This is a genomic window from Paractinoplanes deccanensis, assembly GCF_016862115.1.
Lineage (GTDB): Bacteria > Actinomycetota > Actinomycetes > Mycobacteriales > Micromonosporaceae > Actinoplanes > Actinoplanes deccanensis.
This window is the reverse complement of sequence record NZ_BOMI01000171.1, coordinates 1-55118: the sequence shown is the minus strand read 5'-3', so window position 1 is coordinate 55118 and position 55118 is coordinate 1. Positions and strand designations below refer to the sequence as shown.

The 55118-nt window shown below is 72.2% G+C and carries 56 protein-coding genes and 1 pseudogene (1 of these 57 running past the window's edge); 33 read left to right on the top strand and 24 right to left on the bottom strand.

The genetic code is table 11. The features are described from left to right. The 3 genes from Ade02nite_RS40785 to Ade02nite_RS40775 all read left to right on the top strand — a co-directional run. A protein-coding gene (locus tag Ade02nite_RS40785) for an LLM class flavin-dependent oxidoreductase (protein WP_203775737.1) crosses the window boundary here: on the top strand, positions 1-522 show its 3' portion. The gene continues 468 nt to the left of window position 1, outside the view; 522 of the gene's 990 nt are visible here — the last part of the coding sequence; the start codon falls outside the window, past its left edge; its stop codon occupies positions 520-522. A 135-nt stretch (positions 523-657) separates the two neighbouring features. After that, positions 658-1599: a sugar ABC transporter substrate-binding protein gene (locus Ade02nite_RS40780; protein WP_203775735.1), complete on the top strand. Its 942-nt coding sequence runs from the start codon at positions 658-660 to the stop codon at positions 1597-1599. 223 nt (positions 1600-1822) lie between these two features. Beyond that, a complete protein-coding gene (locus Ade02nite_RS40775; protein ID WP_203775733.1) occupies positions 1823-2497 on the top strand; it encodes a YceI family protein in 675 nt (224 codons plus the stop codon). Here the strand turns inward: Ade02nite_RS40775 and Ade02nite_RS40770 are convergent. Further along, entirely contained in the window at positions 2484-3428 is a 945-nt protein-coding gene (locus Ade02nite_RS40770) for a GlxA family transcriptional regulator (RefSeq protein WP_203775731.1), read from the bottom strand. The genes Ade02nite_RS40775 and Ade02nite_RS40770 overlap by 14 nt on opposite strands. Before the next feature lie 76 nt (positions 3429-3504). On the opposite strand from Ade02nite_RS40770, the gene Ade02nite_RS40765 reads away from it, so the two are divergent. From Ade02nite_RS40765 to Ade02nite_RS40730, 8 genes are all read left to right on the top strand, one after another. After that, on the top strand, positions 3505-3924 hold the full coding sequence (locus Ade02nite_RS40765) for a hypothetical protein (protein WP_203775729.1): 420 nt from the start codon (positions 3505-3507) through the stop codon (positions 3922-3924). Between the two features lie 49 nt (positions 3925-3973). Continuing rightward, complete coding sequence (locus Ade02nite_RS40760; RefSeq protein ID WP_203775763.1) at positions 3974-4153, top strand: DUF3817 domain-containing protein; 180 nt, start codon at positions 3974-3976, stop codon at positions 4151-4153. A gap of 373 nt (positions 4154-4526) precedes the next feature. Next, entirely contained in the window at positions 4527-6128 is a 1602-nt protein-coding gene (locus Ade02nite_RS40755; protein WP_203775727.1) for a coiled-coil domain-containing protein, read from the top strand. A gap of 157 nt (positions 6129-6285) precedes the next feature. Then, a complete protein-coding gene (locus tag Ade02nite_RS40750; protein WP_203775725.1) occupies positions 6286-7236 on the top strand; it encodes an ABC transporter substrate-binding protein in 951 nt (316 codons plus the stop codon). A gap of 4 nt (positions 7237-7240) precedes the next feature. Then, the gene (locus Ade02nite_RS40745) at positions 7241-7990 is read left to right on the top strand and encodes an ABC transporter permease (RefSeq protein ID WP_203775723.1); all 750 of its coding nucleotides are present in this window, start codon (positions 7241-7243) and stop codon (positions 7988-7990) included. Beyond that, positions 7987-8778, top strand: coding sequence for an ABC transporter permease (locus Ade02nite_RS40740; protein ID WP_203775721.1), 792 nt, complete (start codon positions 7987-7989; stop codon positions 8776-8778). The genes Ade02nite_RS40745 and Ade02nite_RS40740 overlap by 4 nt, the downstream gene beginning before the upstream one ends. Beyond that, positions 8775-10367 carry a benzoylformate decarboxylase gene (gene mdlC / locus Ade02nite_RS40735; protein WP_203775719.1) on the top strand — a complete coding sequence of 531 codons (1593 nt, stop codon included), beginning with the start codon at positions 8775-8777 and terminating at the stop codon, positions 10365-10367. Before Ade02nite_RS40740 ends, mdlC begins: the two co-directional genes overlap by 4 nt. Positions 10368-10518: 151 nt before the next feature. Next, positions 10519-10761 (top strand): hypothetical protein, encoded by a 243-nt coding sequence (locus Ade02nite_RS40730; RefSeq protein WP_203775717.1) that lies wholly within the window; start codon positions 10519-10521, stop codon positions 10759-10761. A 1243-nt stretch (positions 10762-12004) separates the two neighbouring features. Here Ade02nite_RS40730 and Ade02nite_RS40725 read toward each other — a convergent pair. The 8 genes from Ade02nite_RS40725 to Ade02nite_RS40690 form a co-directional block, all read right to left on the bottom strand. Next, positions 12005-12796 carry an ABC transporter ATP-binding protein gene (locus Ade02nite_RS40725; protein WP_203775715.1) on the bottom strand — a complete coding sequence of 264 codons (792 nt, stop codon included), beginning with the start codon at positions 12794-12796 and terminating at the stop codon, positions 12005-12007. 60 nt (positions 12797-12856) lie between these two features. Further along, positions 12857-15070: a putative bifunctional diguanylate cyclase/phosphodiesterase gene (locus Ade02nite_RS40720; protein WP_203775713.1), complete on the bottom strand. Its 2214-nt coding sequence runs from the start codon at positions 15068-15070 to the stop codon at positions 12857-12859. Positions 15071-15185: 115 nt separating this feature from the next. Next, entirely contained in the window at positions 15186-16238 is a 1053-nt protein-coding gene (locus Ade02nite_RS40715; protein WP_203775711.1) for an amidoligase family protein, read from the bottom strand. Then, on the bottom strand, positions 16235-17068 hold the full coding sequence (locus Ade02nite_RS40710; protein ID WP_203775709.1) for a hypothetical protein: 834 nt from the start codon (positions 17066-17068) through the stop codon (positions 16235-16237). Before Ade02nite_RS40710 ends, Ade02nite_RS40715 begins: the two co-directional genes overlap by 4 nt. Then, on the bottom strand, positions 17065-17586 hold the full coding sequence (locus Ade02nite_RS40705) for a sigma-70 family RNA polymerase sigma factor (protein WP_203775707.1): 522 nt from the start codon (positions 17584-17586) through the stop codon (positions 17065-17067). The genes Ade02nite_RS40710 and Ade02nite_RS40705 overlap by 4 nt, the downstream gene beginning before the upstream one ends. Positions 17587-17636: 50 nt before the next feature. After that, complete coding sequence (locus tag Ade02nite_RS40700; protein ID WP_203775705.1) at positions 17637-18566, bottom strand: diacylglycerol/lipid kinase family protein; 930 nt, start codon at positions 18564-18566, stop codon at positions 17637-17639. 11 nt (positions 18567-18577) lie between these two features. Then, positions 18578-20131: an alkaline phosphatase D family protein gene (locus Ade02nite_RS40695; RefSeq protein ID WP_203775703.1), complete on the bottom strand. Its 1554-nt coding sequence runs from the start codon at positions 20129-20131 to the stop codon at positions 18578-18580. A 93-nt stretch (positions 20132-20224) separates the two neighbouring features. Further along, positions 20225-21484: a pyridoxal phosphate-dependent aminotransferase gene (locus tag Ade02nite_RS40690; RefSeq protein ID WP_203775701.1), complete on the bottom strand. Its 1260-nt coding sequence runs from the start codon at positions 21482-21484 to the stop codon at positions 20225-20227. 221 nt (positions 21485-21705) lie between these two features. Here Ade02nite_RS40690 and Ade02nite_RS40685 point away from each other — a divergent pair, with 221 nt between their 5' ends. From Ade02nite_RS40685 to egtD, 4 genes are read left to right on the top strand one after another with little or no spacing between them, the layout of a single operon-like run. Further along, the gene (locus Ade02nite_RS40685) at positions 21706-22902 is read left to right on the top strand and encodes a glutamate-cysteine ligase family protein (RefSeq protein ID WP_203775699.1); all 1197 of its coding nucleotides are present in this window, start codon (positions 21706-21708) and stop codon (positions 22900-22902) included. Next, the gene (egtB, locus tag Ade02nite_RS40680; protein WP_203775697.1) at positions 22899-24194 is read left to right on the top strand and encodes an ergothioneine biosynthesis protein EgtB; all 1296 of its coding nucleotides are present in this window, start codon (positions 22899-22901) and stop codon (positions 24192-24194) included. Before Ade02nite_RS40685 ends, egtB begins: the two co-directional genes overlap by 4 nt. Next, positions 24194-24982: an ergothioneine biosynthesis protein EgtC gene (gene egtC / locus Ade02nite_RS40675; protein WP_203775695.1), complete on the top strand. Its 789-nt coding sequence runs from the start codon at positions 24194-24196 to the stop codon at positions 24980-24982. Before egtB ends, egtC begins: the two co-directional genes overlap by 1 nt. Next, a complete protein-coding gene (egtD, locus tag Ade02nite_RS40670) occupies positions 24979-25926 on the top strand; it encodes an L-histidine N(alpha)-methyltransferase (RefSeq protein ID WP_203775693.1) in 948 nt (315 codons plus the stop codon). The genes egtC and egtD overlap by 4 nt, the downstream gene beginning before the upstream one ends. Positions 25927-26429: 503 nt before the next feature. Here the strand turns inward: egtD and Ade02nite_RS40665 are convergent. From Ade02nite_RS40665 to Ade02nite_RS40655, 3 genes are all read right to left on the bottom strand, one after another. Further along, positions 26430-27656 carry an NHL repeat-containing protein gene (locus Ade02nite_RS40665; protein ID WP_239169409.1) on the bottom strand — a complete coding sequence of 409 codons (1227 nt, stop codon included), beginning with the start codon at positions 27654-27656 and terminating at the stop codon, positions 26430-26432. 96 nt (positions 27657-27752) lie between these two features. Then, positions 27753-29045, bottom strand: coding sequence for a hypothetical protein (locus Ade02nite_RS40660; RefSeq protein ID WP_239169406.1), 1293 nt, complete (start codon positions 29043-29045; stop codon positions 27753-27755). 37 nt (positions 29046-29082) lie between these two features. Further along, positions 29083-29544: a YfbM family protein gene (locus tag Ade02nite_RS40655; protein ID WP_239169408.1), complete on the bottom strand. Its 462-nt coding sequence runs from the start codon at positions 29542-29544 to the stop codon at positions 29083-29085. Between the two features lie 61 nt (positions 29545-29605). Between Ade02nite_RS40655 and Ade02nite_RS40650 the strand changes: the two genes are divergently transcribed. From Ade02nite_RS40650 to Ade02nite_RS40640, 3 genes are all read left to right on the top strand, one after another. Further along, the gene (locus Ade02nite_RS40650) at positions 29606-30736 is read left to right on the top strand and encodes an SMP-30/gluconolactonase/LRE family protein (protein WP_203775687.1); all 1131 of its coding nucleotides are present in this window, start codon (positions 29606-29608) and stop codon (positions 30734-30736) included. A 594-nt stretch (positions 30737-31330) separates the two neighbouring features. Next, positions 31331-32236, top strand: coding sequence for a DUF6282 family protein (locus Ade02nite_RS40645; protein ID WP_203775685.1), 906 nt, complete (start codon positions 31331-31333; stop codon positions 32234-32236). A gap of 5 nt (positions 32237-32241) precedes the next feature. After that, positions 32242-32823 carry a DinB family protein gene (locus Ade02nite_RS40640; RefSeq protein WP_239169405.1) on the top strand — a complete coding sequence of 194 codons (582 nt, stop codon included), beginning with the start codon at positions 32242-32244 and terminating at the stop codon, positions 32821-32823. Here the strand turns inward: Ade02nite_RS40640 and Ade02nite_RS40635 are convergent. Both Ade02nite_RS40635 and Ade02nite_RS40630 read right to left on the bottom strand, forming a co-directional pair. Further along, positions 32820-33494, bottom strand: a complete 675-nt coding sequence (locus Ade02nite_RS40635; protein WP_203775681.1) for a hypothetical protein — start codon at positions 33492-33494, stop codon at positions 32820-32822. The genes Ade02nite_RS40640 and Ade02nite_RS40635 overlap by 4 nt on opposite strands. 12 nt (positions 33495-33506) lie before the next feature. Continuing rightward, entirely contained in the window at positions 33507-34220 is a 714-nt protein-coding gene (locus Ade02nite_RS40630) for a hypothetical protein (protein WP_203775679.1), read from the bottom strand. A gap of 63 nt (positions 34221-34283) precedes the next feature. On the opposite strand from Ade02nite_RS40630, the gene Ade02nite_RS40625 reads away from it, so the two are divergent. From Ade02nite_RS40625 to Ade02nite_RS40615, 3 genes are all read left to right on the top strand, one after another. Then, positions 34284-35144: a hypothetical protein gene (locus Ade02nite_RS40625; RefSeq protein WP_203775677.1), complete on the top strand. Its 861-nt coding sequence runs from the start codon at positions 34284-34286 to the stop codon at positions 35142-35144. A gap of 94 nt (positions 35145-35238) precedes the next feature. Further along, a complete protein-coding gene (locus Ade02nite_RS40620) occupies positions 35239-36531 on the top strand; it encodes a serine hydrolase domain-containing protein (protein ID WP_203775675.1) in 1293 nt (430 codons plus the stop codon). A gap of 6 nt (positions 36532-36537) precedes the next feature. Further along, a complete protein-coding gene (locus Ade02nite_RS40615) occupies positions 36538-37251 on the top strand; it encodes a helix-turn-helix domain-containing protein (RefSeq protein ID WP_203775673.1) in 714 nt (237 codons plus the stop codon). On the opposite strand, the gene Ade02nite_RS40610 is transcribed toward Ade02nite_RS40615, so the two are convergent. Further along, positions 37233-37811 (bottom strand): dihydrofolate reductase family protein, encoded by a 579-nt coding sequence (locus Ade02nite_RS40610; RefSeq protein WP_203775671.1) that lies wholly within the window; start codon positions 37809-37811, stop codon positions 37233-37235. The two genes, Ade02nite_RS40615 and Ade02nite_RS40610, sit on opposite strands and share 19 nt — an antisense overlap. Before the next feature lie 102 nt (positions 37812-37913). On the opposite strand from Ade02nite_RS40610, the pseudogene Ade02nite_RS50620 reads away from it, so the two are divergent. Next, positions 37914-38114 (top strand): annotated as a pseudogene (locus Ade02nite_RS50620) (helix-turn-helix domain-containing protein); the annotation flags it as partial. A gap of 92 nt (positions 38115-38206) precedes the next feature. Further along, positions 38207-38461: a Scr1 family TA system antitoxin-like transcriptional regulator gene (locus Ade02nite_RS49880; RefSeq protein WP_239169404.1), complete on the top strand. Its 255-nt coding sequence runs from the start codon at positions 38207-38209 to the stop codon at positions 38459-38461. Positions 38462-38530: 69 nt separating this feature from the next. Here Ade02nite_RS49880 and Ade02nite_RS40600 read toward each other — a convergent pair whose 3' ends face one another. Beyond that, on the bottom strand, positions 38531-39028 hold the full coding sequence (locus Ade02nite_RS40600; RefSeq protein ID WP_203775669.1) for a hypothetical protein: 498 nt from the start codon (positions 39026-39028) through the stop codon (positions 38531-38533). Positions 39029-39285: 257 nt separating this feature from the next. Between Ade02nite_RS40600 and Ade02nite_RS40595 the strand changes: the two genes are divergently transcribed. Continuing rightward, positions 39286-40509, top strand: coding sequence for a PQQ-dependent sugar dehydrogenase (locus Ade02nite_RS40595; protein WP_203775667.1), 1224 nt, complete (start codon positions 39286-39288; stop codon positions 40507-40509). 17 nt (positions 40510-40526) lie between these two features. On the opposite strand, the gene Ade02nite_RS40590 is transcribed toward Ade02nite_RS40595, so the two are convergent. The 4 genes from Ade02nite_RS40590 to Ade02nite_RS40575 all read right to left on the bottom strand — a co-directional run bounded on the left by Ade02nite_RS40590 (position 40527) and on the right by Ade02nite_RS40575 (position 43667). Beyond that, positions 40527-40949: a sensor histidine kinase gene (locus Ade02nite_RS40590; protein ID WP_203775665.1), complete on the bottom strand. Its 423-nt coding sequence runs from the start codon at positions 40947-40949 to the stop codon at positions 40527-40529. 366 nt (positions 40950-41315) lie between these two features. Further along, entirely contained in the window at positions 41316-41726 is a 411-nt protein-coding gene (locus Ade02nite_RS40585; protein ID WP_203775663.1) for an RpiB/LacA/LacB family sugar-phosphate isomerase, read from the bottom strand. 46 nt (positions 41727-41772) lie between these two features. Beyond that, complete coding sequence (locus Ade02nite_RS40580) at positions 41773-42918, bottom strand: zinc-binding dehydrogenase (RefSeq protein WP_203775661.1); 1146 nt, start codon at positions 42916-42918, stop codon at positions 41773-41775. Positions 42919-42941: 23 nt separating this feature from the next. Beyond that, positions 42942-43667: an SDR family oxidoreductase gene (locus Ade02nite_RS40575; RefSeq protein ID WP_203775659.1), complete on the bottom strand. Its 726-nt coding sequence runs from the start codon at positions 43665-43667 to the stop codon at positions 42942-42944. Between the two features lie 81 nt (positions 43668-43748). Here Ade02nite_RS40575 and Ade02nite_RS40570 point away from each other — a divergent pair, with 81 nt between their 5' ends. Continuing rightward, positions 43749-44579 (top strand): LysR family transcriptional regulator, encoded by an 831-nt coding sequence (locus tag Ade02nite_RS40570; RefSeq protein WP_203775657.1) that lies wholly within the window; start codon positions 43749-43751, stop codon positions 44577-44579. Positions 44580-44680: 101 nt separating this feature from the next. Continuing rightward, complete coding sequence (locus Ade02nite_RS40565; RefSeq protein WP_203775655.1) at positions 44681-45682, top strand: hypothetical protein; 1002 nt, start codon at positions 44681-44683, stop codon at positions 45680-45682. A gap of 172 nt (positions 45683-45854) precedes the next feature. Here the strand turns inward: Ade02nite_RS40565 and Ade02nite_RS40560 are convergent, their stop codons facing one another. Then, a complete protein-coding gene (locus Ade02nite_RS40560; RefSeq protein ID WP_203775653.1) occupies positions 45855-46046 on the bottom strand; it encodes a HEAT repeat domain-containing protein in 192 nt (63 codons plus the stop codon). A 97-nt stretch (positions 46047-46143) separates the two neighbouring features. On the opposite strand from Ade02nite_RS40560, the gene Ade02nite_RS40555 reads away from it, so the two are divergent. From Ade02nite_RS40555 to Ade02nite_RS40540, 4 genes are all read left to right on the top strand, one after another. After that, positions 46144-46608 (top strand): flavin reductase family protein, encoded by a 465-nt coding sequence (locus Ade02nite_RS40555; protein WP_203775651.1) that lies wholly within the window; start codon positions 46144-46146, stop codon positions 46606-46608. An 11-nt stretch (positions 46609-46619) separates the two neighbouring features. Continuing rightward, positions 46620-47015, top strand: a complete 396-nt coding sequence (gene sodN / locus Ade02nite_RS40550) for a superoxide dismutase, Ni (RefSeq protein ID WP_203775649.1) — start codon at positions 46620-46622, stop codon at positions 47013-47015. Between the two features lie 74 nt (positions 47016-47089). Further along, a complete protein-coding gene (locus Ade02nite_RS40545) occupies positions 47090-47617 on the top strand; it encodes a hypothetical protein (RefSeq protein WP_203775647.1) in 528 nt (175 codons plus the stop codon). Positions 47618-47696: 79 nt separating this feature from the next. After that, on the top strand, positions 47697-49136 hold the full coding sequence (locus Ade02nite_RS40540; protein WP_239169403.1) for a nitroreductase family protein: 1440 nt from the start codon (positions 47697-47699) through the stop codon (positions 49134-49136). Here the strand turns inward: Ade02nite_RS40540 and Ade02nite_RS40535 are convergent. After that, entirely contained in the window at positions 49133-49897 is a 765-nt protein-coding gene (locus Ade02nite_RS40535; protein ID WP_203775645.1) for a PIG-L deacetylase family protein, read from the bottom strand. The two genes, Ade02nite_RS40540 and Ade02nite_RS40535, sit on opposite strands and share 4 nt — an antisense overlap. 140 nt (positions 49898-50037) lie before the next feature. On the opposite strand from Ade02nite_RS40535, the gene Ade02nite_RS40530 reads away from it, so the two are divergent. The 3 genes from Ade02nite_RS40530 to Ade02nite_RS40520 all read left to right on the top strand — a co-directional run bounded on the left by Ade02nite_RS40530 (position 50038) and on the right by Ade02nite_RS40520 (position 53150). Then, positions 50038-51207: a phosphodiester glycosidase family protein gene (locus Ade02nite_RS40530; RefSeq protein WP_203775643.1), complete on the top strand. Its 1170-nt coding sequence runs from the start codon at positions 50038-50040 to the stop codon at positions 51205-51207. 73 nt (positions 51208-51280) lie between these two features. Continuing rightward, entirely contained in the window at positions 51281-52753 is a 1473-nt protein-coding gene (locus tag Ade02nite_RS40525) for a GGDEF domain-containing protein (RefSeq protein ID WP_203775641.1), read from the top strand. Positions 52754-52787: 34 nt separating this feature from the next. Further along, on the top strand, positions 52788-53150 hold the full coding sequence (locus Ade02nite_RS40520; RefSeq protein WP_203775639.1) for a VOC family protein: 363 nt from the start codon (positions 52788-52790) through the stop codon (positions 53148-53150). A 217-nt stretch (positions 53151-53367) separates the two neighbouring features. On the opposite strand, the gene Ade02nite_RS40515 is transcribed toward Ade02nite_RS40520, so the two are convergent. Then, positions 53368-53979: a carboxymuconolactone decarboxylase family protein gene (locus Ade02nite_RS40515; protein WP_239169402.1), complete on the bottom strand. Its 612-nt coding sequence runs from the start codon at positions 53977-53979 to the stop codon at positions 53368-53370. Between the two features lie 81 nt (positions 53980-54060). After that, positions 54061-54942, bottom strand: a complete 882-nt coding sequence (locus Ade02nite_RS40510) for a hypothetical protein (RefSeq protein WP_203775631.1) — start codon at positions 54940-54942, stop codon at positions 54061-54063. Between the last annotated feature and the right edge of the window lie 176 nt (positions 54943-55118).

Genomic DNA, 55118 nt, shown 5'->3' with positions numbered 1-55118 from the left:
GCCGGCGAGGTGGTGCCGCTCTACATCCTCGGCTCGTCGCTGTTCGGCGCCAACCTCGCCGCTCAGCTCGGCCTGCCGTACGCGTTCGCCTCGCACTTCGCGCCCGACGCGCTGCACACCGCGGTGGCCGTCTACCGCGAGAAGTTCCGCCCGTCGGCGCAGCTCGCCGAGCCGTACGTGATCGCCGGCATGAACGTCTTCGCCGCCGACGACCGCGCGGCCGCCGAGCAGCAGAAGACGGTCGCCTACCGGGCCCGGACCCGCTCGATGCTGACCCGGGGCGCGCGCGGCGCCAACTTCACCGACGCCGAGATCGACGCCTTCCTGGCCTCGCCGAACGGCGCGTCGCTGGCCGCGATGACCCGCTACACCGCGACGGGCACCGCCGACGAGGTCGCCGACCAGCTGCGGGCCTTCGCCACCTCGGTCGGCGCGGACGAGCTGATCCTCGCCCACCACGCCGCCGAGCTCGCCGACCGCGTGCACTCGATCGAGCTCACCGGCAAGGCGCTGGGCCTCTGAGCCCGGGCCGCCGAGGCGACGAGGCGACGAGATCCGCACGCTTACCTTGCGCTCGGGGACGTTTGAGCAGCTGACGGCCGTTGTTACGGTTCGGCGCACTGTCCTGAGTGGTCCTCGTCACAAGGTGAGTCGTCGATGCCCGGATCTCTTCGCGCCGTCTCCGCGGCGCTGGCCGCCGTTGCCTGCCTCGCCGCCGCGCCCGGCTGCGGCGAGGCCTCGCAGGCCCGCGACGGCACCGTGACGCTGGGCTTCGTCAACGGCGCGAGCACCGAGTTCCACCAGTGCCTCCAGCAGGCCGTCGAGCGCGAGGCCACCACCCGCGGCGCCCGAGTCGTCTCGGTGAACTCCCGGCAACGGCCCGAGCAGGAGCTCGCCAACATCGAGAGCCTGATCGCCCAGCGAGTCGACGCGCTCATCGTGCAGACCGTCGACGTCGAGCAGCTCCGCACCGACATCGCGCGGGCCCGGGCGGCCGGCATCCCGATCTTCCTGACCTCCGTGATGCCCGACGACCTCGGCGGGATCCTCGGCGCGGTCACCGTCGACCAGTACCAGATCGGCGCGCTCGACGCGGGCTGGGTGAGCAACGACGCGGTCGGCCGCCCGCGCACGCTCGGCGTCATCGCGGGCGCTCCCGGCGCCGCCTCCGACCAGGTCGTGTCCGGCCTCAAGAGCGCCCTGCCGGCGAACGTGAAGGTCGTCGCGACGCAGCCGGGCATGTACAACCGGGGCAGGGCGAAGGCCGTCGCCGCGGCGATGATCGCCCAGCATCCCACCCTCGACTACGCCTTCGTGGCGAACGAGGACATGGCGTTCGGCGCCGCGGAGGCGTTCCGGGGGTCCGGCAAGAAGGTCAAGATCGTCACGGTAAACGGTACGGACGAGGGCCTCGCCGCCGTGAAGGACGGCCGCTTCGCCGCCACGGTCGCCAACTCGGCGAGCGCGCTCGGCGAGAAGGCCGTCGAGAACGTGCTGGACATGCTCGACGGCGGACGGCCCAACAAGATCACTCGCGCGCCGATGCAACTGATCACGCGCGACAACCTGACGGACGCACCGCGTTACTGCGGCGCGTAGTCGCGAATGCAGTGGCGCGCGTCACTGTTGACTCTTTGTTTCGGCAATTGGAACCCTGAGCTACGACTACGTCGGATATGTGACTCCGCTCGCTCATAAACCGGACCAACAGGTCCTTTGCCGACAGTGTCTTGGGCCACTGAGCTGCGCACACTCAGGTTTTTCAAAATCGAACGTCCTAAGATCAGCTGGATTACCGACTGGCCGAGGGGTGATTCGAAGCATGGTCGACCGACCGATCCGCGAATGGAACGGCCTGACCATTCCCGACCCGGGTGTGTATGTGCTCGACGAGGCGCACAAACGGCTCGGCTTCCTGGCCCAGCACATGATGGTCAGCCCGATCCGCGGCGAGTTCGCCAAGGGCACCGCCACGATCGTCGTCGCCGAGGACCCGAGGCAGTCGTCGGTCACCGCCACGATCGACGCGACCAGCATCACCACGCACAACCCCGACCGCGACACCCACCTGTCGAGCCCCGACTTCCTCGACGTCGAGAACTACCCGACGCTCGAGTACCGCAGCACCGGCGTGCAGTGGCAGGAGAGCAACGACGCGATCTTCCTGTGGGCCCGGCTGCGCAACAACCCGCTGACCCGGCGCGCGAACGCGGCCGACATCCCCGCCGCGGCCCGGCCGAGCGGCAAGTTCGTCGTCAACGGCCTGCTGACCATCCGCGACGTGACCCGCCCGGTCGACCTTCAGGTCGAGTACGGCGGCGCCCGCCGCGACCCGTACGGCCGGGACATCTTCGGTTTCAGCGCGACGGCACAGTTCGAGCGGGAGGACTTCGGCCTGGTCTGGAACGTGGCCCTGGAGACCGGCGGCTTCCTGGTCGGCAAGACCGTCAAGATCGAGATCGCCGGCGAGGCGCTCGCGGAGTCTAACGTCGCGTGAAGGCGCGCCGATAACCCTGCGGGCTCGTCCCGACGATCCGCTTGAAACGGTCACGAAAGGCTGTCGGCGACCCGAAGCCGACCTCCGCGCCGATCCGGTCCACCGGCCGGTCGGTCGTCTCCAGCAGGTGCTGCGCCCGGCGCACGCGGGCCCGGTGCAGCCACTGCAACGGCGTGGTGCCGGTGTGCTCGCGGAAGCGCCGGTTCAGCGTACGGGTGCTCATGCCCGCCTTGGCCGCGAGGTCGTCGAGCGTCAGGTCCGCCGGGGCGTCCTCCTCCAGCCAGAGCAGCAGCGGCTCCAGGGCCGAACCGCGCGGGGCCGGCGGCCGCTCCGGCACGATGAACTGCGCCTGGCCGCCTTCCCGCTCCATCGGCATCACCGACAGGCGGGCAGCGCCGGCGGCCACCGCCGAGCCGTGGTCGCGGCGCACCAGGTGCAGGCAGAGGTCCAGCCCGGCGGCCGCGCCCGCCGACGTGAGGAACTGACCCTCGTCGACGTAGAGCACGCCCGGGTCCAGCTCGACCCGCGGAAACATGGCCCGGAACGCGTCGGCGCCGGCCCAATGGGTGGTGGCGCGGCGCCCGTCCAGCAGGCCGGTCGCGGCGAGGACGAACGCGCCGGCGCAGACGGAGGCGATCCGGGTGCCGCGGCGCGCGGCCGTGCGCAGCGCTGTCAGGACCTCGGGCCGTACGGGGTGAGCGGGCTCGTGAACCCCGGGAACCACGATCGTGTCCGCGCTCGCGAGCGCCTCGAGGCCGAACGCCGCTTCGATCGTGAAATGCCCGGCGCTGACCCGCGGCGCGGGAGCGCACACGCGTACCGCATAGGGAACCGACCCGTCGGCAAGCCGCACCCGGGAGAAGACCTCGAGCGGCGTCGCGAGATCGAACGCGACGACGTCGTCCAGGGCGAGAACAGCGACCTCGTGCATGGTTGGCGATTATCCGTTGACCTGTGGCATTCCTGCCACTGTCGGGGCCGCGCGGTCGCTCATACGGTCGGTGATCGTGACAAAGTTCCTGCTCTCGCTCCACGTGCTCGCCGCCATCGTGGCCATCGGCCCGGTCACCGTGGCGGCCAGCATGTTCGCGCCCGCGCTGCGCCGCGACGACCGTGCCCAGCTCCGTCTCCTCCACCGCATCTGCCGTGTCTACGCCGCGCTGGGCCTCGCGGTGCCGGTCCTCGGCCTCGCCACGGCGAGCTCGCTCGGTGTGCTCGGCGACGCGTGGCTGCTGGTGTCGATCGCGCTCACCGCCGTGGCCGCCGCCGTGCTCGGCTTCGCGGTTTTGCCCGCCCAGGCCGCCGCGGTCGCCGGTGCACCGGTGCGGCCCGCTCGCCTCGGGATGACCTCCGGCGTCTTCAACCTGCTCTGGGCCATCGTCGTCGTGCTGATGATCGTCCGGCCCGGCTCGACGACGGGAGCCTGAGGTGCTGCTGCGCATCGCCGCCCGGGTCGAGCTGATCACGCTCGTGCTGATGCTGCTCAACCTGGTCACCGTGCATGCCCGGCCCGTCACCCAGCTGCTCGGCCCGCTGCACGGCTGCTCGTACCTGCTGGTGATCGGTGCGACGCTGGCCGCCACCCGCCGGCCCCGCCCCCGCCTGCTCTCGATAATCCCCGGCGTCGGAGGTCTGCTCGCCGCCCGCGCCTTCTGACCAGCTCCTCAAGCGGCTTCCCGGGCGTCGCATGTCACGAAGCCATCTCTCCTCGGCTACAGGGAGGGGTGCGACGCCGCACTATCGGCCAATCCTCAGTCGACCTTCCGACCTTCCGTTCTGAGACCCGCAGCCCTACTCTGCGCTAGGCGCGGGCGTTCTGGTAGCTACAAGACAACTCCGCTACGTGGTCGTACGAATGCCATGCGGGTCTTGATGCGAGGCCTGGTTTTCCCGTGTCGCCGCGGCGAAGGCCTCCCGTAGCTGCACCACGACTGCGTCTCTACGGACAGGCGAATGACAAGCGGAACGGAGGCCGCCGATGTCGACCGTGACAGCGCCCACGGTTAACCGGGGACGAGGACGTCAAGTCGTGCCCTACCAGACGGGGTTCGCGACGCTGCTCGACTTTCGGGAGGCAACCGAAAGGGTCCGTGAACAGCTGCGGGTGTGGCTCCAGCAAAAGCGGTATGACGTCGATCGGTTCGATGCGGGGGAGGCCGGTCTCTCGCCGGGAGTAGTGATCCGTTACGCCGCCACGAACGACGTCTCGGGTTGGCAGCTACAGGAGTCGCGTCACGACGGCGTGACCTGGGTCAGCACGGTCGCTGTCACCCGCGGCGTGCGGAGGGATCACGCTTGGATATCACTGAACGTGGAGCCTGTCGTCTCCGGGTCGGCCTCACCCCCGCAGGCCGCCCCTCCCAAGCTCGTCAGGCTGCTGCTGGGAGCGGTCGATGCGGTCGACGGCGAGGCAACTCTCAGGCCACATCCCATGGTGGTCAATGCTGCCGGAGTCGACGACCTTCTCGAGATTGTGTGCGCCGAGGAACGCAGGCTGCCCGTTGTGGTGGCCGCTGCACCGACAGATGTCCCGTTCGACAGGTGGCGGGCGACCGTCAACAGCCTGGTCAGATACCTGCCCGGCCTGGCGAGCACCTACCTGCTCGATCCAGTCGCGGTACCGGCTTTCAACGACGGGATCGGTGTTACATACGCCATCGGCCCAGGTGCGGTGCGCACCTACTTACCGAGCGTCGATCCCGCCATTTCTGAAGACTCCGTTCGGCATCGAGTCCTGAGTCGGTGGCGCATCGAGAAAGAACCGGCTCGGGCTGCCAGGGTCCTCGGAGTTCTACCCCGACAGCTTGCCGCTGCCGCGTTACCGGCCGCCGCTGCGCGAGGGCTGAACCTATCCGTCGGTGAGTCGCGGCGGGCACGTGACGAACCGGCTGGGGAGACGACCAGCCTCCGCGCCGAAGTGAAGACTCTGACTGAGTTGCTGGCGATCGCCGACGACACCGAGCAGCAACTACGCGAAGCTGCCTCCCGGCACCAGGAACAAGTGTTGGACCTGGCCGCGGACTTGGAGATCGCTCAAGCTGAACTCGAGCGCCGGTCCGCAACAGTGCGGGAGCTCCAGCGGCGTCTGGTCGAGGCGCAGATGTACGACCTCGCCTACTCGCCGGTAGAGGCGCCACCGCCACTTCCGACCTCCTTCGCCGACCTGCTGGACCGCTTGAACCAGTTGACCGACCACGTGGTCTTCACCGGGAACATGGAGACGTGCCTCGACCTCGACGAACAAATGCAGAGCTCGGCGTGGGCGCAAACCGGCTGGCAAGGGCTGCTCGCGTTGGCCGATTACGCGGCAGCTTCCACGAACAACGATTTCGCAGGTGACTTCAAGACTTGGTGCGAGTCCCCGCCGAATGGAAGGTATGCGATCTCCGCCGGTAAGGTCGCCCGCGACGAGTCGCCTACCGTGCGCAACAATGCCAAGTTCTCAGCCACGCGAGTGTTTCCAGTGCCGGAGTCGGTGAGCCCGAGCTGCGAGATCTTCATGGGTGCACACATCAAACTGGGAAACTCGACGACGATTGCGCCGCGGATGCACTTTCTCGATGCGTTGCGCCGAGACGGCCACATCTATGTCGGCTATATCGGGCCGCATCTGCCTAACACCCTGACCTGACCGCAACGGCGACGCACGCGCCCGGCATCCTGGCCAGACAGCCCGAATCGCCGATGCCCGCCGACACCCGACCGAGCCTTCGAGCGGACGACCTGCCGACTACGCCATGGCACGTCGCAGACAACAATGATCTTCGATGTCTTGTTAGCCTGGGGCGATGAGACGGCTGCTCGGCATCCCGATCATTGTGGTCCTGCTCGCCGCGGGGGCGTGCGGGGGTGATGGCGACTCGGCGCAGGGTGGTGAGCGGGCCACGGTCAAGGTGGCCATGCTGTCGCTGGTGACCAACGCGCCCTACTACATCGCCGTCAAGGAGAAGCTCTTCGAGGCCGAAGGTCTCCAGGTCGAGACGCAGCCGGTGCAGCAGAGCACGCAGGCCTACCCGGCGCTGAAGACCGGAGCCATCGACATCGTCTTCGCCAACAACGCGTCGATGCTGCTCGGGCACGACAAGGGTGACCTGCCGATCAACCTGATCGTGGAGGGGACGACGCTCACGCCCAGCTTCATGGCGGTGCTCGTCATGCCCGGCTCGCCGATCAAGGATATCGGGGACCTCGCCGGCAAGCGGGTCTCGGTGCACGTTCTCAACAACATTCAGGCGATCACCCTGAACGCCGTCGCGGCCGACCAGGGGCTCGATCCCGCGCGGATCGACTACCGGCAGGTCGTCTTCCCGCAGATGGCGGCCACCATGCAGAAGGGTGACCTGGACGCGATCCACGTCAACGAGCCGTTCCTCACCGACGCTAAGCTGAAGCTCGGCGCTCGGCAGGTCGTCGACGGTGGCGCGGCGCCCGTCACCGGCATTCCGATGGACGGCTACTTCGCGCTGCAGGGGTGGGCGCAGCGCAACCCCGAGACCGCCGCCAAGTTCCAGCGGGCCATGCAGAAGGCGCAGGGGATCGCCGCCGACCGGGCGAAGGTCGAGGAGGTCGTCCCCACGTACATCCGCAACGCCGACCCCGCCGTCACCGAGGCGATGCACATGCCGGGCTTCCCCACCAGCAACGATCCGGCGCGGCTGCAGAAGCTCATCGATCTGATGGTGTCGCAGAAGCGGCTGACGACCAAGCTCGACGCCACGAAGATCGTCTACCAGGGTTGAGCGCGTGCGGTGGCTGCGCGGCGCCGCCGGGGTCGCCGTGGTGGTGGCCGCCTTCGAGTTGCTCGGCCGGGCCGGCATCGTGCACGAGGACTTCCTGCCGCCGGCCTCGGCGATCCTGTCGCGGGCCGGGTCGCTGGTGGCCGACGGCGAGTTCCTGGCCGACGTCCGGGCGACCCTGACCGCGTGGGCCCTCGGGCTGCTGATCGCCACGGCGGTCGCGGTGCCGCTGGGCTTGGTGCTCGGCAGCCTGCCGCCGGTCGCCCGCGCGCTCACGCCGGTCATCGAGCTGCTGCGGCCGATCCCGTCGGTCGCGCTCATCCCGCTGGTCGCGATGCTGCTCGGCTCGGGCCTGCAGATGCGTCTCACGGTCATCGTGTACGCGGCCACCTGGCCGATCCTGTTCAACACGCTGTACGGCCTGCTCGACGTCGACCCCGTGGCGCGGGACACGTTGCGCGCGTTCGGGTTCGGCCGCCTCGCCGTGCTGGCGCGCGTCTGCGTACCGGCAACCGCGCCGTTCATCGCGACCGGCGTGCGCATGGCCGCCGCGGTCGCGCTGATCCTGGCGGTCACCGCGGAGATGTTCGGCGGGTTCGGCGACGGCATCGGCATCTTCATCGCCCAGGCCGCCAACTATCCCGGCGGCACCACCGACACGCTCGCGGCGACGGTGTGGGCCGGCGCGCTGGGTCTCGCCATCAACGCGCTGCTGCGCGGCGGCGAACGGCGACTGTTCTTCTGGGCGTACCGATGACGATCCGATTCCTGCAACGCTGGCTGGTGGTCGCCGTCGCGGTCGCCGTCTGGCAGCTCGCCGCGGCGGCGGCCGCCGACCCCTTCTTCCCGCCGCCGGCGACGATCGCCGCGCAGATGCACGAGCTGTGGTTCGCCGGGCCGGCGGCGCACCTGTTCCTCACCGACACGGCGCTCGGCAACATCGTTCCGAGCCTGGCGCGCCTGGCCGCGGGGTTTCTCGGCGGTACGCTGGCCGGCGCGGTGCTCGGCGTCGCCATCGGCCGGTCGCGTCTCGCGTACGACTGCCTCGATCCTGTGCTCCAGTTCTTCCGCGCCATCCCGCCGCCGGCGCTCGTGCCGGTGTTCCTGGTGCTCTTCTCGATCGGCCCGCGCATGCAGATCGCGTCGATCGTGTTCAGCGTGGTGTGGCCGGTGCTGCTCAACACCGCCGACGGGGCCCGCACGGTGGAGCCGCTCCAGATCGAGACGGCGCGCGCGTTCCGGCTGACCGGGTGGGAGCGCCTCGCGTACGTGATCGTGCCGGCGACGCTGCCGAAGCTCTTCGCCGGCGTGCGGCTGGCGCTGTCGCTCGCGCTGATCCTGATGGTCTTCGCCGAGATCCAGCCCGGCGCCTCCGACGGCATCGGCTTCCAGCTGCTGGAGGCCACGACGCGCTTCGACTACGAGACCGTCTGGGCGGCGATCGCGCTGCTCGGCATCCTCGGATACCTCCTCAACACGGCGCTGGTGGCCGCGGAACGGCGGGTTCTCGCCTGGCACCGCGCGGCGCGAAGGGTGACGACATGACTGACGTACGGACCGCCTTCCTCGACGTGTGCCGCGGCGCCGGCCTCACCACGTGGTTCGGCAATCCCGGCTCGACGGAGCTGCGCATGCTGCGCGACTGGCCGGCCGATCTCACGTACGTCCTGGCCCTGCAGGAATCGTCGGCGGTCGGCATGGCCGCGGGTCACGCGATCGCGACCGGCGGCGCCGCCCTGGTCAGCCTCCACTCGGCGGGCGGCGTCGGGCACGCCCTGGGCGCGGTGTTCAACGCCTTCCGCGACCGGGTGCCGCTCGTGCTCGTCGCCGGGCAGCAGACCCGCGCGATGCTGCCCACCCAGCCGTTCCTCTCCGCCGACGAGCCGGCGGCCTTCCCCCGCCCGTACGTGAAATGGAGCCGTCAGCCCGACACCGCCGCCGCCGTGCCGGCCGCCCTCGCCGAGGCGCACCTGATCGCGACGACGCCCCCGCGCGGACCGGTCTTCCTCTCCGTGCCCGAGGACGACTGGGACGAGCCCGCCGAGCCGGTCCGGACCCGGGCGGTGCGCGCCGGCTTCGCCCCCGAACCGGCCGCGCTGCAAGAGCTGGCCGCCGCGCTGACGGACGCCTCCTCCCCCGCGATCGTCACCGGCCCCGGCGTGGACGCGGAGAACGCGTGGCCCCTCGCGGTGGACCTGGCCACGGCGCTGCGAGCCGCGGTCTGGTCGGCGCCGATGTCCGCGCGCGCCGGCTTCCCCGAGGACCACTCGCTATTCCGAGGACATCTTCCGCCCGTACGAGGTGAGGTCGCCCGCCTGCTCCGCGGCCACGACGTGATCCTCGTGCTCGGCGCGCCGGTCTTCACCTACCACGTACACACCGAAGGCCCGTTCCTGCCCGAGGGCGCCCAGCTCTTCCACCTCGACTGCGACCCGGCCGCCGCGGCACGCGCCGCCGTGGGCACCAGCATCCTCGGCACGGTGCACGCCGGCCTGGAAGGTCTGCTCGCCCTGCTCGACCGGCCGGCGCCGCCGCACAACGACGCGGACCATCCCGCACCCCCGGCCGTACGCCTGTTCGCCCCCGTGCTCGACGATCCCCTCGAGGGCGACGCGGTGCTGGCCGCCCTGTGCCGCGCGCTGCCCGGCGACGCGGTGCTCGTCGAGGAGGCCCCGTCACACAAGGACGCCTTCCACGAGCAGCTCCCGATCACCCGCCCCGGCGGCTACGTGACCACCGGCAGCGGCGCCCTCGGCTGGGGCCTCCCGGTGGCCGTCGGCCGAGCCCTGGCCGGCGAGCGCGTGGTGGCCGTCCTCGGCGACGGCTCCAGCCTCTACAACATCCAGGCCCTGTGGACGGCCGCCCGGCACGGGGCCCGGCTCACGGTGATCGTCCTCGACAACCGTCGCTACGAGGCCGTCTCCGCGCTGGGCCGCCGCGTCGGCGTCGCGACGGTGCCCGGCACCGACCTGCCCGGCCTGGACTTCGTCGCGCTGGCCCAGGGCTTCGGGTGCGCGGCCGCCCGCGTCGAGAAGGCGGCGGACTTGCAGGCCGCTCTGGAGACGGCCCTGGCCCACGAGGGTCCGTATGTGCTCGACATAGCGGTGGCACCGGGCGGCGGCCACCTCTACTGAGCAGTTCTCGAGTCTCCTTGGCCCCGCGCAAATACGGATCTCCCAGGCACACCATTTTGGCATGATCCGATACTGACGCGGACGGGCGGTTCCCCGAAACAATAACGGCATGACCCAGCCATCGCTATTCAGTCGAGCTCAATTGGCCCAGATGCGCGATCGCACTGCCGCCCGCAACCATTCACCGCAGCGCGACGCGTTCCGCCGGGAGCACAAGCGCCGCCGCGACCACGGCAAGGCACAGCGCCACGCCTTGCGCATCTACCAGGCATTCCAGGCGTCCTGCCCGGACGAGCCCCCGCCGATCCCGGCACGCCCGCGACAAGCCACGACGCCGGCACGCGCCGCACCGGCCCCGGCCCAGCGCATTTCCGGCACGCCGTCCGGCGGATAGGACCGCGGCAGCCGCCCAGCTCAAACCGATCCGACAAAAGGCACCGGCTGGGCGGCCCGCTCACCAAATCCCGGCGGTCGTCTATTTCATCCATCACCAACCATGCGACTCAGCTATTACACCTATTGCCCGCCCAGCGACTCGGCCATTTTCACCCCTCGCCGGCAGGCTGTCGCTCCCCCACCGAGGGGCCGCACCATCGCGCGCCAGGCAGACCGGTCATTTCGCCCATCGCCACTCCGGCACCTGGTCATCTTCCCCGCCGCGGACCAGGCAGCGCGCTGGTCTCGCTCATCGCTTTCCTGGCAGCCACCCGTCGCCCACCCGGCGCCCGACCCATCCCGCGGCCATCGCCCACCCCGCAACCGACTCATCGCGCGCCCATCGCCCACCGACAACCGACCCACCACGCGCCCATCGCCCATCGCCCATCGCCCATCGCCCATCGCCGACCAGCAACCAACCCGCCCCGCCGCCACCGCCTACTTGCAACCAACCCACCCCGCGCCCCACCGCCCACCGCCCACCGGCAACCGGCAGCCTTCGCCCGCGGGCAACCGATCCACCGCGCGCCCATCGGCCACCGGTAACCGATCCACCGCGACGCCATCGCCCATCGGCAACCAATCCACCGCGACGCCATCGCCCACCAGCAACCAATCCACCGCGCGACCATCGGCCGCCGGCAAACGGCACCGGCAAGCGGCCATCCTGCCCCTCGCCCATCGGCAACCGACCACCCCGCGGCCATCGCCCATCGCCCACCCCGCAACCGACTCACCGCGCGCCCCGTCACCCACCACCAACAACCCAACCCGCGCCCCATCACCCATCAGCAACCAACCCAACCCGCGCCCCACCGCCCACCACCAACCAAACCAACCCGCGCCCCACCGCCCCGGCGACCGACCCATCCCGCGGGTCTGTGGAGAAGAACGGTGTAACTCGATGTCGTGAGGGTTAGTTGCGGCCTGCGGTCAGGCGCCCGCCGAAGGCGAGGTCGAAGGCGTCCCGCGCCCCGGCGCGGGCGGGATGCGGGGAGCGAGGCCCGCGGCCACCCACAATCGAGGCACCAGCCGACGAGCAGGCGATGGGTCAGGTGGCTGAAGCGCTGCACCCGGCCGCCAGCTGTCTCCCCCGGCACCGGCTCGGCAGCCCGGTTGTTCGCCTGTCGCCCGGCCGGCCGTCCCGGAGGCTTGCCGAGTCGAGTCGCTGCGCCGTTGAGCGAGGTGACGAAGCGTGATCAGGCGGTCGAGCCGCGATCCTGGAGCGGCTCCCCCGCGGGCGGGCGGCCTCGCACCAAGCGGCCGACTTCCGCGCGCAGGTGGACGAAGGCCGGCGACTCGCGGGTGGCGATCTGCTCGCGTGGGGACGGCAGGGCGATCGGCAGGTCGGCGCGGACCGTGCCCGGGGTGCCGCCGAGGATCACGACGCGGTCGGCTACGTACACGCTCTCGTCTATGTCGTGGGTGACCAGCAGGATGGTCATGTCGGTGGCGGCGCGGATGGTCAGCACGAGGTCCTCCAGGTCCTCGCGGGTCTGGGCGTCGACCGAGCCGAACGGCTCGTCCATGAGCAGCAGGCGGGGGTGGAAGGCGAGCGCCCGGGCGATCGAGACGCGCTGCTGCATGCCGCCGGAGAGTTGCCAGGGGTGGCGGGTGAGGGCAGCGGCGAGACCTACCGCGTCGAGGGCCTCGGCGGCCCGGGCGCGGCGGGACGGGCGGTCGAGGCCGCGGCGGCGCAAAGGCAGGGCGACGTTGTCCCGCACGGTGAGCCAGGGGTAGAGGGAGCGGCTGTAGTCCTGGAAGACCACCGCCAGGTCGTCCGGGACGCCGGTGATGGGGTGACCGTCGAGCAGCACCTCGCCCTCGGTGGCCGGCTGAAGGCCCGCCACGCAGCGCAGCAGCGTGGACTTGCCGCAGCCGGACGGGCCGACGATGCTGACCAGCGTGCCCTTGTCGACGTGCAGGTCCACGTCGCGGACGGCGGCCGTGCCGTCGGGATAGGTGTGGGTGAGCCCCCGGATCTCCAGCATCCCGCCTCCCCCGACCGCAGTGACCAACATCGATGTTAGCCAGGCGGAGGGGATGGTGAGTCAGCCGGCGAGCGTGGCGGCGGCCGCCTGATCGGCCGCCAGCAGGGCGGTCACCCGCGCGGCCGGCGCGGGCCGCGCGAACAGATAGCCCTGGCCCCGGTCGCAGCCGAGCTCGCGCAGCAGGTCGGCGTGGTGCGGCGTCTCCACGCCCTCGGCGACGGTGGTGAGGTCCAGGCTTCGGGCCAGGTCGACCACCGCGCGGACCAGGGCCTTCTGGCGCAGGTCGGCGGGGTCGGCGGGCATGAAGGACTTGTCGATCTTCAGGGTGTCGATGGGCAGGTCGCGCAGGTAGGCCAGCGACGAGTAGCCGGTGCCGAAGTCGTCGATCGCCACGCGGATGCCGTCGCCGCGCAGCGTGGCCAGGTGGGACAGGGCCTGGTCGGCCTGGGTGCCGGCGTTCACCAGGACGCCCTCGGTGATCTCCAGGGTGAGGGCGCGCGCGGGCAAGCCGCTGTCGGCCACGGCGCGGCGGGCCTTCGCGGCGAAGGCCGGGTCGGCCAGCTGCCTCGGCGAGACGTTCACGGTCAGGGCGACCCCGTGGCCGCGGTGCCAGGCGGCCGCGTCGGCGCAGGCGCGGCGCAGCACCCGCTCACCCAGCTCGATGATCAGGCCGCTGTCCTCGGCTGCCGGGATGAAGCAGTCCGGGCCGATCGGATCGCTGCCCGGCGGGATCCAGCGCGCCAGCGCCTCCACGGCGGCGATCCGGCCGTCACGCAGGTCGACGATCGGCTGGTAGTGGACGGTGAACTCGTCGTTCGCCAGCCCGGCGCGGAGGCGCTCGACCATCCGTACACGATCGATCTGCTCCTGCCGCAGGCGCGGGTCGAACATCACCGCACGGTCCTTGCCGGCCGCCTTCGCCGCGTAGAGCGCCAGGCCGGCGTCACTGAGCAGCTCCGCCGTGCCGGCGTCGGGCGTGAGCAGCAGGATCCCGGCGCTGCCCGTCACGTGCAGGCTGTGCCCGCGCACGTCGAACGGCACCCGCAGCGCGGCCAGCACGTCACCGACCCGGGCCATCACCTCGTCGGCGTCGTCGCAGGGCACCACCAGGGCAAATTCGTCTCCCCCGGTACGGGCGAGCAGCTCGCCCGGCAGCAGCAGCGGCCGCAACCGGCCCGCGACCGCCACCAGCAGCTCGTCGCCGAGCGCGTGCCCGAGCCGGTCGTTGACGTCCTTGAAGCCGTCCAGGTCGAGCAGGACCAGCGCGCCGGTCGCGGGCACCTCCGAGGTGAGCAGCCGGCGGTTGGGCAGGCCGGTCAGCGCGTCGTGCAGCGCCATGTGCCGCATCGCGGACGCCTGACGGCCGGCGAGCCGGGCGGTGAGCGTCATCCGGATCACCAGCAGCACGGCGATCAGCGCCGTGAAGGTCACCGGCACGCCGATGTCCACGGCGTCCAGCTCCTCCTCCTGATAATCACGGATCAGCGCGTACGCCGTCGCGGCCGGCCCGGTGAGCACCAGCACCAGATGCACCACCATCAACTTCAGCGACCCGGCCCGGGCGCGCGTGGCGGGCCGGGCGGCGCCCATCGCCGGGTGCAGACCGGCCGCGGCGATCAGCGCGTACGCCAGTCCCCAGGCGGTGAGGCTCGGGCCCGGGCCGAACCCCGAGCCGGTCACCGTGACGAGGAAGAGCCGCACGTCCGCGACGACGAACACCAGCACGCCGGCCAGCACGAGCAGATGCGGCCGGGACAGGCGCTCCTGCACGGCGAACAGACGCAGCGCCATGCCGAGCAGCAGCACGTCGGCGAACGGGTAGACGAGAGTCTCCAGGCTCGTCGCGGCGTTGCGGTCGTGCACGTACGGGTCGTACAGCATGACCCAGGCCAGCAGCGCGCCGGTGCACACGATGATGCCGGTCTCGCTGATGCCGCCCGAGCGTCCGCCGGAGGCGTCGCGGCGCGGCAGCAGGGCCAGCCCCGCGAACGCCAGGAAGAACGTCGCCGGGTGCAGCACGCCGACCACGTTGAGCCGCTCCGGCCCCGCCGAGCTCAGCAGCCCCAGCCCGGCGCAGCCCGCCGCCGCGGCCAGGAGGCGCCAGGCCACCGGCCGGTCCGGCCTGTGCAGGTGTACGCCGTAAGCGACGCCCGCGCACGCCCCCAGCGCGATGACGCCCGCGGCGACGCTCGTGACCGTGAGCCCGAACAGCTGCGCGGCGCCCATGATCAGGGCGGCGGCGAGCAGCACCAACCACCAGGCGTGCTGTTTCACCGGCCGGCCCTTCCCACGCAGGAGTGGCCCTCATTTTCCAGCGGATCACGGGCGCGGGGCGGAGCTTTGCCGTTCTCGGGCCGGTGAACGCCGGCACAACGCACGGCGCCGGCGCTCACCGGCCGGCGAGCGCCTCCGCGGCGAAGTGCAGCAGGTCCTCGACCGACGGGGCCGCGGGCACGGGCAGCGGCTCCGGGTCCTCGCAGCGGTCGAGCAGCAGCTCGACCAGGGCGGCCCGGTTGACGATCTCGTCGGTCGAGATCATGCCGGGCAGGATGCGGATCTCCACGGTGTCGCGGATCGGCTGGTCGGCGAAGAGTTGGGTCAGGTTGACGTCGAAGTACTTCGTCAGCTCGCCCTCGGCGGCGGCCTTGGCCAGGTCGTCGAAGCCCGGGTTGCCCGCGGCCGCCTCGACCAGCGGGGCCGGCAACGGCGCCAGGCGACGACAGGCCGGGTTGGTCTGCAGCAGCTCCCGCAGCGGCTCGCGCCACGAGGCGAAGAGCCGCACGACGTTCGCCAGCGCGCGCGGGTCACGGAACGGCGCGCCGTCGACGTGCAGGTGGACCGCCGCCTCGTGGGGCACGGTGAAACCCAGCTCGCGGGCGGGCACCAGCAGCTCGTCGAGCGCCTTCTCGTGCCCGGTCGCGAGCGGCGGCGTGACGATCTCGCACGGGCGCTCGCGCTCGGCGCCCTGCGGTGCGGCCAGCGCGATGGTCGCGCCGGCCTCGTCGTCGAGGCGGTAGACGTCGGCGATCGGCTCGGGCACCCGGCCCCACAGCTCGGCGGCGGCGTCGAGGACCGTGGCGAGCGGGGCGCCCGGGTCGGCGTGCCGGGCCAGCAGGCGCAGCAGCCGCGGATCGTCGCTGAGGACCCGGAACCAGCCGGGCAGCGCGGGCGAGCGCGGGTCGAGGCCGTCGAGCAGGGTGATGTCGTCAACGAGCGTGCACAGCGGGGTGCCGTCGGCGCGCACCACCTCGAAACCCTGCGTGAGGTGCAGGAACCGGCCGAGGCCGGGCACCAGGGACGGCTCGCTGTCGTGGTGCCAGACCGGGCGGACCCGGCCGCCGCAGCGGGCGGCCAGGTCGTCGGCGAGCGTGCGCCGGCTGGCGCCGCGGGGCGCCATCAGCTCGATCTCGAAGCCGATGCGCCGGCGCAGCTCCGCGGTCACGGCTGGATCGGCAGCGTCTGACCGGCGAGGAGGCGCTTGCCGGCCTCGGCCTTGGCCTCGCTCGTGGAGATCTTCCACAGCTTGGCCAGCTTCTCGGCGTCGGCGAAGTCGTAGCCCTTCTTGAAGAAGGCCTCGACCTGCTGCGCCTCCTTGGCCGCCTGGACGTTGTCCGCGGTCGGCTGCACCGGCAGCGTCTCGCCCGCGAGCAACCGCTTGCCGGCCTCGACCTTGGCGTCCGACGGGTCGCCGATCTTCCAGATCTTGGCGAGCTTCTCGGCCTCGTCCCAGGTGTAGCCGGCGTTGAAGAACGCGTCGAGCTGCTTCTGGAACTTCTGGATCTCGGCCTCCGACGGCCCGCTCTCCACCGGGTCGGGCGAGGGCTGCACCGGCAGCGTCTCGCCGAGCAGCAGGCGGCGGCCCGCCTCGGCCTTGACCGAGCCGACGTCGCCCGTGCCGAGTTTCCAGATCTTGGCGAGCTTGAGGGCGTCGTTGTAGCCGTAGCCGGCGCCGAAGTAGGCGTTCCAGTACTTCTTGAGATCCGCCTCGCTCGGCGTGCCGCTCACCGACGGCGACACGGCCGGCGCGGCGGCGGGCAGGGTGGCGTTGCCCTGGGTGCCCGGGCCGGCGGGCAGGACCGACGGCAGGTTGAGCACGCCGGCGATCAGGCCGGCGCCGAGCACGGCGCCACCCGCGACGTAGGCACCCCGGCGGCGGCGCTTGTACTTGCCCGCGAGCTCTTCCACGCGGGCGTAGACGGCGGCCGGATCGGGAGTCTGCTGCGAATACTTCTCGAAGGTCTCGCGCAACTGGTCCTGGTGGTGCTCAGTCACAACTTCTCCTCGGCGGGGATCCGGTTCACGTGCTCCGAGAGCCGGAGCGTCTTGAGCGCCCTCGACGCGTGGCTGCGCACGGTGGCGGGCGTGCAGTCGAGCAGGTCGGCGATGGCGTCGTCGTCCAGCTGCTCGTAGTAGCGCAGCACCAGCACCGCTCGCTGCTTGCGGCCGAGCGTGGCCAGCCTGTTCCACAGCGCGTCGGCCTCGACGACGTCCTGGGCGTGGTCGTGGGCCGCGCCGCGGGCGTCGTCGAGCTCGACGAGGCGCTCCCCGACCGCGTGCACGTGCCGCACCGCCCAGCTGCGCCGCCACGACAGGTACTCGTTGAGCACCATGCGCCGCACGTACGCCTCGGGCGAGTCGGCCTCGCTGATGCGGCGCCACCGGACCTGCGCCCGGGCCAGCACTTCCTGGACGACATCCTGAGCGAGATCGTTGTCGCCGGTGAGGACGACCGCGTACCGCATCAGGCTGGGAAGCCGGGCCATCGCGAATTGCTCGAAGGTCACAACCATCTAGACGTCTCCCGAGCCCGGGTTGTGCAGTCGTTCCCCGATATTTTTTTCTACCTGTCCGGTACGCCGAGCGGAGCCATCACCCGCAGGGCGTTCGCGGCGAGGCCGATGCGCAGCGGGGTGCTGCCGCTGGGCTCGCCGTCGACCTCGACGCGGGCCGGCCGGTCGGTCTCGAGCCACAGCTCGTCCACCGCGAGGAAAGGCTCCTCGCGCAGGCTGCGGCGCGGGCCGGTCGCGGCGTTGCGCGCCGTCTCGCGCACCAGCTCGATCTTCGAGGGACCACCGACGGGGTACGCCACGAGCAGCCGATCGTCCGCGTTGGCGTCGCCGGTGATCGGGCGCCCGGCGTGGTGGCCGCCGTTGGCCACGTACACCTGGTGGCTCACGTACACGTGACTGCGCCCGTCGGTGCGCACCGTGATGCGCAGCGGACGGTGGGTGGCCAGCAGGCCCAGGGCGGTGAGCGGGTAGGCGACCTTGCCGAACAGCCGCTTGAGCGGGCGCGGCGCCTTGAGCATCACCTCGGCCGACAGCCCGACGCCGACGTGGTTGGTGAACGCCTGGTCGCCGGCGAGGCCGAGGTCGAGGTCGATCACCTTGCCGGTGGAGAGCACGGCGATCGACTCGTCCAGGCCGAGCGGGATGCCCGCGGTGCGCGCGAAGTTGTTCGTCGTGCCGAGCGGCAGCAGGCCCAGCGCGATGTCGCGGTGGGCGAGCAGCCGGGCCGCCGTGCTGATCGTGCCGTCGCCGCCGCCCGCCACCAGCAGGTCCGGGCCCAGCCCGATCGCCTCGGCGAGGATCTCCGGCAGCTCCTGCGGCCGGTCGACGGGATAGGCCTTGAGCAGCGTGAAGCCCGCCTCGGCGAGGCGCGACCGGGCGTCGTCGTAGAGCTGCCGGCCGCGCCGGGAGTGGGCGTTGACGACCAGCACCGCCCGGCGCTCGCCACGGATGGCCTCGGTCAGCTCCTCTTTCGTACGCATCAGGAGCGACCCTATCGGGTCAGCACCGAGGTCCCGGCCTCCACCGCGTACGAGGCGCTGGTGCTCACCGGCGCGTCGGGCACGTCGATCGTCTCGACCGTGCGCACGTCGGTGTGCCACACCGACCGGTTGACCAGGCAGCGCAGGTAGCCGCGCCGGGACCCGTCGAAGTACTTGACGTGCGGGTTGAGCGTCGGGTTGACGGCCTTGAGCGGCGCGTCGAAGGCGATCGGGAAGTCCGAGCTGACCGAGGTGGCGGTGAACTCGACGGCGACGGGCCGCTGCTCGGGCCGGTCGAAGTCGACCCGCAGCTCGCTGAACCAGGTCGAGTGGATGTCGCCGGCCAGGATCACCGGGTTGGCCACCTTCGCGGCGGCGAGGTGCTGGAGGAAGCGGGTGCGCTGCGGCGCGTACCCGTCCCACTGGTCGAGGTTGGCGACGATCGGCGGCACCGGGGCGCCGGTCGGGTTGGGGAACTTGATGCGGCTCATCATCACCTGCTGGGCGACGACGTTCCAGCGGGCCGGCGAGTGGTCGAGACCGGCGCGCAGCCAGTGCTCCTGGGCCTCGCCGGTGAGGCTGCCCGCCGCGTTGGCGAGGCCGGCCTCGGCGAGCCCGAAGTCGCCGGGGAAGCCGCCGGGCTGGTCGGTGCGGTACTGCCGGGTGTCGAGCACGTTGAGGCGCAGCAGCCGGCCGAAGTCGAAGCGGCGGAAGATGCGCAGGTCGGTGCTGCCCGGCCGCAGGTCGGCCCGGATCGGCATGTGCTCGTAGTAGGCCTGGTACGCCGCGGCGCGCTGCCGGGCGAACTCGGCGAGGGTCTGCCGCTTGGCCCCGGTGTCGTCGATCTCGTCGATCAGGCCGGCGTAGTTGTTCTCGGTCTCGTGGTCGTCCCAGGTGACGATCCACGGGAACGCGGCGTGCGCGGCCTGGAGCGCGGGGTCGCTCTTGTACTGGGCGTGGCGCGCGCGGTAGTCGTCGAGCGTGACGAGCTGGTCGAGGCCGGGCGTCTGCGGCGCGGTGTGCCGCCGGTCCGCGAAACGGCTGCTCGGGTCGTACTCGTAGATGTAGTCGCCCAGATGGACCACGACGTCGAGGTCCTCGGCGGCGAGGCCGAGGTAGGCGGGCCAGTAGCCGTTCTGGAAGTCCTGGCAGTTGACGATGCCGAAGCGCAGGCTGCTCCCGCGGCCGGCGGTCCTGGTGCGCCCGGTGGGGCTGATCCGGCCCAGCGCGCGGAAGCGGTAGAAGTACTCGCGCCCGGCGTCGAGGCCGCGCGCGTCGACGTGCACCGAGTGGGCGAGCTCCGGGCGCGCGATGACGCGTCCGTGCCGGGCGACACGGCGGAACCGCTCGTCGTGCGCGATCTGCCACTCCACCTCGACCTTGCCCCTCAGGGAGGCGTGCACGAGCCGCGTCCAGAGGATCACCGCGTTCGGCAGCGGATCGCCGCTGGCGACCCCGAGCGGGAAGAGCTCGGCGGCCCGCGTCGCGTGCGCGGACGCCGGCGGCAGCGCGGCGAGCCCGGCCGCGGCGGCGGCACCGGAGAGAACATGGCGACGGGTCAGCATGGGGCGGCTCCTCGACGTCGAGTGCGTCCAATCTCGGCCGTCACCCTGTCATGCCGGCCACCGCCGGGCGAAAGGCACGTGACGTATATATGACTACGCGTTCGCGGCTCGGCGGCCGACGTACTCGCTGGAGCGGTGCGACGGATACTGGATGAGGTTGTTGGGGGCCTCCTCCAGGCCGCTCGACCAGCTGCGCCGGCCCTCGAGGGGCTCCTCCTGATAGGTGTCGCGCACCCGGAACTGGCGGCCGTAGTCGAGCATGCCGTCGATGAGCCGGTCGACGTCGCGGGCCGGCCGCACCACCAGGCGCATGAACTGGCTGGTCATGCCGAGCTTGTTGCCGCACTCACGGGTGTAGACGCCGTGGTTGGCCACCAGGTAGTCGCGCAGCGCCACGCCGGACCACTCGGTCGGCAGCTTCACGAGGATGAAGTTGCCCTGCGACGGGAAGACCGTGATGCCGGGGATGCGCGCGAGCTCCCCGGCCATCGCGCGCCGGTCGCGGCTGAGCAGGCGCAGGCTGTCCTCGTACTCCTCCTCGTGGTCCTGGATCATGAAGACGACCTTCTCGGCGAGCGAGTTGAGGTTCCACTTGGGCAGCGCCTTGCCGATCTTGCCGGCGATGGACGGGTTCGCCATCAGGTAACCGAAGCGGATGCCGTGCAGGCCGAAGTTCTTGCCGAGGCTCTTGAGCACCACGGTGTTGGGGCGGATCACCGCGTCGGGGCCGACCGACGGGTACTGCTCCATGTCGGAGAAGTCGATGAACGACTCGTCGATCACCACGAGGTCGAGGTCACCGAGCATGTCCATGAAGCGGATGACGTCGCGGCGCGGCAGGTAGCAGCCGTCCGGATTGTTGACGTTGCAGACCACGGCGACGCGGGAGCCGCGGTCGCGGATGAAGCGCACGTAGTCGTCGAGGTTGAGCCGGAAGCCGTCGCGCTCCTGCAGCGGGAACATGTCGACGCGCTTGCCGGTCTCGAGCGGCTGGTCGGTCCAGCGGCCGAAGGTGGGGATCGGGATCGCCACGCTCTCCTTGATCAGCAGGTGGTCGATCCAGGTGATCAGCTCGGTGGAGCCGTTGGCCATCGCGACCGTCTGCGGGTGCAGGCCGAGCACGCTGCAGAGCTTCTTGGTGATGCTGGTGGAGTCGCTCGGGTAGTACTTCAGGATGTTCTTGAGGTCGCGGGTGAGCTCGTCGAACATCTCCGGCGTCGGGAAGTACGGATTGCACGGGATGCAGAAGTCCACGATCTCCACGCCTTCGCCCGCGTTGCGCGCGAGGTCGAAGTAGGAGGCGCTGTGCGCTCCCTTGTGCAGGATCGAGGTGTCGATTCCGGTCCCCGCCATGACGACTCCTTGTGTGGTTGGTTGGCCGCCATCCAGTACGGGAAGAAGTTTCAAAGGGTTCACGAATTTCTGTTTGCGCAGGTCACCGCCTTAGCGGCGCCTTAAATTCGCTTGTGATCCAGATCACTTCGCGATGATTGCGCAGGTCGGACCGGGTTCATCCAAGGTCATGTGGGATCGGTCGCGGGAAAGTGTCGTACCCCGGTCGTAGCGTCGCCCCCATGACCGACAGCACGCGCACGGTCACCGCTACCGTGCTGCGCACCCAGGACGAAGTGGAGGCGCACATCCGCGCCATCTGCTTCAAGACCGGCCCGCCCACCCTCCTCGGCGCCGAGCTGGAATGGACCCTGCACTCCTCGGTGGCGCCTTCCGCGCCGCTGCGGCCCGCCGTCCTCCGTGACGCGCTGGGCCGCCATACCCCGGTGACCCTCGGGTCGCCCGTACCGCCCGATCCGCTGCCCGCGGGTGGCACCCTGACCGTCGAGCCCGGCGGCCAGGTCGAGATCTCCTCGGCCCCCGCCACCTCCCTGCCCTCGTTGCACGCCGCGGTGAGCGCCGACAAGGCCTACCTGACGCAGCTGCTCGGCGAGGCCGGCCTCTCCCTCGGCGAGCACGGCGCCGATCCCTACCGCGAGCCCCGGCGGATCCTGCGCACCCCGCGCTACGACGCGATGGAGCAGGCCTTCGACGCCCGGGGCCCGCACGGGCGGGTGATGATGAGCAGCACGGCCGGTCTGCAGGTCTGCCTCGACCCCGGCGACGACCCGCTGCGGTGGGCCGCCGCCTCGGCGCTCGGGCCGCCGCTGGTGGCGGCGTTCGCCAACTCCCGGCGGCACGCCGGGCGCGACACCGGGCTCGCCTCGGCCCGCATGGCGGCGTGGTGGGCGATGGATCCCCGGCTCACCCATCCGGTCCCGGTCACCGGCGATCCGGCCGGCGCCTGGGCCCGCTACGCGCTGGACGCCCCGCTCACCTGCGTGCGCCGCGACGGCGCCTGCTGGGACGCGCCACCCGGTCTCACCCTGCGCGACTGGGCCGAGGGCGCGCTGCCGTGGGCCCTCACGCCCGGCGACGTCGACTACCACCTCAGCCTGCTGTTCCCCCCGGTGCGGCCGCGCGGCTACCTCGAGGTGCGCTACCTCGACGCGCAGCCCGGCGACGACTGGATCGTGCCCGTCGCCGTCCTCACCACCCTGCTCGACGACCCCGCCACCGCTCTCGACCTGGCGGCGCCCACCGCCGGCCGCTGGCTCGAGGCCGCGCGCCTCGGCCTGGCCGACCCCGCCCTGCGGCGCACCGCCGCCGCCCTGCTCGACCTGGCCTGCCGTCGCCTCGACGGCACCGGCCTCTCCCCCACCGTCCGTGCCCAGATCGTCTCCTTCATCGAGCGCTTGCCTTGGGAGGGCTCGCAGTGACCATCGAGACCGAGCGGCTGCGCGACCGCGTCGCCGCCGAGCTGATCCGCACCCGTGACCGCACCACCCTGCTCACCGAGGCCGTCGACGACGGCGACCTGATCCGCCAGCACTCCCCGCTGATGTCGCCGCTGGTCTGGGACCTGGCCCACGTCGGCAACCAGGAGGAGCTCTGGCTGGTGCGCGACGTCGGCGGCCGCGAGCCGGTGCGCCGCGACATCGACGAGCTGTACGACGCGTTCAAGCACGCCCGCCGCGACCGCCCGGCCCTGCCGCTGCTCACCCCGGCCGAGGCCCGGCGCTACGTGGCCCAGGTGCGCGACAAGGCGCTCGACGTGCTCGACGCCGCCCGGCTGGAGGGCCGTCGGCTCACCGTCGACGGGTTCGCGTTCGGCATGATCGTGCAGCACGAGCAGCAGCACGACGAGACCATGCTCGCCACGCACCAGCTGCGCGTGGGCGCGCCGGTGCTCTCCGCTCCGCCCCCGCCGCCGGGCAGCTCCGTCACCGGCGAGGTCCTCGTGCCCGGCGGCCCGTTCACCATGGGCACCGACACCGAGGCGTGGGCGCTCGACAACGAGCGGCCGGCCCACGTTCTCGATGTTCCGGCCTTCCACATCTCCCGGGCCGCCGTGACAAACGGGGAATACGCCGCGTTCATCGCCGCCGGCGGCTACGACGACCCGCGCTGGTGGAGCCCCGCGGGCTGGGACCACCGCCAGGCCGCCGGGCTGACCGCGCCGCTGCACTGGCAGCGCGACGGCGACGGCTGGCTGGCCACCTCGTTCGGCCGCACGGCGCCGATCGTCGAGGACGAGCCGGTCGTGCACGTCTGCTACTACGAGGCCGAGGCGTTCGCCGCGTGGGCCGGCAAGCGGCTGCCCACCGAGGCCGAGTGGGAGAAGGCGGCCCGCCACGACCCGGCCACCGGCCGCTCGCGCCGCTATCCGTGGGGCGACGAGACCCCGTCGCCGGAGCACGCCAACCTGGGGCAGCAACACCTGCGTCCCGCGGCGGCCGGGGCGTTCCCCGCGGGCGCGTCGCCGCTCGGCGTCCATCAGCTCATCGGCGACGTGTGGGAGTGGACGTCGACCGACTTCCACGGCTACCCCGGCTTCGCCGCCTTCCCCTACAAGGAATACTCGGAGGTCTTCTTCGGCCCCGACTACAAGGTGCTGCGCGGCGGGTCGTTCGGCACCGACCGGGCGGCGATCCGGGGCACGTTCCGCAACTGGGACTATCCGATCCGGCGGCAGATCTTCAGCGGCTTCCGGCTCGCGCGGGACGCCTGATGTGCCGCCATCTGGCCTACGCCGGGCCGGCGATCCCGCTGGCCCGGCTCCTCTTCGACCCGCCGCACTCGCTGTCGCGCCAGTCGTGGGCGCCGCGCGACATGCGCGGCGGCGGCACGATCAACGCCGACGGGTTCGGCGTCGGCTGGTTCACGCCGGCCGGCGCGGTGCGCTACCGCCGGGCCACCCCATTGTGGAGCGACACGACGCTGCCCGCGCTGGCGGCGGCCCTGCCGGTCACCGGTGTGCTCGCGGCCGTGCGCAGCGCGACCGAGGGCATGCCGGTGGTCGAGACGGCGGCGGCGCCGTTCGGCGACACGGCCGGCCCGGTCCCGCACCACGGCGGCGACCTCACGGCGGCCGCGGGGCCGTGGCTGTTCAGCCACAACGGCAAGGTGACCGGCTGGCCCGACTCGATGGTCAAGCTCGCCGCCGGCCTGCCGACGGCCGACCTGCTCACGCTGGAGGCGCCGACCGACTCGGCGCTGCTGTGGGCGCTGGTGCGCGCCCGGCTGCGCTCCTCGCCGCCGGCCGCCGCCGTCGCCGCGGTCGTGGCCGAGGTCGAGGCCGCCGCGCCCGGCTCCCGGCTCAACCTGCTGCTCACCGACGGCACCACCATCGTGGCCACCACGGCCGGTCATTCCCTGTCCGTACGCCAGGGCGACGGCTGCGTGCTGGTCAGCTCCGAACCGCTCGACGACGCCCCGGCCTGGCGGCCCGTCCCGGACCGTTCCCTGCTCGTCGCCGACGCCGGCGAGCTCGCCATCACCCCGCTGGGAGAAGCATGACCGTCACAGACGTCTACCTCGACGCCGGCGACCTCGCCCGCGCGCTGCGCGCGGACGTGACCGCCGGCTTGACCGCCGACCCCAAGTGGCTGCCGCCGAAGTGGTTCTACGACGCGCGGGGCAGCGAGCTCTTCGAGCAGATCACCGAGCTGCCGGAGTACTACCCGTACCGCGCCGAGCGGTCCATCCTCGCCGCGCACGCCGCCGAGCTGCCCCCGGCCCGCACGCTGATCGAGCTGGGCTCCGGCTATTCGACAAAGACCCGGCTGCTGATGGACGCGCTCGGCACCCTCGAGACGTACGTGCCGATGGACATCTCCGCGTCGGCGCTCGCCGCGGCCGCGACCCAGATCGCGACCGACTACCCGCGGCTGCGCGTGCACAACATCGTCGGCGACTTCGGCCGCCACCTGGGACACCTGCCCGGCGGCGACGACCGCCTGGTGGCCTTCCTCGGCGGCACCATCGGCAACCTCGAACCGGCGGAGAGGGCGAAGTTCCTGGCCTCGGTACGCGAGGTGCTCCACCCCGGCGAGCGCCTGCTGCTCGGCACCGACCTGGTGAAAAGCCCGAGCGTGCTGGTGCCCGCCTACGACGACGCCCAGGGCGTGACGGCCGACTTCAACCGCAACGTCCTCCGCGTCATCAATGCCTCCCTCGGCGCCGACTTCGACGTCGACGCCTTCGCCCACGTAGCCCTCTGGGACCCCATCAACGAGTGGATCGAGATGCGCCTCCGCGCCACCCGCCCGATGCGCGTCACCATCCCCACCCTCAACCTGACAGCCCACTTCACCGACGGCGAGGAGATCCGCACAGAGATCTCCGCAAAGTTCCGCCGCGAGCGCGTCGACAAGGAACTGGCCGAGGCCGGCTTCACCCTCGACCAGTGGTGGACCGACGACGAGTCCCGCTTCGGCTTGTCCCTGTCCTCCGCCGTCTGACCCAGGCGTCCAACCCGGACCGTCCAACCCCGGCCGTCCAACCCGGGCCGTCCAACCCCGGCCGTCCAACCACGCCCTCCAACCCCGGCCGCCCAGCGGCGGCCGTCCAACCGCCGTCGTCCGACCGCAGTCCATTGATCCCGCCGGGTGGGCGGCCGCCACCGCCCACCCGGCACTCGACCGTCCGCCTCCGCACGGCCGCTTCCCGGCCCACCGCCCCGCCCTCGATCACCACACCCTCTGGCGGGCGAGCGGCCTCATCCCATCGCCGCCGGCAACCACCACCCGTCGACGCAGCGCGCGCCCTCAAGGCACCGCGTTCGGCCCCGGCGACCCCACGATCACAACCACCCGAGGCGACCGCCCTCGGCCACCAACCACCCCGACCACAACCCTTGCCGCAACCGCTTCCGGTCGGTCGCCCCGGGCGTCGATCACCGCTTCTTCCGGCTCGTCCGACCGGCGCACCGGCTCCCGTCGGTGATCGACTTTCCGGCGGCGGGTCAGCGGGTGAAGCGGAAGACCGCCGACGAGTTGTCGCTCAGGCCGCCGACGAGCAGTTTGCCGTCGGGCTGGGCTCGGAGGACGTTTCCGCGCTCGTTGGCGCCCGCGATGTCGGTGCGCTTCGACCAGAGCTGCCGGCGGCCGTCGGCGCTGAACTCGGCCAGCAGGACGTCGCTGCTCTCGGCGCCCGTGACGGTGATGCCGCCGGTGGGGGCCACGACGGGCGAGTTCATCGAGTCGTACGAGGTCAGCGTCAGGCCGTCGCCGTCGAAGGTGCGGTCCGGGCGGCCGTTCGGCAGGAAGCGGAGCAGGCCCGTGCGGTGGGTGTCGCCGAGCTGGGTTCCGACGGTCATCACGATCCGGCCGTCGGCCATGACCACCGGGTCGTCGCCGCCGTCGATGCCGTCGGGGCCGGTGATGTCGCGGGTCACCCGTCCGCCCGTACCGAAGGAGGGGTCGAGGGCGCCGCTCTCGGTGAACCTCGCCAGCATGATGTCGCCGGTCGGCTCGGGCAGGGTGCTCCAGTAGGCGGTGCTGCCCGCGACGACGATCTTGCCGTCGGGGGCGAGCGCCAGGGAGGTCACCAGGTCGAACTCCCGGGTGCCGACGTCGGCGCGGACCACCCCGCCGGCGCCGAACGTGGGATCCGGCGTGCCGTCGGGCAGCAGGCGGGCCAGCACCGGGGCGTCGCCGCCGTCCGCGGTGGCCGAGCGGAACGCGATCAGCAGCCTGCCGTCCGGCCGCGCCGCCAGCGCCATGATCTGGGAGGAGGTCACGCCGTCGCCGAGCTCCGGGAAGACCGTGCTCTGCACCGAGCCGTCACTCGCGTACGTCACCAGCACCGCGACCGCGTGACCGTCGCGCGACGTCCAGCCGCCGACGGCGAACCGCCCGTCCGGCAGCAGCGCGACCGACGTCGGCGCCTCCCAGTCGCTCGCGGGATCGGGATCCGTCCGCACGACGCCCCAGTCGCCGAACGGAATGTCGTAGTCGCCGTTCGCGAGCCGGCGCACCAGGTTGAACTTGCCGTCACCCGACGACAGCGTCAGGATCTTGCCGTCCGGCTGAACCGCCATCCCGACGACCTCGTCCCCCGGCGCGAAGTAGTCGTAGACCACTCCCGTGCCGGCGAACGACGTGTCGAGATCGGGTCTCCGGTCCGCGGCCCACGCTCCGGCCGGCGCGGTCAGCGCCCCGGCCACGGCCGCCGCCACCAGCACACGCATACGCACACCGATCACCTCCCCGTCCGCGGTCCACCCTGGACACGCGATGTGGCGCCAGTCTCATCGGCGCGGTGTGAGGTCGGTGCTAGCAGTTCACTATTTGCGGTAGATCCTGTAGTACAACACAAGGAACGGAAGCCCATAGAGCGAGAACGCGTGCTCGGCCCGCAGCTCTCCCCCGTCGACGAAGACGTCCAGCCGCTCGGCGAAGCCGTGCACGGACAGAGTGGTCAGCTCGCGGGTCTCCGGGTCGACGTAGGTCAGATAGTGGCCGGGATGCTCGAGGTCGCTGCGGCTGCTCAGCACGAGACCGCCGCCGGGGCGCGGCACGGGCAGCAGCGTGGCCGTGAAGTTGCCCTGCGGCACCGGGAAGCCGACGCTCACATAGCCGCGCCCGTCGTGCCGGTACGTGGTGTAGATGCCCACGTAGATCGGCTCGTCCGTGTCGGCGTACGACCGGATCCATCCCCGCACGCCGGCCACGTCCGTGCCCTCGGGCGTGATCGTGTCGATGCGGCTGCGGACGCCGCGCAGGGTCTCGCGCTGGTTCATCGGTACGTTGGCCTGCCCGAGCGGACGCGCCACGAACGTGCGGTAAAGCAGGTAGCCCGGCCGCACCCAGAGCCGCCACTCGGGCACGATGTCGAGCCGGAACCGGGTGGTGTGCTCGTAGAACTCCCGCACCAGCGGATCGACCCCGGCGGGATCGAACTGCGGCCCGGCGAGGTCGTCGAGCGAGGCGACGATCCCCACGTCCGGAGCGTCGGCCTGGTACGTGCCGCCGAGATCGTCGGCCAGCCGCCGCACGTAGCCGGTGCCGACATAGCCGGTGCGCGCCTCCAGCGGCACCACGAACGGCAGTTCCTCGGCACCCACCCGTTCGGCGAGCAGCCCCACCTGCGGATCACGGAACAGCAGCGCGGCCAGCACCCGATAGCCGGCCACCGCACTCGCCGCGACCGCCGCCGGGGGCGCGTCCCGGCCCCAGGCAGCGCCGACGGCCGCGCCCACGACCGGCCCGAGCACCACCTTGTGCGGCCGCAGCCCGAGCGCCCCCGCCACCGAGCCGGCGGCCAGCCCCACGGCAACCGGGCCGGCCTTGGTGACCCGCCAGCCCAGCCAGCCGGCCGGCGCCGCGAGCGCCCCGCTCATGAGCACCCGCGACCACAGCGCCGGAATCTCCTGGGGCCGCTGCCGAGCCCGAGCCACCGCCTCACCCGCGGCGAGCACCGCCGCACCGGCCAGCCCGCCGACGACTCCCGCACGCCGCCCCCGCCGCCCCGCGATCGCCACCCCGGCCAGCGCCCCGGTCGCCGCCGCGAAGAGAAGGCCGCCGAGGCGCTTGCCGCCGTCGTCGCGCCCGCGAGAGCTCCGTGCATCCGCCGTCATGCGCGCAGGCTAACAAGATCGCGCGCGGATCGGAGGGTCACACGATGGCGAGCAGGACCGCCTGGTCGCGGGCGGCGGCGGTTCGGTAGAAGTCGCGCAGGGCGGTGAAGTTGGGCTCCAGGTAGGAGTCGAAGTCGGTGGGGTCCCAGTACTGCGGGTAGATCTCGGCCTCCGCGAGGGCGGCGGGGTCCCAGCGGGCGCGCAGCGAGGCGGGGCGGACGGTTTCCAGGGCCGCGGCCACGGTCTTGACCTCGCCGGGCTGGAGGAGGCGCGGTGGGCCGTAGCCGTTGTCGTCGCCGACCTCGGTGCCGCCCAGGATGGCGGAGCCGGCGCCCTCGGTGATCTCCCAGGCGGTGCCGGTCAGCAGGTAGTGGATGCCGTGCCAGGACTTGTCCAGATCGATCACGTCGTCGCCCTCGAACAGGGCGTCGATCGCCTCGGGGTCGTCGAGGACTGCCTGGAGGTCGGCGGCCGGCACGCGGCGGCCCACGAAGATCATGCCCACGGGAGAAGAATCTATCGGGCGGGGGCGGCTGGCGTGCGGCACGGATAATGGCCCGGTGAAGCTGCTGTCGACGGACGGCTCGGGCACCGAGTCGCGCCCTGTACCTTTCGGGTCCGCGGCGAGGGCCACGGCGGCGGCGCTGGTGGGTCTGGCGGTGCTGGGCGGTACGGCCGGGCCGGCGTTCGCGGCCGTGGGTGGTCAGCAGGTGTGCCGGATCGGCGACTCGCGGCTCGACGAGATCTCGGGGATGGCGGCGACCCGCGACGGTTACGTGGTCGTCAACGACGGCGCCGACGATCCGGCCGGGCGGAAGATCTTCTTTCTGGATCGGCGGTGCGCGGTGGTCCGGACGGTGGGCTATCCGTCGCGGCCGCGGGACACCGAGGACCTCGCGCTGGGCCGGGACGGCACCGTGTGGGTCGCGGACATCGGGGACAACTCGGCCGTCCGGGACACGGTCGCGCTGTGGCGGCTGGCGCCCGGCGGGCGGGCGCCGGAGTTGCTGCGACTGAAGTATCCGGACGGCGCGCACGATGCCGAGGCACTCCTGCTGAGCCCGGACGGCACGCCGGTCATCGTGACCAAGACGCCGCTGGCGGCCGGGGCGTACGTGCCGGTGGGGCCGCTCGGCAAGGGGAAGACGACGGCGCTGAGGCTCGCCGGGAACGTGCGGCTGCCGGTGACGACGACGAGCAACCCGTTCTCGCTGGCGGGGCGCCTCGTGATCACCGGGGGCGCGGTCAGCCCGGACGGGACCAAGGCGGTGCTGAGGACGTACGCGGACGCCTTCGCATTCGACGTGACCGGCGGCGACGTGGTCGGGGCGATCACCGGCGGCGAGCCGCGGGGGACGGCGCTCTCCGACGAGCCGCAGGGCGAGTCGATCACGTACACGCCCGACGGTGATGCCCTGCTCACGGTCTCGGAGGGCCGCCGGCCGGCGATCCTGCGCTATCCGCTGCGGCAAACGGCCACGGCCACGGCGACGCCGGCGCCCGCCGAGTCGACGAGGACCACGCCGTCCGAGCCGGCCGCGGCCACGACCGCGCCGACCGCTCAGGCGAAGCCCACGTCGGCGTCGGATCGGGCCGGCCCTCTGCCCGTCGGCCTGCTCGTCACCGGCGCCCTCCTGGCAGCCGCCGCAACCGGCCTCCTGCTCTTGCGACGCCGGCGCAAAGCACGCTGACCGCGAGCCCGCAGCGACCGCGCAGACCCGCCGAGCGCGCCATCCGGGAGCCCGCAGCAACCGCGCAGACCCGCCGAGCGCGCCATCCGGGAGCCCGCAGCAACCGCGCAAACCCTGCCGCCCGGGAGCCCGCAGCAATCGGGCAGACCGCGAGCCCGCGGCAACCAAGCAGGGGCGCGGCCGCAAAGCGCGCAAAGCGCGCTAATCGCCCAAAGCCGCCATGCACCCCGCCGCCAGCGCCAACAGAACGACCACGATCACGCCCGCACGCTGCCACGAGGTCAGCCGCTCCCACAGCCGGGGGCGGGGCCGGCCCGGCCATTCGCTGTCGGAGTGACGTGGTGTCCGGTGCGGCACCGATCAAGTCTCCGCGCACCCATGATCGGCTAAATCGGTATTTCGGCCGATGCCGTCCGACGAAAGTTGGGCGGTAAGGGGCCGAGCATGCCTAGTGGAGCAGCTCGTGGAGGCGCGCTGACGTCGCGGCGACCTGCTCGAAGTGGGCGTTGTAGCCGAACGAGCGCGAACCTATGGATCTGGATCAATTGAGCTGGGATCGTAGACGGGATTGTCGACGATATCCATGGGGGTTTTATGCCCGACCCGTCTCCTTCGGCGCGCGAGATCGTCGCCGGGGCGTACGACACGCACGTCCACGTCGCCCCCGACGTCATGGAGCGCCGCATCGACGACCTCACCCTGGCGCGGCGCTGCGCCGACGTCGGGCTCGCCGGCTTCGTCCTCAAGTCGCACTACGTGACGACGGCCGAGCGCGCGTCGGTCGTCCGGGCGGCCGTCCCCGGCGTCGACGCCCTCGGCGCGATCACCCTGAACGGCTCGATGGGCGGCATGAACCCCGCCGCCGTCGAGATCGCCGGCCGGCTCGGCGCGCGCGTCGTCTGGATGCCCACCGTCGACTCCCGCAACCAGCGCACCTCCACCGCGGGCGACCTCCCCGGCGCCAAGCCCGCCATGTGGGGCGCGCTCCAGGCCGACCTGCACGCCCAGGGCATCGTCCCCGACATCGTCGAGGTGGTCGCCGACGACGGCACGGTGCTCGACGCGGTGCGCCAGGTGCTGCGGGTGGTCGCCCGGCACGACATGGTGCTGGCCACCGGCCATCTCGCGGCGGCCGAGATCCGCGCGGTCGTCGCGGCCGCCTTCGAGGAGGGCGTACGGCGGGTGGTCGTCACCCACCCCGAGTTCACGTCGCAGCGGCTGCCCGCCACCGATCAGCGGGAGCTCGCCGCGATGGGTGCGCTGCTGGAACGGTGCTTCACCACCCCGTACACGGGCAAGGTCTCCTGGGATGACCTGTTCGCCAACATCCGCGCCGCCGGTGTCGGGAGCTCCGTGCTCTCCAGCGACCTCGGCCAGCCCTTCAACCCGCCCGTCGAGGACGGCCTGGCCCTGTTCGCCGACCGTCTGCTCGAGGCCGGCTTCACCCCCGACGAGATCCACACCATGGCCGTGACCAATTCGCGCCGCCTGGCATGCTGATGACCATGGATGCTCACGTCGCCCACCTGCACCGCTACCTCCAGCACGCCCGCGACGCCCTGCTGTGGAAACTGGAGGGCCTGCCGGAGTACGACGCCCGCCGCCCGCTGGTCCCCACCGGCACCAACCTGCTCGGCCTGGTGAAGCACATGGCCGGCGTGGAGGCCGGCTACTTCGGCGAGACCTTCGGCCGCCCCTTCCCCGAGCCGCTGCCGTGGATGAGCTTCGAGGCCGAATGGAACGCCGACATGTGGGCCACCCCCGGCGAGTCCCGCGACGACATCATCGCCCTCTACCACCGCGTCTGGGCGCACGCCGACGAGACCATCGCCACGCTGCCCGCCGACGCCCCCGGCACGGTCGCGTGGTGGCCGCCGGAACGCCACGCCGTCACCCTCCACCAGATCCTCGTCCACGTCACCGCCGAGGCCCACCGCCACGCCGGCCACGCCGACCTGACCCGAGAGCTCATCGACGGCGAGGCCGGCCTGCGCGCCGGGGTATCCAACCTGCCACCCGCCGACCGGGAGTGGTGGTCCGCCTACCGCGACCGCGTGGAGAAGGCAGCGCAGACCTTCCGCGACTAGGAAGGGCGAAGGCGCGAGGCGCGTGCCATCAGACCGAGACCAGCACGCGCGCAAGCGCCACAAGCCTCCACAGCCCGATGCCCAGCATGACGCTGAGAACCGCAGACATGACGAAGTGCACTATGACGGACCTGCTTCGCCGCCGCCATAACAAATAGAACGCCACGATCGCCGAGATGACGATTGTCAGGCTTCCCGAAAGCGTCAATCCGAGAACGATATCGAAGCGTGAGGAGGGCGGCTTGACGGTCGCTGCCCACGCTTACCCTCCAGCCGATGGCGCCGAGGAGAAGGCCGGCGCACACGGACGCCACAGCCCAGAACGCCACGGCGCGGCCCACCGAGAGCAGGCTGCTGAGATCAGCGGAGCTGCCGTCCTGAAGAGTGCCACCGCGCCACCGCCGGCTGATCCCGAGGATCATCGCGTAGTAGACGACCGTGGCGACGAGAAGAGCGGCCGTGCTCTCGACAACGGCCGTTCGCCACGTGCTCTGCCGGAAACCGACGAGTAAGGCGGTGATCCCCCACGCGAGCCCGCTGCTGGTCAGCGTGAGCAGGACCGCTCCGAGCGTTCCCGGAACGAAGTCGCTGAGAAAAGCGGCTGCGCCCAGTGCCACGGAAACGACGAATCGTGCTTTGGTTCCTGTGTCGAGCGCCCGAACGGCAACCATGTCCAGCTCGCTCTACGGGGTCCAGAACCGCCACTGGCAGATGGCCGCGCCGGGCCGGCAGCGGAGGCGGTCGGCCAGCACGCCGCCGAAGGCGACGCTCCACTCGTGGGAGGCGTAGACGAGCCAGTCGTGGTGGGCATCGGTCCAGACGCCCTCGGCGCCCGTGTAGGCGGGGGTGAAGTCGTCGAGGTCGAGGAGGTAATCGGCGCCGTACTCGCGCAGCTCGATGACGCGGGTGCGGCCCATGTCGCGCAGGAGGCGGCGCACCTCGGCGGCGCCCTCGCCGTCCCACATCGACTCGTCGAGGACGAGCACGTCCGCCGGCACGTCGGGGGTGAGCATGGGATGCCAGCAGCCGTCGCGGCTCACACCCCAGCGGCGCTGCACCTCCGCGCGCCAATCCCGGGACTCCGCCGGAGTGAGCACGCGCCGGTACGGAAGGGGATCGGTGGTCAGCTGCGGCTGGGAGAGCCACTCGTGCACCTTCGCGGCGAAGGTCCTGGGGTTCTCGCCCGCCTTCGCCGCCGCGTCCACGAGACTGGCGGCGACTGTCCCGAGGCTCGGGAGGTGGTCCGGGTCGAGGCGCTCGATCTCGGTGCGGATGTCCGAGGCGAGCGTATAGCGGGGAGTTCCGCGCCGGCCTGCCTCGTCGTACTCCCGCCACAGCTCCTCGGCCCGCTCTGTCAGGTAGCGGCGGGCCAGCCAGAGCAACGTGAGGGGTTCCACCGGGGCATTGTGCCTGGGTGCGGGTATGTTGGGCGCGCCAGGGCGTACGGAAGGTAGGGCGGCATGAGGACGGCGACGCGGCGGTTCGCGCTGTGGCGTGCGGACATCGAAGGGTCGGTCTGCGCGGCGCCGGAGGAGTGTGTGCGGCAGCTGGCGGAGCGCGAGCAGGTCACGGTGGTGCTCGAGCACCGGCAGCACGGCGTGACGCCGATCCGGGCGGAGTTCGCGTCGACGCTGCGGCAGGACGTCGAGTGGGAGTTCACGGACATCGTCTGGCCGCCGGACGTGCGGCCGGGGGTGCTCGTCACGGTCACGTGGCAGGCGGCGAAGGACGCGGTGGTCGTGCGCACCGCGGCGCTGGACGAGCCGATGCGGGTGGACGGGGTCGACTACTTCCACGAGTACGATCCGAAGGTCGTGACCCGCGAGTTCGACCCGGGCAAGTCCAACCGCGGTCAGGTGCTCAACGCCGTACGGCGTCAGGGTCGTGTCTTTGACGACGGCAGCGCCGTGATCCCCGAGGACCGCGTCAACCTGGGCCGGGGTGCGAAGGCCGCCTTCCTGCTGCGCAACGCCGTCGACCAGCTGATCCGCGAGGGGTTCCTGACCCGCGTCGAGGGCAGCGTCGACTCGTCCGGCTACCCGTCCTATCCCCCGGCCGACGGCGAGAGGGTCGCCGACATGCTCTTCTACGCGCCCCTGGTCGAGCCGGCCGACTTCCCCGGCGAGGGCGACGGCGACGGCGAGCACGGCGACAGGCGAGACCATTGGGTACGAGGTTTCGTCCGCCGCCTGCCGCCCGGCGCGCACCCCTCGGAGCGGCAGCTGTCCGCCCACGAGCAGGCCGTCGAGGAGGAACAGATCGGCGCGGGCGAGCTGGCCCCGGGCTACACGTTCGTCAAGCGCCACCACCGCCACGGCTGAGCGCGGGCCGCCTCCTCGATCTTCTGCCCGGCGACCGATGAGTTCACGCGCCCGGCCCGGTCTCTCCTGGTATCCGACCCATGGAGGGGATGACATGCACAGGCGAACACTGTTGACCGGTGCCACGGCGATCGGCACCTCGGCGCTGGCGGGCGGATTCGCGGCGGGCGGTCCGGCGTCGGCCGGGACCGGTGGGACGTGGCGGGCCGGGCTCGCCCGGCTGCACGACGCGATGGCGGCCCGGGTGGCGCGCGGCGAGCTGGTGGGCATGGTCTACGTCGTCGCACACCGGGGGCGGCTGCACGTCGACACCATCGGCACGCTGACGCTGGGCGGTGACGACCCCATGCGCCGCGGTACGCCGTTCCGGATCGCCTCGCTGACCAAGCCGGTCATCGCGGCGGCCACCATGATGCTGGTCGAGGACGGCCGCCTGGCGCTGGACGAGCCGGTCGACCGGCTGCTGCCGGAGCTGGCCGGGCGCCGGGTGCTCACCCGGATCGACGCGCCGCTCGACCAGACGGTGCCCGCGGAGCGCCCGATCACGGTGGAGGACCTGCTGACGTTCCGGATGGGGCACGGCATCATCTTCGAGCCCAGCTTCCAGCCGCCGTACCCGATCATCACCACCGCCACCGCCCTGCAACTGGCGATGGACCAGCCCGACCCGCGTACGCCGCTCGACCCGGACGAGTGGATCCGGCGCTTCGGCACGCTGCCGCTGATGTACCAGCCCGGCCAACGGTGGCAGTACAACACCGGCTCGCTGGTGCTCGGCGTGCTGATCGCGCGGGCTGCCGGCGTACCGCTCGGGGAATTCCTCCGCAGGCGCGTGTTCCGGCCGCTGGGCATGCGGACCACCGGGTTCACCCTGTCGCGCGGCGACGCCGCGCGGCTGCCCGGCCTCTACATGGCGGATCCCGAGACCGGGGAGCTGCGCCCGCAGCCCGGTTCCCCGCCGAGCGAGTGGACCCGGCCGCCCGCGTTCCCGTCCGGCGCCGCCGGGCTCGCCTCGACCGTCGACGACTACCTGGCGTTCACCCGGTTCCTGCTCAACGGCGGCGTGCACCACGGCCGGCGCCTGCTGTCGGCCGAGTCGGTGCGGCGGATGACCACCAACCACCTCACGCCGCAGCAGCTCGCCGAGGCCGGCATCTTCCCGGCGGCCGGGCGCGGCTGGGGGTACGGCATGGCTGTCACCGTCCGGCCGGACGACATCTCGGGGCCCGGCCGCTACGGCTGGGAGGGCGGATACGGCACCACCTGGTTCACCGACCCGCACCGTGACCTGATCGGGATCGCGCTGACCCAGACCGTCGACTTCATCTTCAACGGGGCATCGGAGGAGTTCCAGCGCCTGGCCTCCGCCGCCGCGGGTCCGCGGTAGACCGCGATGGGGCTGCGGTTCGTGACGCGCCGCCGGTCCGACTCGCCGTGGGTCGACACGGTGTGGACGTCCGAGAGTGATCAGGTCACCACGATGACGTCCGTCGCGTGGACGCGCTGGGGCCTGGTGTTCTGGGAGCAGGCCGGCCGGTCGTACGCGACCATCACCGGCCCCGAGACCCGGTCCGGCACCGCACCCGTGCCGGACGGCGCCACCTTCACGGGCATCGAGTTCGCCGTGGGCACCTGGTTGCGCGGGGTGCCCACGGCGGCCCTGGTCGACAGCGGCATCGAGTTGCCCGGCACGACGCGCCGCACGTTCCGGCTGGACGGCGCGCGCTGGGAGACACCCGGCCCCGACGACGCCGAGGCGCTGGTCGACCGCCTCGTCCGCGCCGGGGCGGTGGTGCGTGACCCGCTCGTCGCCGACGTGCTGCGCGGCCACCGCCCGGCCGTCTCGGAACGCACCGTCGAACGCCGCTTTCGCGCCGCGACGGGCCTGACGCGCGGCGCTGTACGGCAGATCGAACGGGCCCGCACGGCCGCGGAGCTGCTGGCCGCCGGCGACCCGGCCGCCGGCGTCGTGGCCAAGCTCGGCTACTTCGACGAGCCGCACCTGGCCCGAGCGCTGCGCACCTACGTCGGCCGCACGGCCGGGCAGCTGCGCGAGGGCACCGGCGGCGCGATAGCCCTCGCGCTGGATCAGCGCTTCACGTCGTAGATCAGCTTCAGGATCCCGTTCGGGTAGCTCTCGGTGTCGCGCAACGTCAGCATGTGCTTGTCCCGGTCGGCCCGCCCGAACATGCTCTTTCCGGCGCCGAGCAGCACCGGGAAGACGAGCAGGTGATACCGGTCGATCAGGCCCGCGTCGGACAGCCGCCGGGCCAGCTCCGCACTGCCGTGAATGAAGATCGCACCGCCGTCCTGCTGCTTGAGCGCGGCGACGTCCTCGGTCGAGCGCAGAATCGTCGTCGGCCCCCACCCGTCCACGAGCGCGTCCTCGGACAGCGTGCTCGACACGACGTACTTGGGCAGCTCCTTGTAATCGGCGTGATCGGCCGACCCGGGCCAGGTCGCCGCGAACGCCTCGTAGCTGCGCCGCCCGAACATCAGCGCCGACGTCTCGGCCAGCTCCTCCCCCTTGATCGACCACGCCTCCGGGACGAACTCGAGATCCTTGAACACCCAGCCGCCGCTGCGGTGCTCTTCCCCCGGCCCACCGCCGGGCGAGTCGACGACACCGTCGAGCGACATGAAACCGGTCCAGACCACATCACGCATTGCGCTGTCTCCCTCATGCACGGTCGCTGTCGGGGTACACGCTAGACCGCGCCCCCACTCCCGTCTTGGACGGAACCGACAGCGTTGCCCACGCCTGGCAGGATGTCGAGGAGCCGCCCCGCCGTTCGCCGTTCACCGCGAGGAGCTCTGGTGTCTGCCGAAGAGGGACCGACACTCCGGCGCCGCCGTCTCGGCGCGGAGCTCAAACGTTGCCGCGAAGCCGCCGGCATGACCCAGGAGCAGGTGTCCCGCGAGTTCGAGTGGCATGCGGCCAAGGTGACCCGCATCGAGGCCGCCCGGGTCACGGTCACGCCGCGGGACGTCAAAGACCTGCTTGCCCTGTACGGCATCGACGACCACGACTACCGCGACTCGCTGATGCAGCTCGCCCGAACGTGGACCTGCGAGTCTTTCCGTACGACGGCGGCGTCCACCCCCTCCTGGGCGCGTCCATGGCGATCCTGGAGTTCCGCGACGCCCCCGACCTCGACATCGTCTACGTCGAGCAGTATCGGGGCACCCACCACTTCGAGAAGCGCCCGGCCGAGGTCGCCCGCTGCCGTGACCGCTTCGCCCGGCTCACCGAGCGGTGCCTCGGCAACCGGCAGACGATCGACCTCATCGAGACCGCCCTCGGCCGTTACCGGTAGGCACTCCCAGCCGCGAAGGCCGACGCCGAGATGGCGAGAAGCGGGCCGGCAGACAACGGATGGGTGCGCTCAGGACTGGTGGTAGACGTTGAGCCAGGCCACGTCGTCGTTGTACCGGGTAGCGCCGAAGCTGAACGGCAGAGCGTAGATCCCGTTGCTGCCGCCGTGGTCCTGGAGCCACACCCGGTTGCAGTTCCCATAGCCCTTGATGGATGACATCTGGAGCTGCCACACATAGTTCGGGGTGTAGCTGTAGCCCTCGCTGTCGCAGGTGCCGGCCGATCCGTAGATGTCCGCCGATGTGCCCTTCCAGCCGGCATCCGCATACCAGGTCATCAGCTTGGTGCTCGCCGCCGGCACCACCGCGGCCGCGATCGCCCGGCTCGTCGAGCACTTCTCGGCCAGGACGACCGACTGTCCGGCCGCGTCCTTCTCCGACCCGAGAAGAACGGAGCAGAACCGCGTGGGGGCGGGCGCCGCCCCGGCGACACCGGTCGACAGCAGCGAAGCCACGACGGCCGCCGCGACGACCGAGCCGACTCGCCGGGTCAAAGTTGATCTGAACATGCTTCCTCCGTGAAGGACAGACGGATGTGACCGGCGGGCAGTAGGTGACGCGGCGGGGCGACGCCGCGCATCGGCCTCGCGGTCTCGCTGACGCTAGCCGCGCCGGGCGCATCCGGGCCGTTCGGACTCGTTCCGGACTGGGCGGATCCATCTGGGACGACAACGACCGAGTAAACGCCTCTTTGATATCGCCATACATCAATGTATTGTGGGAGCGCTCCCAGACTGCATCCCCCACTCCGCCGAGGAGCTGAAGCATGTCGCGTAGGCGTTGGCGGCCGGTCACCATGCCGGCCGGTCTGCTCACTCTGGTTCTGTCCGCCTCCCTGCTGACCTCGGCGTCGGCTGCCGGTGCCCCCGCGGCCGACGCCGCACGCGTGCGGGCGGTGCCGCTGACTGAGCTGACCGTCGTGTCCGAGCAGGTGGCCTTCGGCTTGCAGCGGCCCGTCGCGATCACCGGGCTGGCGGACGGCCGGATGCTGATCGCGGAGAAGGCCGGCACCGTCCGCGCCTACCACCCCGACACCGGGCTGGCGGCCGAGCCGGTGCTCGATCTGTCGGCGCTGGTCGACACGTCGGACAACGAGCGTGGGCTGCTCGGCATCACGCCCGCGCCGAACTTCGCGCGGAGCGGGATGCTCTATGTGGCCTACACGAGCCTGCCGGCCGGGGCGCTGACCCTGGCGCGTGTGCCGCTCAACGCGCCCGAGCGGCTTCAGGTGCTGCTCACCCAGGACCACGCGGAGTACGGCAACCACAACGGCGGGCAGGTGGCGTTCGGGCGGGACGGCTACCTCTATTGGTCCACCGGCGACGGCGGCCACGCCAACGATCCGTTCAAGGCCGGCCAGGATCTCGGCACCCTGCTCGGCAAGATCGTGCGGATCGACGTGAACCGGGCCTGCGGGGCGAAGCCCTACTGCGTGCCCGCCGGCAACCCGTTCGTGCGCACGCCGGGCGCCCGGCCGGAGATCTGGCTGTACGGGCTGCGCAACCCGTGGCGGTTCTCGGTCGACGTCGACAACTCGCTGTGGATCGGTGACGTCGGCCAGGGCCTGGTCGAGGAGGTCGACCACATCCGGCCGTGGCAGGGCGGGTCGAACCTCGGCTGGTCGTGTAAGGAGGGCACCCCGATCTTCGACCCGGCGCAGTGCAAGGCGGGCGTGCGCTACGTCGACCCGGTCTTCGAGTACGAGCACTTCATGACCGAGAGCTGCTCGGTGACCGGCGGCGTGGTGTACCGGGGGTCCCGGACGCCCGAGGCGTGGGGCACCTACATCGCGAGCGACTACTGCTCGACCCTCGCCTTCGCCGTGCGCCCCAAGTCCACCGGCGGCTACGAGTCCGCCACGATCGGCAGGTTCCCCACCCAGCCGACCGCTTTCGCCGCCGACGCGCAGGGCGAGCTCTACGTGCTCAGCGACCTCCCGGGTTTCCTGAGCAAGGTCCGCTTCGAGCGCGTCGCCCCGGCGAACGGCTGAGCCGGCGGGTTCGTGCGTCAGCGCCGGCCGGCGCGATCGTGACTCCCCCGTGTGCGTTCATCGAGCCATCTTGATCGATCGCGCCTCGGCGCAGTGTCCCGCGTGAGGGGCACGACCGCGTTCACCTCGAAGCCGCCGTCGCCCGCCGGGCCGGTTCGCAGGGTGCCGCCGATCGCGGTGACGCGCTGCCGCATGCCGGTCAGGCCGTTGTGGGCGGCGGCGCCGCGGTTCGGGTCGGGCCGCGCGGGGCGGGTCGCGGCGGTGTTGCGTACGCGGACGTGCAAGGCGCCGCCGGCCGGCGTCACCTCGACGTGGACCGTGCTGCCGGGGGCGTGCCGTGCGGCGTTCGACAGGGCCTCCTGGACGACCCGGTTGACGGTGAGGGCGGACGCGGCCGGGACGGGCAGGTTCTCGGCCGCCGGGTCGAGGGTGGCCCGCACGGTGAGGCCGGCGGCCGTGGCGCGGTCGACCAGGCACGCCCGTCACCGCGACGAGCGTGACCGCCACGACGACGGTGGCCGCGTCCTGGGACGGCACCCTGGCCAGCATCGCCGCGCAGGTCAGCACGGCCACCCAGGCGGCCACGGCCGGGCGGTGCCGCAGCGCCACGGCCAGGACCGTTGCGGGCAGGACCAGCAGTTGTGCGGGGTGCCACGGCCACGTGAGACCGTGCGGCGCGACCTCGGCGGGCGCGGTCACGAGCGTGGCGACGGCGGCGAGGCGCCAGGCGATGAGCGGGTTGCCGTGGACGAGAGCCACGGGCGCGGCGGCCGCTCCATCCCGTGCACCCCCGGCCCGTGGTGGTGTTAACTCCCCAAGGCCTTGATGTTCTCGGCCTCGTCGGGGTCGGGCTCCGGCTCGGCGAGGAACGCCTGCACCACCTCGACCGCCACGTCCGGCGCCAGCCTCTTCAGGCTCATGGCCAGCACGTTCGCGTCATTCCAGAGGCGGGCGCCGCGGGCGATCCACGGCTCCCAGGCGAGGGCGGCGCGCACGCCGGGGACCTTGTTGGCGGCGATGGCCGTGCCCGTGCCGGTCCAGCACATGACCACGCCGTAGTCGGCGCGGCCGCCGGTGACCGCCTCGCCGACGGCGCGGCCCAGCTCGGGCCACGTGCCGAACGACGGCCGCACCACCTCGTGGCCGGCGTCGGTCAGGGACCGCACCACCGCCCGGGTCGTCTCGTTCTCGTCGTCAGCGCCGAAAGCCACCCGCATGGAACGAGCCTATGTCGCTGCCGAAGCCACGCGCATGACCGCCGGGCTATGCCCGCCACGGGTCGACGAGAATCTTCGCGTGCCGGCCGGCCCGGGTGAGCTCGTCGAAGGCCACGGGCACGCCGTCGAGGCCGACCACGCCGGTGAGCAGCGGGCGCGGGTCGAGCCTGCGGCGGGCGACCAGGTGCAGCGTGCGGTGGAACTCGGCGGGGTCGTAGCAGAACGAGAACCGCAGGTCGATCTCCTTGTTGCTGGCCAGCGTGGGGCGGAACGTGTCCGGCTGCATGCAGACGCCGACGACCACCACCCGGGAGCGGAACGGCGCGTGCGTCACGATGTCGTCGATGACGCCGGGCACGCCGACACACTCGAAGACCACGGCGCCGCGCGGGCCGGCGCCGAGCCGCTGGGCCGCGCCGACGACGGACCACCAGGGCAGGCCGGGCACGCTCCGCAGCGCGTGCAGCGCGTCGAGGCCGCTGCCGTAGAGCGCGGGAGCCGACGTGACCGGGCCGTCGCCGAGCTGGGCCCACGGCGACTCCACGGCCGGGTCGACCACCACGTCCGCCCCGCACGCCCAGGCGAGCTCGCGGCGACCCGCCGAGTAGTCGCTCGCCACGACGTGGCGTACCCCCAGGGCCTTGAGCACGACGATGACGGCGAGACCGATCGGGCCGCAGCCGACGACCACCGCGGGGTCCCGGCGCGTCACCTCGCCGCGCGCGACCGCGTGCCAGGCGACGGCCAACGGTTCGGTGAGCGCGGCGAGGTCCGTGGGCAGGCCGTCCGGCACCGGCATGGTGGCGTCCTCGGCGACGAGCATGTATTCCGCGTACGCCCCGGGGGCCTTGGCCGACAGACCGATCATGTGGACGTCGCCGCCGTGCCGGATCAGCGGCAGCGCCACGACCGCCTGACCGGGACGCCACCGGCGCCGGCAGCCGGGCCCGTAGGCGTCCACCACGCCGGTGAACTCGTGGCCCATCACGACCCGCTCCTTGGAGCGCATGAAATCGGCGTACCCCACCTCGGCCGCGACGTCGGCGCTCGCGTCCGGATCGAGGCGCACGTGCAGGTCGGAGCCGCAGATGCCGGCCCGGGTGACGCGCAGCCTGATCTGCCCCGGCCCGGGTGCGGGCTGCGGGACGTCGGCCACTGCCAGGACGCCGTCGTGCACGAGGACCGCTCTCATGCGCTCCATCGTCGGGCATCAGATCACCACGGCACCACCCCGGCGTCCTCGAAGAAGCCACCGGTCGGCCAGCCATCCGGCTGGGTCGCGAGCCGGATCGCCACGGCGGCGCCCTGCTCGGGCGTGAGGTGCCCGCGGTGCCCGTTCAGATCGGTCGCGACGAACCCCGGGTTCACGGCGTTCACGGCGATGCCGCTGTCGCGCAGCGCCTTGGCGTACTGGATGGTGATCGCGTTGAGGAACGACTTGGACGGGGCGTACGCCATCGACGCCGGCCCGGAATCGATCGCCGGGTCGATCTGCCGGGTCAGCGAGCCCACCTCGCTCGACATGTTGACGATCCGCCCCGACGGCGAGCGCCGCAGCAGCGGCAGCATCGCGTCGGTGACCCGCATGACGCCGAGCACGTTCGTCTCGACGACCTCGCGCACGATCGCCAGGTCCGTCTCGCAGGGCGCCTGGTGCCAGCCGCCCGTGATGGCCGCGTTGTTGACAAGCACGTCGAGACGGCCACGCTCCGTCTCGATCAGGGCCGCGGCGCCCCGCACGCTTTCGTCGTCCGTCACATCCAGCGGTACGCCGAAAGCGTCCGCCCCGCCGGCACGCAGCTTCGCCACCGCGGCATCGCGCCGCCCGTCGTCGCGCGCTCCCACGCCGACGCTGAAACCCCGCGCGGCGAGGCCCGCCGCGATCTCGTACCCGATGCCCTTGTTGGCGCCGGTGACCAGCGCAATCCTGCTCTCACTCATGCCCTCGATCCTGGGCGCGGCGGCCTCGCCGACCAACACCGATCGGGTGCCGTTCAATACCTTGCGGGTATCGTTTGCGCCATGGAGGCCCGCGAGCTGCGCTACTTCGTGACCGTCGCCGAGGAGTTGCACTTCGGCCGCGCCGCCGACCGCCTCGGCATCGCCCAGCCGCCGCTGTCCCGCGCGATCGGGCAGCTCGAGCGCCGGCTCGGCGTGGAGCTGTTCACCCGTACCAGCAGGTCTGTCGCCTTGACCGAGGCCGGAGCCGTGCTGCTGCGCGAGGGCCGGGCCGCGCTCGACGCCCTGGAAGCGGCCGAACGCCGCACCCGCCGCGCCGCCACGGGCACGTCCAATCTGGTCCTGGTCACCAAGGCGGGCGCGTCCAGCGAGCTGCTCCCCAAACTGCTGGACGCGTACGCCGCCGAGCCCGGCGCGGTGCCCGTCGACGTCATCCTGTGCGGCGTCGCGGAACAGGAGAGACACCTGCGCGACGGGCGAGCCGACGTGGCCCTGCTGCACCTGCCCTTCGACTCGACGGTCGGCTTCGACACCGAGGAGCTGTCCACCGAGGGGCAGCTGCTGATCGTGCCGGCCGGCCACCCGCTGAGCGGCCGCACGTCGGTGAGCATGACCGAGCTGGCCGGCCTGCCCATGCCCCGCTGGCCCGGCCGCGACGGCACCTATCCGCCCGGCCCCGGCCCCGAGGTGCGCGACAACGCCCAGCTCCTCCAGCTGATCGCGCTCGACCGGGCCATCGCGGTCCTGCCCGAGTCGTGCCGATCGCTGCTGCCGTACGACCTGCGCACCGTCCCCGTGCCCGACGCGCCCCGGGTGACCACGGTGATCGCCTGGCCGCCGCACAGCCGCTCGCGGGCGCTGGCGGCCCTGATCCGCACGGCGACCCGCCTCTGACGGTCGGGTACCGGACCGTATCGGCACGGCCTCCCGGCCCGTCCTTCCGGCAACCGCGGCACACCCGCCGCGATCGCCGACGACGAAGGAGCGGTCCCACCATGCTGATCATCGAGCGCAAGGCCGGCGAGTTCCCGCCCGACGGCCGGATTCCGGCCGACGACGAGACGGTGCTGAAGAAGTTCGCCGACGAGGTGGCCGAGGTCGCCCTCTACGACCCGGCCCTGGAGGACATGCCGTACTGGGTCCTGGCCGAGTGGATCGAGGACGCGGAGAAGCACACCTTCGCCTACCTCACCGACGCGGTGCGTGCTGCCCAGCGGGCGCAGCGAGCCGATCAGGCCCGCCGGGCGGAGCGGCCCGTGTCCTCCGGCCGGCCGGTCGAGAAGCCCGAGGCCGTGGTGAGCATGCTGAAGGTGCGCGACGGCGCGCCGGCCAAGGCCCTCAGGGAGACGCTCGCGCTGCGCAACTGCGGCAAGACGTCCGGGGCGATCCTGCACGCGATCGACCCGACGGAAGAGACGCTCGACAAGCAACTGGCCAGGAAGGACGTCTACTACGGCCAGGACGACGTCGACCGGCTGCACGCGGTGCTGACCAAGGTGCCCGGCGCCGGTCAGGTGCTGCTGCTCGACTGCACGCTCGTCACCGACCACTCGTTCCTGCTGGAGATCCACCCCGACGGCCGCCGCTACCTCTACCAGTCCTACCAGGCGGTCTACTCGGTGCACTGGTGGGCCGGGACGGAGGGCGACGAGGGGCTGTACCTCACCCATGACGGCAAGCGGCCGGAGGACAGGTTCCAGGCCGACCTGGCCCGCGTGCGAAAGGCCCGCGACGACTACGGAAAGGGCCGGCGGATCGCCGAGGAGCCCTGGAAGCGCTTCGTCACCGCGATGCTCGACGCACACCGGACCGGCAAGCACGAGGCCCTCGCCGACCAGTGGACCACGCTGCCCTTCGCACCGACCGAGGCACAGGCCACCACGCTCCGCCGCTGGCAGGCCGAGCCGAAGGTGCGCATCCTCGAGTTCCTGTTCACCGGCCTGCCGGACAGCCCGAACGGCTCGGTGGCGGGCGCCGCCCTCCCGGCCAAGCTATAACACCCGCCCAGGGGGACGGCCGCCACCCGGACGCGGCCGTCCCGCTGGCCTGCGGAGCCGGCAGAAGGACATCCCTTCTCCCGTGGAACCCGCAACGCACGGTGAATCCGGTTACGCGATGGGGAGGTCAACCCGTCGCCCCACTCCTCGCCGTCGTCATAGATCTGATCGCCTAGCGTTCATCGCCCTGGCCGGGAGACATCCGCAGGCGGTCGAGGGCTGCCCGCGCCCGGCGGCGGACGGGGCCGTGGTGGTCGGTCAGCAGGGCCTCCAGGGCGGGGCGGGCTTCCGCGGCTCGCAGCCGGCGTAGCGCCGAGATGGCGTGTAGCTGCACGTCCTCGTCGGTGAGCAGGGGGATCAGCACGGCGACGGCGAGAAGAGTTGATCAAGGGGCGTTGACTTCAACTTAACTTCAGGTTTTAGGGTCTTCGTGGCGGTGGTTCGGAGACGAGGGAAACACAGTGATCGCGGAGCAGTTCAAGGCGGCCTTCCGGCGCTATCCGACCGGGGTGGCGGTCATCTCCGCTGTGGGGCCGGACGGGCCGGTCGGGTTGACGGCCTCCAGTGTGGCTTCCGTGTCGGTGGAGCCGCCGGCGCTGTCGTTCTCGGCCATGGGGACGCGGTCGGCCCGGGCGGTGTTGGCCGCCGAGAGCTTCGTGGTCAATCTGCTGGGGCCGGCGAGCGCCGAGGTGGCCCGGCACTTCGCGAGCAGCGGCGGGCCGCGGTTCACCGAGGAGCAGGGGTGGGCTTTCCTGCCGACGGGTGAGCCGGTGCTGAGGCACGCGCTCGCCTCGCTGCGGGCGGCACCGTTGCACCGCCTGCCGGTCGGGGATTCGACCGTTGTCGTCGCGGCGGTGCACGAGGTGTTCCTCGGGCCCGGCGGCGGCCGGCTCGTCTACCACGACCGGGAATTCATCGGGAACTGAGGAGAGTGTTGATGCGTTTCTTCCAGCCGCGCACTGTCGTGAGCGCGCACTGCGACCTGCCCTGCGGCGTCTACGACCCGGCGCAGGCCCGCATCGAGGCGGAGTCGGTCAAGGCGATCGCGGAGAAGTACCAGGCGAACGAGGACCCGGAGTTCCGCACGCGTGCGCTGATCATCAAGGAGCAGCGGGCCGAGATGGTCAAGCACCACCTGTGGGTGCTGTGGACCGACTACTTCAAGGCGCCGCACTTCGAGAAGTACCCGCAGCTGCACGGGCTCTTCAACGAGGCCACCAAGCTGGCGGGCGCGAGCGGCGCGAAGGGCTCCGCGGACCCGGAGGTCGCCGAGCGCCTCCTCGGCACGATCGAGGAGATCTCGAAGATCTTCTGGGAGACCAAGCGGGCCTGACGTCTTTCCCACCAATCATGACGTACGGCGGCGGCGCTCTGTCGCGTACGGCGAACGCCCTTGAATCTTGAAGGGTGACCGCGCTCCGCAACCGGTGGCCCGCCGCGCTGGGCTTCGCCGCCGCCGTCCTCGTCCTGATCTTCGCCGCCGACCGCGAGACCGCCTCGACCGCCGTGCTGGTCGCGGCACTCTGCTATCTGGGGGCCGCCGCGTTCGCCCGCCGATGGGTGGCCTGGGCCGGCGTCGTGGGCTTCAGCGTGGTGGTCACCGCCGCGCAGTTCATGGAGATCAGCTCGTGGGTGGCCCTGGCCGTCGTGGGCGTGGTGCTGCTGGGCCTCGGCTTCATCGTGGGCGTGCCGCGGCGCCCGCTGGTCGCGCAGGCGGCAGCCGCGGTGGGGTACGGGATCTTCGCGGTCGTCGCGCTGTACGTGCCGGAGACGGCGGGCGGGGTGATGGCCGGGCTCGCGCTGGCCGCGCACGCGGGCTGGGACACGGTGAACTTCGCGCGCAACACTGTGGTGCCGCGGTCGCTGTCGGAGGCGTGCATGGCGCTCGACGTACCGCTGGGGATCGGTGTGGCCGTCATCGCGGTGGCGGGCTGACCGTCAGCGACCGGGCCGGGGCGCCGTGAGGGCTCGTGGCGCTCTTCGCCGGGAGCTGAGACGTGTCAGACTCACAGCCGTGGATATCGATTCCGGCGCCGGCCTGCTGCACCGCCTCACCACGTACCAGCCCGATCGGGAATGGGACGTGCCCGTCGACGATCCGCGGGTGCGGCACGACCTGACCCCGAACGATCTCGCGACGCTGCCGCCGCCCTACAAGACGTACGCGGCGGGGCTGCCGACCGTCACGTTGCCGCGTGAGCTGCCCGATCCCGGGGTGGCCGCCACCGACGTGCTGTCCGGTGCCGCGGCGCCGGCGACCGCCCTGGACGCGGCAGGGCTCGGGCGCATTCTCTTCCTGGGTGCGGGCGTCGTGCGGACCGCCGAGCGCAACGGGCGCCGGTCGGTCTTCCGCGCCTCCGGGTCGGCGGGCGCCCGGTTCCCGCTGGAGGTCTACGTCTCGGCCAAGGGCGTGGCCGGCGTTCCGGAGGGCGTGCACTGGTACGACCCGATGGCGCACGCCCTCGTCCAGGTGGCCCCGGAAGCCGCGGGCGACGCCACGACCTTGGTCGTCACCGGGGTGCCGTGGCGCACGGGCTGGCGTTACGCGGAGCGCGGCTTCCGCCACATCTACTGGGACGCGGGCACGTTGCTGGCGCAGCTGGAGGCCACCTCGGCCGCCGCCGGGCTCGATCCGCGGCTGCGCACGCTGTTTCCCGACGGGCCGGTCGGTGAGCTGGTGGGCGCCGACGGCACGCACGAGTTCCCCGTGGCACTGCTGACCTTCGGCGACGGCGTCCCGGCGGTCACCCCGGCCGGCAAGGCGACCGCGGGCGAGCTGCCGCCGGTCGAGTTCCCGCTGGTCACCGCGGCCCAGCGCGCCGGCGACCGGAACGTGCTCGGCGCGGCCTGGCCGGTGGGCGATCCCGTGCCGGCGGCGCGCCCCGGCGGGCAGTCGCTGGACGCGGTGATCCGCCGGCGGGGGTCGCAGCGCCGCATGGACCGGACGAAGACCGTGCCCCGCGCCGACCTCGAGTGGGCCATGGCCGCCGCGACCCGCGGGATCGACGTGCCGCACTGGGTGGTCGCGCACGGCGTCGACGGCCTGGCGGCGGGGCTCTACCGGTGGCCCGATCTCGGCGCGCCGGTGACGGCCGGTGACCTGCGCGCCGCGCTGGAACGCGTCTGCCTGGGCCAGTCCCTCGCGGCCGAGGCGGCGTACGTGGTCATCGCCGCGACGCCCGGCGACGGCCTGAACGACCGCTCGTACCGGGAGGCGCAGCTGGCGTCGGGCATCGTGGAGGGCCGCCTGCACCTGGCCGCCTACGCGACCGGCGCGACCGCCACCGGCATGACGTTCCTCGACTCGGAGGTGCCCGCGCTGCTGCACGAGCCGGACAGCCTCGTCACGCTGCTGTTCACCTGCGTCGGCATCGGCGAATACCAGTCCCGCCCGGGCGGCGCGCCGGGCGACCCGGTGCCGGTCCGTACGGTGATGCCGCGGTTCGTGGATTAGCTGGCGCACTGCCAGCGGGCCGTCGTGAGGTCCCACCAGCAGGCCGGGCACGGCTCGTGGCCGGCGGTCGGCGGGACCCACCCGACGAAGGTCTCCTCGCGCACCCACTCGGTGTACCGGTCGAGGCCCATCGCGCCGAGGAGGCCCGCGGTCTGGGTGCGCTGGGCGGCCAGGGCGCGGACCTTGCGGCGGGCGGTCCGGTCGTCCAGGACGAGGCCGAGCGCGAGCGCCTCGTCGGGGACGACGACGGGATAGCCGGGCTCGAAGATGTTCAGGCCCTCGTGCAGCGGCGCCCACCTGCGGTGCCAGCTCGCGCCGACCGCGCTGCGCAGCAGCCGGGCGCCGGGCGCGGCGCGGGCGAACGCGGCGGCCGCCCAGCGGGCCACCGTGCGATGGTCGGCGTGGCCGGTGTTGCCGTCGGGGCCGAAGGTGACCACCGTGTCCGGCCGGATCTCGCCGATCAGCGCGGCCAGCTTGGCGATCGCCTCGCCGGCCGGCGCGGCGAGGCAGCCGCCGTCGGGATAGCCGAGCCAGTGATGCTCGGTCACGCCCAGGATGCGCAGGCTGCGGGCCAGTTCGGCGGTACGCTCCGCGGCCAGGCGCTCGGGCGGCCAGCGCTGGGGGTCGTTCGTGCCGCGTTCGCCGCGCGTGGCGGTCACGCACACGACACGGTCGCCGCGCTCGGCCGCGAGCGCCATGAGGCCGCCGGAAAGGTAGGCCTCGTCGTCGGGGTGTGCCCAGATGCCCAGGAGAGTGCTCATGCGTCGAGGGTCGCGGCGGGCGCTTGCGGGCGGCTTGCCGGGCGCTTGCCGGGCCGGTCGTCATCCCGTACGGAATCTGGACGTTTGGTATTAAGAGGCTCGTCAGGCCGATGTCGGGTGCGCTGCCGAGGATATCGATCATGATGCACACCCTGGTTACGGCCGCGATGCTGGCCACGCTGGCGCCGGCCGGCCACCCCACGGTCCCCGCCGCGCCGCTGCCGCTCGGTGACTCCGGGCTGACCGAGACGCGCACGGTCCAGACGCTCGATCGCGGCGTGACGCTCACCCGCATCGTGCGCGGCACCGAGCCGGCCGCGAGCGGCGAGATCAACACGACCACGAAGGGCCCCTGGCGGGTCAACGTGCTCACCATCGACCCGGGCCGGGCGCGGGGGCACCTCAAGGCGACGTACGGGCCCGACCTGTCCCGCACCGAGACGGTCACCGACCTGGTCGCCGCCGAGGGCGCGGTCGCCGGCGTCAACGCCTCCTTCTTCACCTTCACCGCCAGCCAGCAGTTCCCCGGCACGCCCGTCGGTCTCGGGGTGTACGGCGGGAAGCTGCTCAGCGAGCCGACGGCCGACCCCGCCGAGGCCGACGTGGTGATCGATTCGCGCCGCAACACGATGGTGATGGGCAAGCTGTCGTACGAGGGCACGGTCGTCAACCCGCGCACGAAGGCGTCCCTGCCGATCGCGCAGATCAACGACCCGTCCACCGCGGTCGCCGAGTTCACGCCGGAGTTCGGCGCGCGGACCCCGTCCGGCGCCGGCGCCGAGGTCGTGCTCGACAAGCGCGGCTGTGTCGTCCGGGTCGCCGCCACCCGCGGCACGGCGCTGACCGCCGGGCAGACCTCGCTGCAGGCCACCGGCGACCAGGCCACCGCGCTGACCGCGCTGGCCGGCGGCTGCCTGCGCGTCTCGCACACGGTCCGCGACGACAGCGGCCGCCGGGTCGCGATCCGCCCCGGGACGTACGCGGTGAACGGCCGCTACCGGCTCGTCGCCCAGGGCGAGATCGTCGTGCCGGACGGGACGGGCAGCTTCTTCGACCGCAACCCGCGCACGATCGCCGGCACCAACCGCCACGGCGACCTGGTGCTCGCCACCATCGACGGGCGCATGACCACCAGCGTGGGCACGACCATGGACGAGACCGCGGCGGTCGCCGAGGCGCTCGGCCTGCGCGACGCGGTGAACCTCGACGGCGGCGGCTCCACGACGATGGTCGCGGGCGGCGCGCTGGTGAACACCCCGAGCGGCGGGGCGCAGCGCGCGGTCGGCGACGCGCTGGTCTGGGACAAGTAACCCGCATCCCTCAAGTCGGCCCCGCCACCACCGATCCTCCACAGGTCGGTGGTGGCGGATCCGTGAGGGGACCATGAGCATCTGGAAGCGACCCGTGCCGGCCGCGTACCTGTGCCTGGGCCTGCTGTACGCGGTCGTGCTCACCCTGTCCGTGGGCGCGCTGTTCGGCACCCACATCCACTACGACCGGGTGGCCGAGATCGCCCGCAGCGGCTTCGGGCTGATCGGCCTGGTCGCCGCGATCCGGGCCGCCCGCGGAGGCGGCCGGGCGTGGCGCGCGGTGGCGCTGAGCTTCCTGGTGCTGGTGGTGTCGCCGGCGCTGGCGCTCGCCGGCACCACGATGGTCGACGACGTGACGCACGTGGCCTTCGTGGTCGCGCTGCTGCTGGCGTTGCAGCTCTTCCCGCTGCCGGCGACGTCGCGGCGGGAACGCTGGAAGACCGTCCTGGACGCCTCGGTCGTGCTGGTCGGCGGCTTCATGCTGCTCTGGTACTTCTCGTTCGGCCGCTACATCGAGCAGCACGGCTTCTCCGGCAGCGTGATCGTGCCCGCCGCGGTCTACCCGATCGCGGACCTGGCGCTGCTGTTCAGCGTGGCCCGGGTGCTGCTGCGCGGCACGCTGGGCTCGGCGCCGCGGGCGCTGCGCATGCTCGGCGCCGGCGCGCTGGTGCTCTTCGCCGGCGACGCGGTGCACGGCTACCTGCGCAGCCACGAGCAGATCGGCACCAACTCGCCATGGCTGTTCATCTGCTGGCTCACCGCGGACGCGCTGCTGGCGGCGGCGGCGGTGGAGCAGTGCCGCACCGACCGGGCCGAGCGCCGCGAGTCGCCGCGCCGCTTCCGCGCGGCCCGCTACATGCCGTTCGCGGCGGTCGCGGTGGCGCACGGGCTGATGCTCACGGCGGCGGTCCGCGAGGGCTCGCTGTGGCCGTGGGGCGGCCTGGCGCTGGGCGGCACGGTCATCAGCGTGGTCGTGCTGGCCCGGCAGACGCTGGTGCAGCAGGAGAGCGACGAGCGCGCGGTCACCGACGGCCTGACCGGCCTGGCGAACCGCGTGCCGTTCCGCGCCACGTCCCACCGGGCGCTGGAGCGCGACGCCCGCACGGGCAAGCACAGCGCGGTGATGGTCATCGATCTGAACGGCTTCAAGGGCATCAACGACACGCTCGGCCACAAGTCCGGTGACCTGGTGCTGGTCGAGTTCGCCAAGGTGCTCGAGGAGTGCGTGCCCGACTGGGGTTTGCCGTGCCGGCTGGGCGGCGACGAGTTCTCGGTCGTGCTGCCCGGCCTCGACTTCCCCGAGCAGGCGTACGACGTCGCGGGCCGGATCGCGTCCGCCCTGGCGCCCGTGGTGATCGACGGCAAGCTGATCCCGCTGGCGGCGAGCATCGGCATCGCCGTGTCGGCGCCCGGCGAGCTGACCCACGACGTGATCGTGCACCGGGCGGACCTGGCCATGTACCGGGCGAAGGCGCAGGGGCCGCAGACGCGCTGGGCGGTGTGGCAGGAGTCGTTCGAGATGGACGGTGCCCCGACCGCGGCCTGAGAAACTTGTCGTACCCCCCACCTAGGGTGTCGGCATGGACTGGAAAATCGAGCTCGTTCCCGTACCGGTGACCGACGTCGACCGGGCCAAGGAGTTCTACACGCGGGTCGGCTTCAACGCCGACCATGACCACAGGGTCAATGAGAGCCTGCGCTTCGTCCAGCTGACCCCGCCCGGGTCGGCGTGTTCGATCTGCATAGGCGAGGGCATCACCGACAAGGTGCCCGGCTCACAAGAGATCCAGATCGTCGTCCCCGACGCCGCCGAGGCCCGCAAGCACCTGGTCGAGGCCGGCGTCGACTGCACCGAGGTCGACCCCCAGGCGTGGGGCAAGTTCGTCCACTTCAAGGATCCCGACGGCAACAGCTGGGCGCTTCAGGAGCTGCCACCGCGCTGATCGGCCCGCGACACCGATGCCCCGCGACCGACAGCCGGTCGCGGGGGACGCGGCCGCCTCGCAACCGCCGCCTGGTCGCGGGGGACGCGGCCGCCTCGCAACCGCCGCCTGGTCGCGGGGACGCTGCCGCCCCGCAACCGCCGCCTGGTCGCGGGGGACGCGGCCGCCCCGCAACCGCCACCTGGTCGCGGGGACGCTGCCGCTGCCGCCTCGCTGATCAGACCGGCGGGCGTAGGTAGCCGTTCGCGGCAAGGAAGCCGGCGTGCCGCTCGTAGTGCGCCGGCTCCCCCGGCGTCAGCGTGCCCAGCCCGTCCACATACCGGTTGAACATGCTGAACGCCGCCGCGATCAACACGGTGTCGTGCACCATGCGGTCGTCGGCGCCGGCCTTCCGAGCCCGCTCGACGTCCTCGGCGGTCACCTCGCGCCCACCGACGCGCACTTTGTCGGCGAGCTCGAACAGGGCCGCCATGAGACCGGCGGGGTCTTCAGCGGTGGCGTCAGCGCGGGCGTCTCCGGCGCCGGCGTGGCCGCGCGTATGGATGCCATCGCGGGCCTCCCCGGGGTGCCCGGCGGGGTCGTCGCCTGGTGTGGGCGGCGCGCCGGCTTCGCCCAGTGCGCGGGCGACCGCGCCGTGGGTCTCCGCGCAGAAGGTGCATTCGTTGCGCCGGGAGACGTGGGCGGCGATGGCCTCCCGCTGACCCGGGGTGAGCGGCGACGGGCCCCGCAGCAGGGCCTCGGCGAGGCCGTTGAGGGCGGGAGCGGTGTCGGGGAAGGCGGCCAGGAGGCCCACCATTCCGGGCAGTGGCGGCAGATCGATGTGTGGCACGCCCTCACATCATCACGTCACTGCCGCGATGTCCACACTCGATCTTGGTCACGCCTCACTGCCGCCTCCTCGATTCACGCGTCACACCACTGCGGCGCCCGCGAGGAAGGACGTGGCCTGGGTGTGCAGGCGGTGTGCGCCGATGGCTTGCGTCCAGCGGGCGATCTCGGCGGCCAGGCGGGCGGCGCCGGCCTCGTCGCCTTCGTCGCGGGCCAGCACGGCGAGCAGCATCTGCTGCGAGAGCGTGCGGGGCACCAGGCCGGCCCGGGCGCCGATAGCGGCGGCCCGCTGCCAGCGGTCGCGGGCGGAGGCGAGGTCGCCGTTGTCGCGGTCGTGGTCGCCGAGATGGCGCAGCGCCTCCCAGAGCAACAGGTCGTCGCCGGCCTCGCCCGCGGCGTGGGCGGCCTCGTAGTGCCGGGGCGCCGCCTCCCGCGCGCCGAGCAGGTTGTCGGCGATGAGCCCCCGGTACATCTCGGCCCAGCCGCGCCGGGTTTCGTCCTCCGCCGACACCGCCAGCTTTGCGGCCCGGTCCCGCAGGGCTTCGGCGCCCTGGGCGTCAGGACCGCGGACCGGTGTGGGGCTGTCGCCGCCGCTGTCGCCGTCGCTGTCGTCGTCGCTGTCGTCGCTGTCGCCGTCGCTGTTGCCGTCGCCGCCGCTGTCGTCGCTGTCGCTGTCGCTGTCGCTGTCGCTGTCGCCGGAGAGCTGGCGGAAGTAGTCGTGGCGCAGCACCAGGAAGTCCAGGTCCCAGGACGGGCCGCCGGCCTGCCGCGCGGCCGCCAACCGCTCCTCGGCCAGGGCGGTGCCGGTGTACCAGTCGCATTCCAGGGCTGTCTCGGCGGCGGTCAGCGCGAGGCGCTCCCGCTCGGGCGGCGGCACGCTGTCCAGCAGGCTGAGGGCGCGCTGCCACCGGCCCGCGCGGCTGAGCTCCGTCGCGGCGGCGGCGATCTCGTCGAGATTCGTCATGGCGGCGACGGTAGTAATCCGAAAAACTATCCACAAGGAAACTACTTCGCCCGGCCGAGGCTGCGGACGGGGGCCGGGCGCGGTGAAGGCGCGGCGCGATGAGAGCGCGGCGCGATGAGAGCGCGGCGCGATGAGAGCGCGGCGCGATGAGAGCGCGGCGCGATGAGAGCGCGGCG

Bases quoted from the DNA above. Each gene is read 5' to 3' on its own strand.
- Ade02nite_RS40760 (WP_203775763.1), top strand. From the start codon at position 3,974: ATGCTGCTCAACCTGGTCACCGTGCATGCCCGGCCCGTCACCCAGCTG.
- Ade02nite_RS40525 (WP_203775641.1), top strand. From the start codon at position 51,281: ATGAGCATCTGGAAGCGACCCGTGCCGGCCGCGTACCTGTGCCTGGGC.
- Ade02nite_RS40660 (WP_239169406.1), bottom strand. From the start codon at position 29,045: ATGACGGCGGATGCACGGAGCTCTCGCGGGCGCGACGACGGCGGCAAG.
- Ade02nite_RS40700 (WP_203775705.1), bottom strand. From the start codon at position 18,566: ATGCGTACGAAAGAGGAGCTGACCGAGGCCATCCGTGGCGAGCGCCGG.
- Ade02nite_RS40510 (WP_203775631.1), bottom strand. From the start codon at position 54,942: ATGACGAATCTCGACGAGATCGCCGCCGCCGCGACGGAGCTCAGCCGC.
- Ade02nite_RS40690 (WP_203775701.1), bottom strand. From the start codon at position 21,484: ATGGCGGGGACCGGAATCGACACCTCGATCCTGCACAAGGGAGCGCAC.
- egtD (WP_203775693.1), top strand. From the start codon at position 24,979: ATGACCGTCACAGACGTCTACCTCGACGCCGGCGACCTCGCCCGCGCG.
- Ade02nite_RS40620 (WP_203775675.1), top strand. From the start codon at position 35,239: ATGCACAGGCGAACACTGTTGACCGGTGCCACGGCGATCGGCACCTCG.
- Ade02nite_RS40595 (WP_203775667.1), top strand. From the start codon at position 39,286: ATGTCGCGTAGGCGTTGGCGGCCGGTCACCATGCCGGCCGGTCTGCTC.
- Ade02nite_RS40600 (WP_203775669.1), bottom strand. From the start codon at position 39,028: ATGTTCAGATCAACTTTGACCCGGCGAGTCGGCTCGGTCGTCGCGGCG.
- Ade02nite_RS40780 (WP_203775735.1), top strand. From the start codon at position 658: ATGCCCGGATCTCTTCGCGCCGTCTCCGCGGCGCTGGCCGCCGTTGCC.
- egtC (WP_203775695.1), top strand. From the start codon at position 24,194: ATGTGCCGCCATCTGGCCTACGCCGGGCCGGCGATCCCGCTGGCCCGG.
- Ade02nite_RS40625 (WP_203775677.1), top strand. From the start codon at position 34,284: ATGAGGACGGCGACGCGGCGGTTCGCGCTGTGGCGTGCGGACATCGAA.
- Ade02nite_RS40705 (WP_203775707.1), bottom strand. From the start codon at position 17,586: ATGGTTGTGACCTTCGAGCAATTCGCGATGGCCCGGCTTCCCAGCCTG.
- Ade02nite_RS40610 (WP_203775671.1), bottom strand. From the start codon at position 37,811: ATGCGTGATGTGGTCTGGACCGGTTTCATGTCGCTCGACGGTGTCGTC.
- Ade02nite_RS40615 (WP_203775673.1), top strand. From the start codon at position 36,538: ATGGGGCTGCGGTTCGTGACGCGCCGCCGGTCCGACTCGCCGTGGGTC.
- mdlC (WP_203775719.1), top strand. From the start codon at position 8,775: ATGACTGACGTACGGACCGCCTTCCTCGACGTGTGCCGCGGCGCCGGC.
- Ade02nite_RS40740 (WP_203775721.1), top strand. From the start codon at position 7,987: ATGACGATCCGATTCCTGCAACGCTGGCTGGTGGTCGCCGTCGCGGTC.
- Ade02nite_RS40730 (WP_203775717.1), top strand. From the start codon at position 10,519: ATGCGCGATCGCACTGCCGCCCGCAACCATTCACCGCAGCGCGACGCG.
- Ade02nite_RS40640 (WP_239169405.1), top strand. From the start codon at position 32,242: ATGGATGCTCACGTCGCCCACCTGCACCGCTACCTCCAGCACGCCCGC.
- Ade02nite_RS40750 (WP_203775725.1), top strand. From the start codon at position 6,286: ATGAGACGGCTGCTCGGCATCCCGATCATTGTGGTCCTGCTCGCCGCG.
- Ade02nite_RS40575 (WP_203775659.1), bottom strand. From the start codon at position 43,667: ATGAGTGAGAGCAGGATTGCGCTGGTCACCGGCGCCAACAAGGGCATC.
- Ade02nite_RS40655 (WP_239169408.1), bottom strand. From the start codon at position 29,544: ATGATCTTCGTGGGCCGCCGCGTGCCGGCCGCCGACCTCCAGGCAGTC.
- Ade02nite_RS40665 (WP_239169409.1), bottom strand. From the start codon at position 27,656: ATGCGTGTGCTGGTGGCGGCGGCCGTGGCCGGGGCGCTGACCGCGCCG.
- Ade02nite_RS40565 (WP_203775655.1), top strand. From the start codon at position 44,681: ATGCTGATCATCGAGCGCAAGGCCGGCGAGTTCCCGCCCGACGGCCGG.
- Ade02nite_RS40725 (WP_203775715.1), bottom strand. From the start codon at position 12,796: ATGCTGGAGATCCGGGGGCTCACCCACACCTATCCCGACGGCACGGCC.
- Ade02nite_RS40645 (WP_203775685.1), top strand. From the start codon at position 31,331: ATGCCCGACCCGTCTCCTTCGGCGCGCGAGATCGTCGCCGGGGCGTAC.
- Ade02nite_RS40685 (WP_203775699.1), top strand. From the start codon at position 21,706: ATGACCGACAGCACGCGCACGGTCACCGCTACCGTGCTGCGCACCCAG.
- Ade02nite_RS40530 (WP_203775643.1), top strand. From the start codon at position 50,038: ATGATGCACACCCTGGTTACGGCCGCGATGCTGGCCACGCTGGCGCCG.
- Ade02nite_RS40770 (WP_203775731.1), bottom strand. From the start codon at position 3,428: ATGCACGAGGTCGCTGTTCTCGCCCTGGACGACGTCGTCGCGTTCGAT.
- Ade02nite_RS40635 (WP_203775681.1), bottom strand. From the start codon at position 33,494: ATGGTTGCCGTTCGGGCGCTCGACACAGGAACCAAAGCACGATTCGTC.
- Ade02nite_RS40570 (WP_203775657.1), top strand. From the start codon at position 43,749: ATGGAGGCCCGCGAGCTGCGCTACTTCGTGACCGTCGCCGAGGAGTTG.
- Ade02nite_RS40535 (WP_203775645.1), bottom strand. From the start codon at position 49,897: ATGAGCACTCTCCTGGGCATCTGGGCACACCCCGACGACGAGGCCTAC.
- Ade02nite_RS40580 (WP_203775661.1), bottom strand. From the start codon at position 42,918: ATGAGAGCGGTCCTCGTGCACGACGGCGTCCTGGCAGTGGCCGACGTC.
- Ade02nite_RS40520 (WP_203775639.1), top strand. From the start codon at position 52,788: ATGGACTGGAAAATCGAGCTCGTTCCCGTACCGGTGACCGACGTCGAC.
- sodN (WP_203775649.1), top strand. From the start codon at position 46,620: ATGCGTTTCTTCCAGCCGCGCACTGTCGTGAGCGCGCACTGCGACCTG.
- Ade02nite_RS40695 (WP_203775703.1), bottom strand. From the start codon at position 20,131: ATGCTGACCCGTCGCCATGTTCTCTCCGGTGCCGCCGCCGCGGCCGGG.
- Ade02nite_RS40775 (WP_203775733.1), top strand. From the start codon at position 1,823: ATGGTCGACCGACCGATCCGCGAATGGAACGGCCTGACCATTCCCGAC.
- Ade02nite_RS40585 (WP_203775663.1), bottom strand. From the start codon at position 41,726: ATGCGGGTGGCTTTCGGCGCTGACGACGAGAACGAGACGACCCGGGCG.